Annotated in this window: 53 protein-coding genes, 1 tRNA gene and 1 pseudogene (1 of these 55 running past the window's edge); 24 read left to right on the top strand and 31 right to left on the bottom strand. The window is 41.3% G+C overall.

Features of this window, described 5'->3' with window-relative positions:
• Positions 1–166: 166 nt before the first annotated feature.
• Positions 167–595: a GNAT family N-acetyltransferase gene (locus BV375_RS17965; protein WP_086762800.1), complete on the bottom strand. Its 429-nt coding sequence runs from the start codon at positions 593–595 to the stop codon at positions 167–169.
• Positions 596–1,297, bottom strand: a complete 702-nt coding sequence (gene nuoB, locus BV375_RS17970) for an NADH-quinone oxidoreductase subunit NuoB (RefSeq protein ID WP_086762988.1) — start codon at positions 1,295–1,297, stop codon at positions 596–598.
• A 494-nt stretch (positions 1,298–1,791) separates the two neighbouring features.
• Here nuoB and BV375_RS17975 point away from each other — a divergent pair, with 494 nt between their 5' ends.
• The gene (locus BV375_RS17975) at positions 1,792–2,172 is read left to right on the top strand and encodes a hypothetical protein (RefSeq protein WP_086762802.1); all 381 of its coding nucleotides are present in this window, start codon (positions 1,792–1,794) and stop codon (positions 2,170–2,172) included.
• 10 nt (positions 2,173–2,182) lie between these two features.
• Positions 2,183–3,760, top strand: a complete 1,578-nt coding sequence (locus BV375_RS17980) for a caspase family protein (RefSeq protein WP_086762804.1) — start codon at positions 2,183–2,185, stop codon at positions 3,758–3,760.
• A gap of 288 nt (positions 3,761–4,048) precedes the next feature.
• Here the strand turns inward: BV375_RS17980 and BV375_RS17985 are convergent, their stop codons facing one another.
• Positions 4,049–4,246 carry an electron transporter gene (locus tag BV375_RS17985; RefSeq protein ID WP_086762806.1) on the bottom strand — a complete coding sequence of 66 codons (198 nt, stop codon included), beginning with the start codon at positions 4,244–4,246 and terminating at the stop codon, positions 4,049–4,051.
• Positions 4,247–4,407: 161 nt separating this feature from the next.
• Here BV375_RS17985 and BV375_RS17990 point away from each other — a divergent pair, with 161 nt between their 5' ends.
• The 6 genes from BV375_RS17990 to BV375_RS18010 all read left to right on the top strand — a co-directional run bounded on the left by BV375_RS17990 (position 4,408) and on the right by BV375_RS18010 (position 10,807).
• Positions 4,408–5,676 (top strand): efflux RND transporter periplasmic adaptor subunit, encoded by a 1,269-nt coding sequence (locus BV375_RS17990; protein WP_086762808.1) that lies wholly within the window; start codon positions 4,408–4,410, stop codon positions 5,674–5,676.
• Positions 5,676–5,843, top strand: coding sequence for a hypothetical protein (locus tag BV375_RS36950; protein WP_166507470.1), 168 nt, complete (start codon positions 5,676–5,678; stop codon positions 5,841–5,843). Before BV375_RS17990 ends, BV375_RS36950 begins: the two co-directional genes overlap by 1 nt.
• A 31-nt stretch (positions 5,844–5,874) precedes the next feature.
• Complete coding sequence (locus tag BV375_RS17995; protein ID WP_086762810.1) at positions 5,875–7,806, top strand: ATP-binding cassette domain-containing protein; 1,932 nt, start codon at positions 5,875–5,877, stop codon at positions 7,804–7,806.
• A gap of 24 nt (positions 7,807–7,830) precedes the next feature.
• Complete coding sequence (locus tag BV375_RS18000) at positions 7,831–8,970, top strand: ABC transporter permease (RefSeq protein WP_086762812.1); 1,140 nt, start codon at positions 7,831–7,833, stop codon at positions 8,968–8,970.
• A gap of 69 nt (positions 8,971–9,039) precedes the next feature.
• Complete coding sequence (locus BV375_RS18005; protein ID WP_086762814.1) at positions 9,040–9,654, top strand: hypothetical protein; 615 nt, start codon at positions 9,040–9,042, stop codon at positions 9,652–9,654.
• Between the two features lie 28 nt (positions 9,655–9,682).
• Positions 9,683–10,807 carry an ABC transporter permease gene (locus BV375_RS18010; protein WP_086762816.1) on the top strand — a complete coding sequence of 375 codons (1,125 nt, stop codon included), beginning with the start codon at positions 9,683–9,685 and terminating at the stop codon, positions 10,805–10,807.
• 11 nt (positions 10,808–10,818) lie between these two features.
• Here BV375_RS18010 and recG read toward each other — a convergent pair whose 3' ends face one another.
• The 5 genes from recG to BV375_RS18035 all read right to left on the bottom strand — a co-directional run bounded on the left by recG (position 10,819) and on the right by BV375_RS18035 (position 17,697).
• A complete protein-coding gene (gene recG, locus BV375_RS18015) occupies positions 10,819–13,311 on the bottom strand; it encodes an ATP-dependent DNA helicase RecG (protein ID WP_086762818.1) in 2,493 nt (830 codons plus the stop codon).
• A gap of 98 nt (positions 13,312–13,409) precedes the next feature.
• Positions 13,410–14,357 (bottom strand): hypothetical protein, encoded by a 948-nt coding sequence (locus BV375_RS18020; protein WP_086762820.1) that lies wholly within the window; start codon positions 14,355–14,357, stop codon positions 13,410–13,412.
• A gap of 339 nt (positions 14,358–14,696) precedes the next feature.
• A complete protein-coding gene (gene tsf, locus BV375_RS18025; protein ID WP_086762822.1) occupies positions 14,697–15,641 on the bottom strand; it encodes a translation elongation factor Ts in 945 nt (314 codons plus the stop codon).
• A gap of 131 nt (positions 15,642–15,772) precedes the next feature.
• On the bottom strand, positions 15,773–16,570 hold the full coding sequence (rpsB, locus tag BV375_RS18030; protein ID WP_086690699.1) for a 30S ribosomal protein S2: 798 nt from the start codon (positions 16,568–16,570) through the stop codon (positions 15,773–15,775).
• A 161-nt stretch (positions 16,571–16,731) separates the two neighbouring features.
• Positions 16,732–17,697 (bottom strand): glycosyltransferase, encoded by a 966-nt coding sequence (locus BV375_RS18035; RefSeq protein WP_086762823.1) that lies wholly within the window; start codon positions 17,695–17,697, stop codon positions 16,732–16,734.
• Between the two features lie 323 nt (positions 17,698–18,020).
• Here BV375_RS18035 and BV375_RS18040 point away from each other — a divergent pair, with 323 nt between their 5' ends.
• Positions 18,021–20,366: a PhoX family phosphatase gene (locus tag BV375_RS18040; RefSeq protein ID WP_086762825.1), complete on the top strand. Its 2,346-nt coding sequence runs from the start codon at positions 18,021–18,023 to the stop codon at positions 20,364–20,366.
• A 320-nt stretch (positions 20,367–20,686) separates the two neighbouring features.
• On the opposite strand, the gene BV375_RS18045 is transcribed toward BV375_RS18040, so the two are convergent.
• Together BV375_RS18045 and BV375_RS18050 are read right to left on the bottom strand one after the other, a co-directional pair.
• Positions 20,687–22,090, bottom strand: a complete 1,404-nt coding sequence (locus tag BV375_RS18045; RefSeq protein ID WP_243713980.1) for a hypothetical protein — start codon at positions 22,088–22,090, stop codon at positions 20,687–20,689.
• A gap of 189 nt (positions 22,091–22,279) precedes the next feature.
• On the bottom strand, positions 22,280–23,302 hold the full coding sequence (locus tag BV375_RS18050) for an anti-sigma factor antagonist (protein WP_208095334.1): 1,023 nt from the start codon (positions 23,300–23,302) through the stop codon (positions 22,280–22,282).
• Between the two features lie 221 nt (positions 23,303–23,523).
• Between BV375_RS18050 and BV375_RS18055 the strand changes: the two genes are divergently transcribed.
• A complete protein-coding gene (locus tag BV375_RS18055) occupies positions 23,524–24,321 on the top strand; it encodes a 7-carboxy-7-deazaguanine synthase QueE (RefSeq protein ID WP_086762829.1) in 798 nt (265 codons plus the stop codon).
• 78 nt (positions 24,322–24,399) lie between these two features.
• On the opposite strand, the gene BV375_RS18060 is transcribed toward BV375_RS18055, so the two are convergent.
• The 4 genes from BV375_RS18060 to BV375_RS18070 all read right to left on the bottom strand — a co-directional run bounded on the left by BV375_RS18060 (position 24,400) and on the right by BV375_RS18070 (position 26,685).
• Positions 24,400–25,044, bottom strand: coding sequence for a DUF3318 domain-containing protein (locus BV375_RS18060; RefSeq protein WP_086762831.1), 645 nt, complete (start codon positions 25,042–25,044; stop codon positions 24,400–24,402).
• 77 nt (positions 25,045–25,121) lie between these two features.
• The gene (locus BV375_RS18065; RefSeq protein ID WP_086762833.1) at positions 25,122–25,679 is read right to left on the bottom strand and encodes a hypothetical protein; all 558 of its coding nucleotides are present in this window, start codon (positions 25,677–25,679) and stop codon (positions 25,122–25,124) included.
• A 514-nt stretch (positions 25,680–26,193) separates the two neighbouring features.
• Complete coding sequence (locus tag BV375_RS38740) at positions 26,194–26,328, bottom strand: hypothetical protein (protein ID WP_279432935.1); 135 nt, start codon at positions 26,326–26,328, stop codon at positions 26,194–26,196.
• 3 nt (positions 26,329–26,331) lie between these two features.
• Positions 26,332–26,685 (bottom strand): class I SAM-dependent methyltransferase, encoded by a 354-nt coding sequence (locus BV375_RS18070; RefSeq protein ID WP_086762835.1) that lies wholly within the window; start codon positions 26,683–26,685, stop codon positions 26,332–26,334.
• Positions 26,686–26,711: 26 nt separating this feature from the next.
• Here BV375_RS18070 and BV375_RS18075 point away from each other — a divergent pair.
• A pseudogene (locus BV375_RS18075) lies at positions 26,712–27,121 on the top strand (LysR family substrate-binding domain-containing protein); the annotation flags it as partial.
• Positions 27,122–27,235: 114 nt separating this feature from the next.
• On the opposite strand, the gene BV375_RS18080 reads toward BV375_RS18075, so the two are convergent.
• The gene (locus tag BV375_RS18080) at positions 27,236–27,799 is read right to left on the bottom strand and encodes an ISAs1 family transposase (protein ID WP_086762837.1); all 564 of its coding nucleotides are present in this window, start codon (positions 27,797–27,799) and stop codon (positions 27,236–27,238) included.
• Between the two features lie 1,576 nt (positions 27,800–29,375).
• Here BV375_RS18080 and BV375_RS18090 point away from each other — a divergent pair.
• The 6 genes from BV375_RS18090 to BV375_RS18115 all read left to right on the top strand — a co-directional run bounded on the left by BV375_RS18090 (position 29,376) and on the right by BV375_RS18115 (position 35,290).
• A complete protein-coding gene (locus tag BV375_RS18090; RefSeq protein ID WP_086762841.1) occupies positions 29,376–30,647 on the top strand; it encodes a glycosyltransferase family 4 protein in 1,272 nt (423 codons plus the stop codon).
• A gap of 955 nt (positions 30,648–31,602) precedes the next feature.
• Complete coding sequence (gene rsfS, locus BV375_RS18095; RefSeq protein ID WP_086762843.1) at positions 31,603–32,064, top strand: ribosome silencing factor; 462 nt, start codon at positions 31,603–31,605, stop codon at positions 32,062–32,064.
• Entirely contained in the window at positions 32,061–32,561 is a 501-nt protein-coding gene (locus BV375_RS18100; protein WP_086762845.1) for a CGLD27 family protein, read from the top strand. The genes rsfS and BV375_RS18100 overlap by 4 nt, the downstream gene beginning before the upstream one ends.
• Positions 32,562–32,673: 112 nt before the next feature.
• Complete coding sequence (locus BV375_RS18105) at positions 32,674–33,627, top strand: asparaginase (RefSeq protein WP_086762846.1); 954 nt, start codon at positions 32,674–32,676, stop codon at positions 33,625–33,627.
• A 48-nt stretch (positions 33,628–33,675) separates the two neighbouring features.
• Positions 33,676–33,752 (top strand) — tRNA-Met (locus BV375_RS18110).
• Positions 33,753–33,844: 92 nt separating this feature from the next.
• Positions 33,845–35,290: a DUF697 domain-containing protein gene (locus BV375_RS18115; protein ID WP_086762848.1), complete on the top strand. Its 1,446-nt coding sequence runs from the start codon at positions 33,845–33,847 to the stop codon at positions 35,288–35,290.
• A gap of 126 nt (positions 35,291–35,416) precedes the next feature.
• Here the strand turns inward: BV375_RS18115 and BV375_RS18120 are convergent, their stop codons facing one another.
• Together BV375_RS18120 and BV375_RS37670 are read right to left on the bottom strand one after the other, a co-directional pair.
• A complete protein-coding gene (locus BV375_RS18120; protein ID WP_243713981.1) occupies positions 35,417–35,668 on the bottom strand; it encodes a hypothetical protein in 252 nt (83 codons plus the stop codon).
• Positions 35,669–35,991: 323 nt separating this feature from the next.
• Positions 35,992–36,279, bottom strand: a complete 288-nt coding sequence (locus BV375_RS37670) for a hypothetical protein (RefSeq protein WP_208099146.1) — start codon at positions 36,277–36,279, stop codon at positions 35,992–35,994.
• 444 nt (positions 36,280–36,723) lie between these two features.
• Here BV375_RS37670 and BV375_RS18130 point away from each other — a divergent pair, with 444 nt between their 5' ends.
• From BV375_RS18130 to BV375_RS18155, 6 genes are all read left to right on the top strand, one after another.
• Positions 36,724–37,866, top strand: coding sequence for a DNA cytosine methyltransferase (locus BV375_RS18130; protein ID WP_086762852.1), 1,143 nt, complete (start codon positions 36,724–36,726; stop codon positions 37,864–37,866).
• 206 nt (positions 37,867–38,072) lie between these two features.
• On the top strand, positions 38,073–38,753 hold the full coding sequence (deoC, locus tag BV375_RS18135; protein ID WP_086762854.1) for a deoxyribose-phosphate aldolase: 681 nt from the start codon (positions 38,073–38,075) through the stop codon (positions 38,751–38,753).
• Positions 38,754–38,870: 117 nt separating this feature from the next.
• Positions 38,871–39,788 (top strand): DNA repair protein RecO, encoded by a 918-nt coding sequence (gene recO / locus BV375_RS18140; RefSeq protein ID WP_086762855.1) that lies wholly within the window; start codon positions 38,871–38,873, stop codon positions 39,786–39,788.
• Entirely contained in the window at positions 39,775–41,403 is a 1,629-nt protein-coding gene (locus BV375_RS18145; protein WP_086762857.1) for an MFS transporter, read from the top strand. Before recO ends, BV375_RS18145 begins: the two co-directional genes overlap by 14 nt.
• A gap of 426 nt (positions 41,404–41,829) precedes the next feature.
• Entirely contained in the window at positions 41,830–42,978 is a 1,149-nt protein-coding gene (locus BV375_RS18150; RefSeq protein WP_086762859.1) for a glycosyltransferase family 4 protein, read from the top strand.
• An 897-nt stretch (positions 42,979–43,875) separates the two neighbouring features.
• On the top strand, positions 43,876–44,847 hold the full coding sequence (locus tag BV375_RS18155; protein WP_086762861.1) for an orange carotenoid protein N-terminal domain-containing protein: 972 nt from the start codon (positions 43,876–43,878) through the stop codon (positions 44,845–44,847).
• 171 nt (positions 44,848–45,018) lie between these two features.
• Here the strand turns inward: BV375_RS18155 and BV375_RS18165 are convergent, their stop codons facing one another.
• Entirely contained in the window at positions 45,019–45,291 is a 273-nt protein-coding gene (locus tag BV375_RS18165) for a DUF2281 domain-containing protein (protein WP_086762863.1), read from the bottom strand.
• Positions 45,292–45,446: 155 nt separating this feature from the next.
• On the opposite strand from BV375_RS18165, the gene BV375_RS38195 reads away from it, so the two are divergent.
• Positions 45,447–46,412, top strand: a complete 966-nt coding sequence (locus tag BV375_RS38195; RefSeq protein WP_243713982.1) for a hypothetical protein — start codon at positions 45,447–45,449, stop codon at positions 46,410–46,412.
• Positions 46,413–46,457: 45 nt separating this feature from the next.
• Here BV375_RS38195 and BV375_RS18175 read toward each other — a convergent pair whose 3' ends face one another.
• From BV375_RS18175 to BV375_RS18235, 13 genes are all read right to left on the bottom strand, one after another.
• Complete coding sequence (locus tag BV375_RS18175; RefSeq protein WP_339376775.1) at positions 46,458–46,847, bottom strand: PIN domain-containing protein; 390 nt, start codon at positions 46,845–46,847, stop codon at positions 46,458–46,460.
• An 8-nt stretch (positions 46,848–46,855) separates the two neighbouring features.
• Positions 46,856–47,647 carry a peptidase gene (locus tag BV375_RS18180; protein ID WP_086762867.1) on the bottom strand — a complete coding sequence of 264 codons (792 nt, stop codon included), beginning with the start codon at positions 47,645–47,647 and terminating at the stop codon, positions 46,856–46,858.
• Between the two features lie 17 nt (positions 47,648–47,664).
• Positions 47,665–47,898 carry a preprotein translocase subunit SecG gene (secG, locus tag BV375_RS18185; RefSeq protein ID WP_086762869.1) on the bottom strand — a complete coding sequence of 78 codons (234 nt, stop codon included), beginning with the start codon at positions 47,896–47,898 and terminating at the stop codon, positions 47,665–47,667.
• 75 nt (positions 47,899–47,973) lie between these two features.
• On the bottom strand, positions 47,974–49,572 hold the full coding sequence (gene gpmI, locus BV375_RS18190) for a 2,3-bisphosphoglycerate-independent phosphoglycerate mutase (protein ID WP_086762996.1): 1,599 nt from the start codon (positions 49,570–49,572) through the stop codon (positions 47,974–47,976).
• Between the two features lie 604 nt (positions 49,573–50,176).
• On the bottom strand, positions 50,177–51,871 hold the full coding sequence (locus BV375_RS18195) for an ABC-F family ATP-binding cassette domain-containing protein (RefSeq protein WP_086762870.1): 1,695 nt from the start codon (positions 51,869–51,871) through the stop codon (positions 50,177–50,179).
• A gap of 480 nt (positions 51,872–52,351) precedes the next feature.
• A complete protein-coding gene (locus tag BV375_RS18200; RefSeq protein ID WP_086762872.1) occupies positions 52,352–52,837 on the bottom strand; it encodes a hypothetical protein in 486 nt (161 codons plus the stop codon).
• Between the two features lie 241 nt (positions 52,838–53,078).
• The gene (prfA, locus tag BV375_RS18205) at positions 53,079–54,179 is read right to left on the bottom strand and encodes a peptide chain release factor 1 (protein WP_086762874.1); all 1,101 of its coding nucleotides are present in this window, start codon (positions 54,177–54,179) and stop codon (positions 53,079–53,081) included.
• Between the two features lie 101 nt (positions 54,180–54,280).
• Positions 54,281–54,520, bottom strand: a complete 240-nt coding sequence (gene rpmE, locus BV375_RS18210) for a 50S ribosomal protein L31 (RefSeq protein WP_045870350.1) — start codon at positions 54,518–54,520, stop codon at positions 54,281–54,283.
• A gap of 115 nt (positions 54,521–54,635) precedes the next feature.
• The gene (rpsI, locus tag BV375_RS18215; protein ID WP_086688753.1) at positions 54,636–55,055 is read right to left on the bottom strand and encodes a 30S ribosomal protein S9; all 420 of its coding nucleotides are present in this window, start codon (positions 55,053–55,055) and stop codon (positions 54,636–54,638) included.
• Positions 55,055–55,510: a 50S ribosomal protein L13 gene (rplM, locus tag BV375_RS18220; protein WP_086688752.1), complete on the bottom strand. Its 456-nt coding sequence runs from the start codon at positions 55,508–55,510 to the stop codon at positions 55,055–55,057. Before rplM ends, rpsI begins: the two co-directional genes overlap by 1 nt.
• A gap of 66 nt (positions 55,511–55,576) precedes the next feature.
• Entirely contained in the window at positions 55,577–56,425 is an 849-nt protein-coding gene (gene truA / locus BV375_RS18225) for a tRNA pseudouridine(38-40) synthase TruA (RefSeq protein WP_086762876.1), read from the bottom strand.
• A 112-nt stretch (positions 56,426–56,537) separates the two neighbouring features.
• Positions 56,538–56,888: a 50S ribosomal protein L17 gene (rplQ, locus tag BV375_RS18230; protein ID WP_086762878.1), complete on the bottom strand. Its 351-nt coding sequence runs from the start codon at positions 56,886–56,888 to the stop codon at positions 56,538–56,540.
• Positions 56,889–56,921: 33 nt separating this feature from the next.
• Positions 56,922–57,671: the 3' portion of a DNA-directed RNA polymerase subunit alpha gene (locus BV375_RS18235; protein WP_086688749.1), read on the bottom strand. It continues 198 nt past the right edge of the window; only the last 750 of its 948 coding nucleotides appear in the window; its start codon lies off the right edge, out of view; the stop codon is at positions 56,922–56,924.

Here is a 57,671-nt window from a genome sequence, read left to right on the forward strand (position 1 = left end):
CTCGAAGTTTCATGTTCTGAACTCGGAGTTTGGTGTTCTGAACTCGAAGTTTCATGTTCTGAACTCGGATTTTTATGTTCCGAACTCGGAGTTTTATGTTCCAAGCTCAAATACTTTAAATCGCAGTCTCGTTAATCTCACTTTAAACTGAAAACGAATCACCACCCTACTGAATTAGGTTAATTGCAAAGTGATAAGCTCTAATTTCTAAACGCTGTTTGAAGTAAAAACGATGAGCCGCGAAACGCTGAACGCCAGAGTCTAAGTGTAACTGTTCACAAGCATTAGCTTTGGCATAGTCTAACAGCCAATTTAATAAATTTGTACCGTAACCTTGAGAGCGATCGCTTTCTTGAGTGACTAAATCATCCACATAGAGAAACTTACCCCAAGATAAGGATTCAGCTATTCTAAATCCTGCTACAGCCTTGATGCTCGCTTCATCTTCAAGATAAGCCAGTTGGTAACCTTGCTGCTCTTGTCTTTTAATTCGGCTGACAAACTCGCTGGCGATGAGATGGGGACGAAGCGCTTGTATGATCGCAAAACAACGCTCAATTTCTGCATCCGACTTTGCAAGGGTAATATAAGTCATTTAGCCTGGGTAAAGTTCAGAATGGTGAGTTTCTGGCAATGCTAAGGGTAATTCTAACCCTGGAGCCATAGCAAGTTCTGCGGGTGGAACCTCCCGTGTTGAACTTCTGAGATATTGCCCATCATTCACAGGATTTACAGACTTCATGCGGTGAGTAATGCTGTAATAGCGGTGAGTTTGTTGGGTTTGCTGGCGCTCTTGAATGCTTTCATTAGCAATTTTCTTGCGCAATTTGATAATTGCATCGATAACAGCTTCCGGTCTGGGTGGGCATCCTGGTATATAAACATCAACAGGGATTAATTTATCTACACCTCGCACTGCGCTAGGAGAATCGACACTGAACATTCCCCCTGTAATTGTGCAAGCTCCCATTGCAATTACATATTTAGGCTCTGGCATTTGCTCGTAGAGTCGTACCAAGTTCGGGGCATACTTCATAGTAATTGTCCCAGCCGTAATTAATAGATCTGCTTGTCGAGGAGTAGCACGAGGAATCATGCCATATCGCTCTAAGTCGAAGCGAGACGCATAAGCAGCCATAAACTCCATAAAGCAACAAGCTGTACCAAACATCAACGGATACAGACTGGACATTTTCACCCAGTTGTAGATGTCGTCTACTGTAGTGAGAATAATATTTTCAGATAATTGTTGCGTTACTTCAGGACGCTCAATCGGATTAATAATTGCACTTGTCATGAGTTGAGTTCCCCAATAAATAATTTTTGGAATAATTGCAGCTTTTGTGGAGCAATCAATCACTACATCATTGCTAACTACAGTTTCTAATAACTTTCCAAACTGCACCACTAAAGATAAAGGTGTTAAGGTGCTAACTTAAGCTCTAAGTTAAGAGGCAATAGGCAAGGTTCAATAGTTATTTCTTTCCCTGCTTCCCTTCTCTCGCCTCTGCTATCTGCCTTCGCTCAAGAACTCCTAATCAAATTTGTTAAGAATTTCTTCAAAAGCAAAATTTCTGCATAAAAGGTAAATGTAACCCCTGATTCATCATCAGAAACTCAAAATCAACTCTTTTCAGAAGCTATTTACGACAAAGCTTTACACAATAAATCGAGAATATCAGTCTATTGTCGAATATCCAAAAGTAGTATTCCTTTGGTGTGGGAGACAAAAGACTCTTCCGGAATATTCAAAACCCAGCTGAAGTTTTATCCATAAATTGGCAATTTACTATGAATACTACATCTAATATTCAAATCACACTCGATCTAAGAGACCCTGATTTAGATGACGAAGCATTGGAAAAATTAACCCAAAGCCTTCGGCGCGATATGCTTGACTTAGACGAAGTAAAAGACGTTAAACGTATTCTTGACCCTAATCCACCACAAGGAAACAAAGCATTAGGTGCAGTTTTAGTAGGTTTGCTAACGGCTGAGGTGAATGCAAAAAATATCAAGACTATGTTTGGATTTTTGAGCGATCGCCTGGGTGGCAAACAGATCACAATGGAGGTTGAAGCTAACGGTAAGAAGCTCAAAGTTACAGCTAGCAGCCAGCAAGAGTTGTTAGCAGCAATTCAGGCAGCCCAACAATTTGTAGCATCCACATAAGAGGTCAAAAATGGCTAAGATGGCACTGGTGATCGGGGTGAGTGATTACGCACCAGGTTTGACCCCCTTGCCTGGATCTATCAAAGACGTAGAGGCAATGCGGCAAGTATTACAGCACCCCGATATGGGTGGATTTGATGAGGTTAAAACGTTGTCAAATCCTGAGCCACTGGTAATGCAGGAAGCGATTGAAACATTATTTTCGGGTCGCACAAAAGACGATCTAGTACTGTTGTTTTTCTCTGGTCATGGCATCAAAGATGACAACGGCAAGCTACACCTGGCTACTCGCATCACTCGTAAAACTCCACAGGGAGAACTGATCCGGGCAACAGCAGTTCCAGCCAGTTTTGTACAAGACATCATGAGCAATAGCCGCTCTAAGCGACAAGTTGTCATTCTAGATTGTTGCTTTAGTGGAGCATTTGCCGAAGGTTGGTTGGCTAAGGATGACGGTTCTGTAGATGTTAAAAAACAACTGGGAGGAGAGGGACGGGCTGTCCTCACGTCTTCAACTTCCACCCAGTATTCTTTTGAGCAGGAGGGATCAGACCTTTCGACTTACACTCGTTATCTGGTCGAGGGGATTGAAACTGGGGCCGCAGATCTCGATAGCGATGGTGTGGTTTCGATTGATGAGTTGCATGAGTATGCCAAAGGGAAAGTTCAAGAAGCTGCGCCAGCAATGAAACCAGAAATCTACGCAGTCAAAGAAGGCTACAAGATCCATATTGCTCAAGCACCCACCGAAGATCCCAAGTTAAGGTATCGCAAAGAAGTTGAGCATTTTGCTAGTCGTGGCGAGATTTCTGCTGTAGGTCGCTATACGTTGGATGCGCTAAGAGATGGGCTGGGACTGCTACTTGAAGATGCTGCGGCAATTGAAGATGAGGTGCTTACACCTTACCAGGCGTACCGGAAAAAATTGCAGCGATATGAGCAAGCTTTAGTTGAGGCAATTGGGCGTGAGCATTCTCTCAGTAGCGACACTCAAAACGAGTTGAAACGCTTGCAGCGAGTTTTAAAACTTAGAGATGAAGACATTGCCCAAATTGAAGCTCAAGTTACTTCCCAGAACAAAGCAATCCACTCTTCAGGTGAGCCTGCGAAGGTGATTCAAGGTAAAACCCTGTTCCGCAGGGAAGATGCGGCACCAGTCAAACCGATAAACAACGCCGTATCAGCAAGCCAAGCTGATACTCCTACGCCACCCTCAAAACCTAACAGAATTCGTTTATTAATTGGGTCAGTGGGTGCCATTGCTGCTGCTTTTATTATTGCTTCTGTTTTTGAACAAGTAAGCCAGCCTAACAATCCTACAGAGCAACCTCCAACTAAAATAAACGAGTCGAATGTATTGAAAGTTAGCGGCGAAACTTGCCCGCCTGGCTTCACTCTTATTACACCTAGCGAAGCTTCTGATAACAAAGAATTACTAAGTACGAAGTTGGGTACGTGGGACATTGTCCGACTTGCGGACGGTGGTTCTATGAATGGTCCAGGCTATCAGAAGCCCGATAGCCGTAATACAGATATTGTTGTACAAGACAAACGCTCACTAGGGAATGCCCTTTGCAAGAAATTGTAATGAATCCTCAACCTGGGAATACTGGCTAACCTCAAATACAACAATCGCGGGAGTGTCAAGTCTAACTTAAGAGACAAGCAAGGGGCGGATCAATTCAATCGTCTGACAAGCACTTGCACACGTAACAGAGAGCTACATTAACAGTTATGATGCAAAGGCGATCGCCATCTGGTGAAGCGCAGTCCGTTCAGGATTGTAATTAATTCTGTCCGACTAATTATCTAAAATAATGAAGCTGTAATGCTTCAAAACTATAATATTTTGCGATCGCACCTGCGGAATCTGGGATCAAGCAAGTAACCCCAACCGCTTACCGTTATCCTGAGCCAGACGGATTAAATCCTGACGGGTGCTATGGTCAATATTGAGACAATTACAAAAGTGAGTAATTATCTGAGCGTGCTGTGCAATCAATTTGCCGCGTAGTTGATTAAATTTTGGTTGACCGAGATGAGTGCGAACTAGAACAATAATTGGTGCAAACATAATATTTAGTCGTTTTAAGATTGCACTTGAGCGATGATCGTGTTAGTCAGAACTATACAAACTAATGAAAATTTCCTATAACTTGTTTACTCAGACTTAATCTCCTGAGCAAACACAACTTTAATTTCCGGTTTGATATTACTTTTAAACCCAGCAAATATATGGCTCAGCCACTCTCGCCACCCCAAGAACCTTTTGATACTACTGCATCAGATAAAGGCAAACGCAAACTTTCTCCACGTTTGTTAATACCTGTAGGCTTATTACTAACAGGCATTGGGATTTTAACCTCGTATTTGATTTCATCACACTCTGAAGCTAATACACTGCGAGTAAGTGGTCGCATTGAAGGTTATGAAACTGATATTGGAGCTAAAGTAGCAGGACGCATCGAGTCTGTAGCAGTGCGCGAAGGGGATGAAGTTCACAAAGGACAAGTGATTGTCAAGCTAGATGACGCAGAGATTCAAGCTCAACTTAAGGGAGCATCTGCTCGTGTAGATGCTATGCAAAAACAAGAAGAACAAGCAAGGTTGCAAATTAGTTTTTTAGAAAGCCAAATTCTTGAGAATCGGCTTACCTTGCAACAGGCTATGGGAGATGCTAAAGGTCGAATTTTCCAGGCTGAATCATCAGTAGCATCGAGTCAAGCTCAGTTAAACCAAGCAATTGCTCAGGTGGAACAAGCCAAATCTGAGTTGAGACTCACGCAAATGAATCGCGATCGCTACGCTAAATTAGTCAAACAGGGAGCTATAACTAGGCAACAATTTGACCAAGCTCAAACAAGCTGGGAAAGTGCATTAGCCAACCTCAGATCGCGTCAAGCAGCGGTAGATTCTTTTCGTAAGTTAGTTAATTCTGCCCAAGGTCAATTAACACAAGCTCAAAGTATAGGATTAAATCCCTCTATCCGCAGCACCCAACTCTCAGGGTTAAACACGCAATTGGCTCAAACTCGTTTGAAACTAGCTGCGGCTCAAGCTGATGTCACCAATGCCAAAGCCTCTCAGCAGGAAATGAAAGCTAAAATTTCCGACCTCAATGTCATCAGTCCCATTAACGGCGTAGTCGTCAGCCGGAGTGTAGAACCAGGAGCAGTTGTTACCACTGGCAAAACTCTGCTAACAGTAATTGATCCTAAGACAGTCTATCTACGTGCTTTTGTCCCGCAAGGTAATATTGGTAAGGTTCGCGTCGGCCAAGAAGCTAAGATATTTCTAGATTCAGCACCCAAACAACCCTTGAGTGCGAAAATTGCTGCCATTGATACCCAAGCATCCTTTACCCCTGAGAATATTTATTTCCAGCAAGACCGAGTTAAGCAAGTTTTTGGTGTCAAAATTGCCATCGATAACCCAGCAGGATTAGCCAAGCCAGGAATGCCAGCAGATACGGAGATTAACATTACACCAGAGGCAGGGAAGTGATGAGGGAGTGGGGGGAGTGTGGAAGAGGGTGGGGAGAAATGGGACAAGGGGGACAAGGAGAGAAGTTGCGTGCGGGGGTTCCCCTCGTTGAGCAAACTTCGGAGGGACAAGGAGGACAAGCGAGATGGGAAGAAATCATTCATGAATATTGCCTTTTTGCCCAATGACAGATGACAAATGACAAATAACCAATGACAAATGACCAATTTTGTAATTCAAGTGGAGGGCTTAAACAAACGCTACGGTAAATTAGTTGCCGTTAAGGGAATTGATTTTGCCGTCAAGCAGGGAGAAATTTTTGGCTTAATCGGCCCTGATGGTGCGGGAAAAACTACGACATTCCACATTTTGGGTGGGGTGATGGAAGCATCAGCTGGCAAAATCCAGATTTTAGGCAAACCTCCGCGTGATGCTCGTTTATATATTGGTTATCTGACACAGCAATTCTCTCTTTATCTCGACCTCAGCATTGATGAAAATCTGCGTTATAGTGCTGGCTTGCGTGAAGTCCCTGAGAATATTTTTGTGCAGCGTCGCAATAAATACTTACGATTAATGAGTTTAGAGAAATTTGGCGATCGCTTGGCTGGTCGTCTCTCCGGTGGGATGAAGCAGAAGTTAGCTTTGTGCTGTGCGTTGATTTCCCAACCGGAAATTTTGCTTTTAGATGAACCGACGACAGGTGTTGACCCGGTATCGCGGCGGGAATTTTGGGATGTGCTGGCTGCTATTGCTGCTGAGGGAGTTACGGTAGTTGTAGCCACGCCTTATTTAGATGAAGCCGAAAGGTGCGATCGCATTGCTTTAATGTACGAGGGACAGATTCAGCAAATTGGTACTCTTTTCCAGTTACGCGAAAGTTTAGGTTTACAGCGTTTAGAAGTTCGCACCAATCACATTGAAGCCGCTGAACAAGTATTACACGAGGCAATAAATAATACCCAAACATCAATTGTCGATGTCCAAACCTTTGGCGATAGATTAGATGTGTTGGTTAAAGATGCACTAGCAGCCACAGCCACAGTTGAGAAAATTTTTGCTCAAAAGCGACTACTACTCGACAACATTCAAACTGCGGATGCAACTTTAGAAAACGTTTTTGTTACCCGCCTACGTGCATCTGGTAACGACCCAGAATTTATTTCTTTTCCTCGTTCCCGGCTGAATAATGGCGGGGTTAGGGGAGAGATTGCTATTGGTGCAAATCAACTAAGAAAAGTATTTGGCGACTTCCAAGCAGTTAAAGGTGTAGATTTAGAAATTCGCTATGGCGAAATTTATGGGTTACTAGGAGCGAATGGTGCAGGTAAGACAACTACAATTAAGATTCTCTGCGGGTTGCTAGAACCAACCTCAGGAAAAATTTCCTTGGCTGGACAAACTCAAAATTTGCGTAGCAGTGCTCTGCGAAAACGCATTGGCTACATGAGTCAAAAATTTACACTCTACGATGATTTAACTATTATCCAGAATCTAGAATTTTATTGTGGGGTTTATGGTGTGCCGAGGCAATTACGCCGCAGCAAAATTGATTGGGTACTAGCAACTTGTGGCTTAGTTGGTAGAGAAAATATGCTCACCGGACAACTACCAGGAGGATGGAAGCAACGAGTAGCTTTTGGTGCTTCAGTAATGCATGAACCGGAGATTTTATTTCTAGACGAACCAACATCAGGAGTAGACCCTTTAGCGCGGCGTCAATTTTGGCGATTAATTAATGAGTTTGCCAGATCGGGAACAGCAGTGCTGGTAACGACCCACTATTTAGAAGAAGCAGAACAGTGTAACCGCATGGGGTTTATGGTAGCAGGTGAAATGGTAGTTCAAGGTTCACCGAGTGAGATTAAAGCTGCTCAACCCGGTCAGTTGATAGAGATAGTGACTGATAAAACCCAAGAAGCCTCTAATTTACTTAAAACACAGTTAGCACCCTGGCGAGTATCAATTTTTGGCGATCGCGTACACCTAGTTCTCGATCATCCAGACTCAGAAATTCCTCATATTCGCTCAATTCTTCAAACAAACAATATAAATGTTCATTCCCTGCGACCTATTCCCTTTTCTCTCGAAGATGCCTTCATTGGCATAGTGCAACGTACCGAGGAACAGGAAGACAAGGAGGACAAATGACAAATGACCAATGACAAATGACCAATGAAAAGAATTTTATCTCAATGCCGCAAAGAGTTAGCACAATTTAGGCGCGATCGCCTTTCCTTAGCGCTGGCATTTCTCTTGCCATTTATGACCTTAATTATTTTTGGTTTTGTGATTCGACTTGAATCTAAAAATATTCCTTTATTTATCCAAGATTTTGATAACAGTCCTCTTAGCCGTTCCTATATAGAGCGCTTATTTGCCACCAATCAGTTTGAGCCAATTCATAATTTTAAATTTTCCTTTTTTACTTCTAACCAAAATCTAGAATTTCAAAATCCACAAGCAGCTATCGATCGAGAACTTGCAAAAGCTGCTGTGGTAATTCCACCAGACTTTAGCCGTCGAATTAAATCAGAATTACCTACTGACGTACAAATTTTAGTAGATGGGACTGATGTTAATAATGCACGGATTATCAAAAATAGTATTCAGGCAACAACAATATTTTTTTTAAGAGATTCAGGTTTACAATCCTCATTTGATAAAATCATTACTCATATCCGCCTTTGGTTTAACCCTGGAAGAAAAGAATCTTTATATATCGTGCCTGGTGTTTACGCAGTTATTTTATGGATTTATCCATCATTGTTAACAGCAGTTGCAATGGTACGAGAAAAAGAAAAAGGGACAATATTACAAGTTTATGCCTCAAGTCTCAGTGCCGAAGAACTGTTATTAGGAAAAGCCTTGGCTTACCTGCTGATTGGAATTAGCGAAGCTTTATTGATTACGGTAATGAGTGCAATCATTTGGCAATTAACATTTGCAGTAGAGGTAACACCGTTATTAATAAGCACTTTACTATTCTTAGTAGATAGCGTTATGTTTGGTTTATTAATTGGTGTGCGGGTAAATAACCAAAACTCTGCTGTACAAGCTGTAGCATTGCTAGGCTTTTTGACGGCTTTACTACTATCTGGATTTATCTATCCAATCAGTAATATCCCTTTTCCACTATCTCTTTTTTCTGCTGTTATTCCAGCACGTTATTATATTGAAATTACTCGCGATGCTTACGTGCGCGGCACCGGATGGCCAGGTGTTTGGTTTTCTGTAATGATGCTAATTATTCTAGGATTCTTACTTTTTAATGCCGCACGTCGTATATTAAAGCGAATGCAGTTATCCGATTAGCTAGTACAGCAAGGCGGAACGGCTAACTCACTGTCTATTATTTAAAAAAATTCAAGACTGTAAATTATTATGAGTCGTCCTCGAATTATTCAACCCCGACAAAGCTATACGTTTAGCAAATATTTTGAACTTCCATTTTCCCCAGAAGATATTCTGGCTGAACTAGGCTGTAAGTATGAACGTGAACGTTTGCAATTACCAATAGCAGAATTTACCCCCAACCGCATCGAAGAATTACAGCGAGTGATTGAACGTAACCTCCGACGTGTCAAGTTACTGAGCGAAGATGCACGTAAACAAGCAATTATCGCACCTATACTACTAGAAGTCTGTGAAATCGCACAAACCCAATTAAATATTGAGTATTCTATTAATGTTAGCGATCAATTCAAAGGTAGCTTAGATTACTACATTGATAAAGGTAAGGGTTTGTTAGTAATTAAAGTTAAACAAGCAGATTTAAGTAGAGGGTTTACACAATTAGCAGTTGAATTAATTGCACTTGACCAGTGGATAAATTCAGATACACCAATCCTTTATGGTGCAGTAACTACGGGTGAAGATTGGCGATTTGTTACCTACCAACGTCAAGAGAAACAGATAACTGAAGACTTTAAATTATATCGAGTACCAGAAGAATTACCTGAGTTAATTAAAATTCTAGTTGGTATACTAAGCACCTGATATGTCATCTAGGTAATATCAAATAACCATGAAATTGATTCAAGCTTTATTTAATAGCCGATTTTGGAGTTTAGCAATAAAAGAATTTCGCCAAATCTTACGAAGTAAGGAAACATTAGTATTATTGATAATTCCTCCTACAATTCAAATGCTACTTTATGGCTTTGCTCTCAATCCAGATGTACATTATCTCAAATTAGGCGTTGTCGATTATGCCAATAGTTATGAAAGTAGAGAGTTAGTTTCTGTTTTAACAGTTAATAAAGTATTTACATTAGAAAAATATCTGTTTAATACTCAAGATTTAGGTGAGCAAGTACGGCAAGGAAAAATCACAGCAGGTTTAATTATCCCGCCTGATTTTAAACGTAATTTATCAGAAGACAAATCTGGCGAGGTGCAGATTTTGATAGACGCAGTAGATGCCAATACTGCTGGTATTGCTCAAGGTTATCTAAATCAGATGATTAATCAATTTAGTCGCCGCTTGTCATCTAATCAAGCCCCACCATTAATTACGCCACAAACAACTTTTCTTTATAATCCTGGTTTGCGGAGTAGTTGGTTTTTCATCCCAGGTGTTTTGGGATTAGTTTTAACGCTGATTAGTTCTTTAGTTTCTTCAGTAACAGTTGTCAGGGAAAAAGATACAGGAACTCTAGAACAACTATTAATGACTCCAGCAGAAGCTTGGGAGATATTACTAGCTAAAATTGTGCCGCTATTTGTGCTATTGATGGGCGATGTAATTTTGGCTCTAACTATAGGAAGATTGATTTTCAGTGTTCCTTTTCGCGGCAATGCTGCTCTTTTTCTAGCTTTATCAGGACTTTATTTATTTGTTGGAATTGGCATTGGGATTATGCTGGCTACAGTTTGCCGCACTCAGCAGCAAGTTGTGCTGACATCATTTTTTATTAATTTACCGTTGATTCAACTTTCTGGTGCTATTTCTCCCATTGAAAGTATGCCAATATTCTTTAAGTATTTGTCACTACTGAATCCGCTACGTCATTATATAGAGATTGTGCGAGGCATACTACTTAAAGGTGTAGGATTAGAAGTACTTTGGATTCATGCGATCGCACTTTTTCTCTTTGCTACACTACTGTTATCCATCAGTATCAACCAATTCCGCCGTCAGTTGAGTTAATGGTTGAAAAATCAAGTCAAAATCGCCCCACCCATTAACCTCTCATACCGATACTTCAACTCTTCCTTCATCAAATACCAACGCTCTAAAGTTGCATCTATCTCTATAACTTTCTCTGCTGCTTGTCGCGCTAACAGCAAAACTTCCTCATCTTCCAGCAAACTTGCAAGCGTAAAATCTGGCACACCAGATTGACGAGTTCCCAACACTTCCCCAGGGCCGCGAAAACGCATATCCATTTCCGATATAAAAAACCCATCCTGAGACTGTTCCATCACTCTCAGCCGTTGTTGCGCGTCAGGACTTCTAGAACTACTCATTAACAAACAGTAGGACTGCGCCGCACCACGCCCAACCCGTCCCCGCAGTTGGTGCAGTTGTGATAAACCGAAACGTTCTGCATTTTCAATTAGCATCACTGTAGCATTAGGCACGTCTACGCCCACTTCCACAACTGTAGTGGAAACTAAAATTTGGGTTTTGTTCTCGCGGAATTTAGTAATTGCTTCGTCCTTCTCGGCTGAACTCATACGACCATGAAGCAACCCGACTTCAAACTCAGGAAAAACGCTCTCCTTGAGCTTTTGATGTTCTTCCACAGCCGAGCGTAAATCTAGTTTTTCTGATTCTTCTACCAACGGCAAAACCACATATATTTGCCGTCCTTGGGCAATTTCTCGACGCATCAGGTCGTAAGCATGGGTGCGTTGCTGAGCTGTAAGCATTGTAGTCTTAATCTGTTGCCGTCCAGGTGGTAACTCATCAATTTGGCTGACATTCATATCCCCATGTATTGTTAGCGCCAATGTCCGGGGGATGGGAGTGGCTGTCATCGTTAATACATGAGGTTGCTCGCCTTTCTGTTGCAAACGCGCCCGTTGTTGCACCCCAAAGCGATGCTGTTCGTCAATCACCGCTAACCCTAGTTGCCGAAAGTTTACTGGGTCTTGAATCAAGGCGTGCGTGCCGACTAATAGGGGTAATTCTCCCGTTTCTAACTGGGCATGAATCTGTCGCCTTTTTACAGCTTTTGTGGAACCTGTAAGTAATTCCACTGGCAAATGCAGTAAGTTAAACCAACCAACTAACTTACGGTAATGTTGTTCTGCTAAAACTTCAGTCGGAGCCATCAGCGCCGCTTGATAGCCAGATTGAATTGCCGCTAAAATAGCAACCACAGCAACCACAGTTTTCCCAGAACCTACATCGCCTTGTACCAAACGATTCATGGGTGTGGGTTCTTGTAAGTCATTGAGGATATCGTTGATAACTCTTTGCTGTGCGCCAGTGAGTTGAAACGGCAGTATTTCGTAGAATTTTTCTATTAGCTGACCTTTGGGAGCGAGGATAGCGCTAGTTTGGATTTGCCTTGCTTGATACTGTCGTTGCAATAAACTCAGTTGCAAGTAGAAAAATTCGTCAAAGACTAAGCGACGACGGGCAACTTGTAGGGAGGCACTATCTGGCGGAAAGTGAATATTAGCGATCGCATCTTTCAATTCCATCAAACCATACTTCTCTCGCAAACCACTGGGTAAGGGGTCTTTGAGATTTGCCGCAGCAGGTAAAGCAGCTATTACCGCCTGTCGCACCATATTCGCTGCTATACCTTCAGTTAAAGCATAAATTGGCACAACCCGACCGATAGTCAAAGAATCAATTGTATCTCCGGGATTTGCCAACACTTCTAATTCGGGGTTATCCAGCGTCAAGCCATATTTACTTTCCTTGACTAACCCGCAAGCCGCAATCACACTACCTACCGGATAGCGCCGTTTTAAACTTTCTTGCCAAGCGCGACTAGTAAAGCGCGTACCAGCAGAAAAGCGACTAACTTTAATTTGCCCAGTGTTATCCTTCAGTATCAGTTCTAAAATTGATAGTTTCTGATTTTTCGGACTATTAAAACAGTTGCAGCGCTTTACCGTTGCGACTATCGTCACCGTCTCACCCGCCTGCAACTCGCGGATATTTACCTGACGTGCATAGTCAATGTGGTCGCGGGGATAGTAAAAAAGTAAGTCGCGCACGGTATACAAACCAAGACGCGCCAAATTGTCGGCTTTTCTAATCCCTATTTCTGGTAAATCGCTGAGTTTTTGGTCAATTTTTGGAGCCAGCCTCCGACTAACCTCAGCCACAATTGGAGATTTGGGATTTTGAATTTTAGATTGATAATTTTTACTTGGCTCCTCTACTCCTTTGTGCTTCTTCTCCTCCTGTTCCCCATCTTCTTGCTGTAGTTGGTACAGATATCTGCGCGTTTCTGCTACTAAATGTTGTCTATCTTCTAAAACCAGTTCGGGATATTTAGCAAATTGTATCGCTAGCTCTTGCCAGCGACGGCGTTCACTTGAGGGCAAAGCTGTAGGAAATTTCCCTAAAGTCAAGCTGAGAAATTCACTAAAGCGGTATTGTCTACCCATCAAGTCTGTAAAGCCTTGTTCTGCTTCTATTGCCAAGGCTTTTTGCAATCTTATCCAATCTGGTTTGTCATTGGTCATTAGTCATTGGTCATTAGTTATTAGTCATTAGTCATTGGTCATTAGTCATTAGCCATTGGTTATTCACAAATGACAAAGGACAAAGGACAAATGACTATTTAATCATCAATCCAAATAGCACGCCATGCTGCTTCAGCTTCAGCAATTGAGCGTTCGCGCTGCTTTTTTTGATACTCCTGTCCTAATTTATTTAACTGAACTAAGATACTGCGAATTTGTTTGCGCCCAGAGGAGAGTTTAGAATCAGCAAATTCAATTTCACTCAGCCGTAGGTTAATTGCTATCAGCCTTGTTAGTCCAGATTGCTGGGCATCCTGCTCATTTTCAATTTCAATTACCAAGTTTAATAAGTTAGGTGGTCCTGGCATGACTTCGGCAGATGCTTCTGATGCAGCCGCAGCTACTTCTAAAATTGGTTCTGGTAACTTTTTGGGTAAAATACTAATTTTTTGAAGCAAAACATTGGCATCATGAGAGACTTTTTTGAGAGTATATTGGATTAACTTCTCTAAGCTCTGTTGCCAAGCTGCCAGTTCCATCGGGTTAGCAGGGTCAGTAAATTTTATAATTAAGGGAAGTTTGCCAGCACGATTTCCCTCCATAGCAAACTTTTCAAAACGGATTTTAGATTGTGGATTTTTGTCATCATCCACATCTTCCGCATCACCTACATCTCCCTCATTACTCGCATCTTCTCCAGCTACCTCCGCTACCTCATCACTTGCATCTTTCCCAGTTACCTCTGCTACCTCATCCTGATGTTCTTCATTATTAATAAAAGTCAGCAACTGCTCAGCTGCTTGTTGTCCCAACTTACGGATGGCTTGTTGCAATTGTTGCCGCTGATTCAATGACAAACTCAGGAAATTTTCGGAATAACCTTGGGTACACAGGTGATACGTTGCCAGAATCAACTGCTGGCGAACGGCTTGCCCTAACATGCTTAAATAACTAGCATAAGCAGTTTGAAGTTCTGCCGCGATCGCTTTTATCGCTTCTTTCAGCAGTGCAATATCTCGATCAATTCGCTCGATTGCTCTAGCCATATCTTTTCTTTATAGTCCATCTAAGCCCAATAATGGTACAAATGTACGTATCTATTTTAAAATAAACATTCCTAGGATTTGCAATTTTGCGGTAAGTATAGCAAATCTCCTGCAAATAGCAGTCTAAAAGCCTGTTTCTCAGCTTTATCACCTGCAAAGGAACTTGACTTAGCACAAATTTTAAACATCTATCTTAACTAGAGGCTCTTAATTATCTCTAATCAAGACTAATAAAATACAGGCCAGCATAGTTTGCCTGGCCTGTATTTTAATAAGTCATCTGTCTTTAATCATTTGTTCTTAGTTCTAATCACAAATGACCAATGACAAATGACAAAATTACTTAGTACCCATTTGTGCAGCAACTTCCTCAGCAAAGTTACTTTCTTGCTTTTCAATGCCTTCACCTAAGACATAGCGCACAAAACGTTTGATTTTGATGTCTTGACCTAGCTTAGACTTAACTTGCTTCACTAAATCTTCCACAGAAATGCTCTGATCTCTAATGAAAGGTTGATCTAGCAAAGCAAATTCTTTCAGGCGTTTTTCAATCCGTCCCTGAACAATCTTTTCTTTGATGTTCTGGGGTTTGCTAGCTAAATCATCCCGCCCCATTTCAACTTCTGTTTCTCTAGCAGCAACTTCGGTGGGGATTTCGTCTACACTGACATACTCGACATTTGGGCAAGCAGCTACTTGCATAGCGGCGTTCCGTGCTAAACCTTGGAACTCTTCATTGCCAACTACAGCATCAGTTTCGGAGTCTACCTCAACCAAAACACCAACTCGACCGCCAGTGTGAATATAGCTGTCTACTATACCTGATTTGCCTTCTGCTAGTGAAAAATTGACAAAGCGGCGTACCTTGATATTTTCACCCAAGGTAGTAATGACTTGCTTGATGAAATCTTCTACGGTCAAGCTTTGGTCTTCAATATAGGGTTGAGTTAACAAAGACTCAACACTATCAGCAGTTACTGCTTGCTTTGCCAGATTCTTAACTAGAGCCTTAAAAGCATCGTTACGGGCAACAAAATCAGTTTGGCAGTTAACTTCTATGAGTACACCCACCTGAGAGCCAGGTTGAATGTAGGTATCTACTAGACCTTCTGCTGCAATGCGATCGCCTTTTGTACCTCCTTTAGCGATGCCCTTTTGCCGCAACCAATCTATGGCTTTTTCAAGGTCGCCATCATTTTCTTGTAGTGCTTTTTTGCAGTCCATCATGCCAGCATTGGTTTTTTGGCGTAGCTCTTGGACTTGTTTTGCAGATATTTCCGCCATGTTGCCTCAATTCCTACTTGACCTCGAGTTGTAATCGCTCACGGGTGTTGAGTATTTCTATCTTACTCAGGGCGATGAAAAGTATGAAGTGTAAACTATGAAGGATAAAATTTCATCCTTCATGCTTTAGCCTATTCTTCGTCGTCTTCGTCGCCAGAAGCATATGAGCCAGTTAGCTCAGTTTCTTCATAATCGTAATCGTCCTCACCACCCTCGTAATCTTCATAATCTTCTTCTGCATCCAGCTGACCATGACGACCTTCATAAATCGCGTCTGCCAATTTGCCGACGATCAGCTTAATTGACCTGATGGCATCGTCATTTGCTGGGATGGGAATATCTACTACATCGGGGTCACAGTTTGTATCCAACATCGATACAATCGGAATTGCCAGTTTTTGGCATTCTTGAACTGCGTTATACTCCCGCCGTTGGTCTACAATCACCACAACATCGGGCACTTTCCGCATGGTTTTAATGCCGCCCAAATATTTCTGAAGCTTCGCCATTTCCCGGCGTAACATTGAGGCTTCTTTTTTCGGCAACAAGTCCAAGGCTCCGGTTTCTTCCCGGCGTTCCAAATCTTTCAGGCGGTCTACCCTAGTTTTGATAGTTGCCCAGTTGGTCAACATTCCACCCAACCAACGCTGGTTAATATAGTGGGAACCACAGCGACTGGCTTCTTGGGCAATAATACCTGCTGCTTGGCGCTTGGTGCCGACAAACAGAAATTTTTTCCCTTGTTCAGCTTGTGTACGCATATAACTATACGCATCTTCCATCAACTGGGCAGTTTGCACCAAGTCGATGATGTGTACACCATTGCGGGAAGTATAGATGTAAGGAGACATTTTTGGGTTCCAACGCCGGGTCTGATGCCCAAAGTGAACCCCTGACTCCATCATTTGAGCCAATGAAACGACTGGCATATATTTTTTACTCCGATTCGGGTTAAACCTCCACCCAGGCGTATTTCCCAACGAGGAAACACCCGAATTCCTGGATGTGCGAGATTAATGAACTATACTAGGCTAGCACATTTAGACTCATGGGTATGGGGAGCGTTGACAAATGCCCAATTATCCAAGTTTCATGAATGCTGCATTTGGGCGTAGGCTTCGTAAACACCCTTGACGTTATACCAATTAAGAAAAATCCGGGCAACTTCCAAAGCTAATTGAGGTTTACCTAGATTAATTAGCCATTGCAAAAACGGTGCCATTGTCCGTTCATTAAGCGCGCCATTTAGGGATAGTATGCCCCAAAGCAAACGATGTAACCAAGTCATTTGAATCATCATCCGCACTTCCCAAGTGGGATGTTTTTGATAAAACAAAACTCCCATACGTCCGCGTTGAATTTCTTTGTCAATCAAGTTAGGAATTTGTTCTAATTTAAATGCTGGATGCCAATGATAGCCTACAGCTTCCGGACATTTAATCAGTTGTAAACCGATATTTTTGAGCCTTACACCAAGTTCTAAATCTTCCCAGCCATAAAGTTGAAAGCCAGTATCAAAAAGTCCAGCTTTCTCTAACCAATGTTTGGGAATTGCCACATTTCCTGTAGCAAAAAAAGCTGCTGAAAAATCTGTTACTTTATAAGGCTCCGCAGTAGGATTATCGAAATTACAAGTATTAATGACTGCACCGTAAGTAAAAAAGCGATCGCTCGCCAATCTTTTCTGTCCCTGCACTAGCGCATCAGCATGAGCTTGCAAAAAATTTGACAGCACTACTAAATCACTATCAATAAAAATAATTGTGTCTCCTAGTGCTTGTTCTACCCCTAAATTCCGAGCCGCCGCTGGGCCGTTATGGTCTTGTTCAAACCATCGCACATGGGGAAACTCGTCTTTATGTGCTGCCAACCACTCTAAAGTCCCATCAGTAGAACCATCATCTACCAAAACGACTTCATAACCTGTAATCGCAGTTGACTTTGCCAAATCTTGCAATTCTAAGGCTCGGAGGCACTTTTCTAAAATTGATTGGCGATTGTAAGTCGGTATAACAACGCTGAAAAACACAGTCTCACCCACAACACTATTACCCATCTCCAGAATAGGACAACTGTGACGCTAGCCCTGTTCCTGGTCACGTAAACCACAAATTTGTAAATGATACCAAATTACCTAGAAAGTAGGCGATGTTTTAGATATCTTCTATTAAACAATGTGTATTTTTAATTACCTAACTTGAAATTGCCAAAACTTTTTTTAATTAAAATATAACCTATTGTTAATTATTTATATATAAGTTTGTTTCTGATTAATGAATTACTGAGCAATACCATTAATCAGCGATTCAATAATCATGACTGATTCTGAAAATATTTACCTATCACTAAATTTTTTCTGTAATTGCAGAGGAAAGTTTGATGTCTAAATTGAGTCGTAGACAAATTTTAATATTTTTTGCTGGTAGTGTAAGTGCTGCTTTATGGGGAGCAAAAAATTTCAGTACTGCTTCTAGTATTGCAGAAAAGAAAATAAAACCACTCAACTTTACACCAGTCCGGTTACCCCACCCTCTACCAATTTATCAACAATACAAGAATTTTTTACCAACGGGAATAGGGCAGGGAAAAGAATTGAATGTATCTGAGGATATAAAGTTAACTTGCTATAAAGTCATTGATGACGTGGTAGTGCCCCCAGAATATGAACGTTATGTAATTGTGAGTTGGGGCGATCGCGTGTTTTCTAATCAAGAAGAATATGTAGGCTACAACTGCGATTACACTGCTTTTATTCCCCTAAGTAACAATAAAGATGAAGGTTATTTATGGGTAAATCACGAATATGTGAGCTACCCCATGTCTGCTGCCGTAATAGAGGCTGCTGATGATTTAGCTGGACTACCTACCGCCTTTGAACCTGTGATTGGCTGGGCTTTACCTACTAGTAAAAATATTCAAGTTGAAGGAGAATTTTTATATAATCTGGGCGGTTCTATTATTCGGATTTCTCGCAATAAAACTAGCAAGCGTTTTGCGGTTGTTAAAGACGCTAAAAATCGCCGCATTCATGGTCTTTCAGGATTGGGAATTAACAGCCAAAGAACTGACGGCTATCAAAATGTCACTTCTTGGGGAAATCTCAGTTATCAAAAAGGCAACCAAAACTATTTAATTGCTACTGGACCGGCTGCAACTCAAGTTTTTAACCTGAGTACCGATGGATTAGGTAACAAAATTATTGGTACTGCCTACAACTGTTCTGGTGGTACAACACCTTGGGGAACTATTTTATCTGCTGAAGAAAACTTTCAAAATCAAGTTGGTGTCACAGAAGCAGTTAAAAGTGATGGTACTCAAATAGGTTACACCGATGGCACTACTGGCAAAACTTTTGGTTTGGTTGGAGAAAAATATGGCTGGATTGTGGAAATTGACCCCACTAACCCGAAATTCCGTCCCCGTAAACACACTTGCTTAGGTCGTTACCACCATGAAAACGTCGCCATGAGGGTTGCAGCCGGAAAGAAGTTAGTCGCCTACATGGGTGATGACAGACGCGGGGGACATACCTGGAAATTTGTCAGCGCAGGTAAAGTTTCCTCGCCAAGCAGTAAAAGTAATAGCCGATTGTGGGAAGAAGGGACTTTATATGTTGCCCGTTACAACTCAGATGGTACAGGTCAATGGATACCTTTAGTTTTAACTACTGCTACTAATCCGATTGCGCCAACTGTACTGTCTTCCGTGGAATTTGCGGCTTTAGGAAAAGTGCAAAAAGAAGGTCATTTACCCTTACCAAAGCGTAAAGGTATAGCCGGACAAACTGAAGATGGTGGTATATTCAAATGCGATCGCACTAACGAAGTGAAAGTACTACCTGCTTATCAGAATAAGAAATTATCTAACTTTTACACTACCCAAGGTGCGGTTCTGTCTGATGCCTTTTTAGCCGCAAACTTAATCGGGGGAACTCCCACCGCCCGTCCAGAAGATATCGAAATCCATCCGCGTACTCAAGAGGTTTTCATTGCTTATACCGATGGTGCGCCAGGAAGCGATGGTTATCCTGATTCGCGAATTTTCCACGTTGCCAAGTTAAACAATACTGCTAATGCCACGCAGCAGTCAGGAGGATTATACAAGATTATTGAAGATAGTGCCGACGGTACAGGCCTTACCTTCCGCTGGCAGAGATTAGCCCAAGGTGGAGAAGCCGGTTCGGTGTCTGGGGCTGGTTTTGCCAATGTAGATAACTTAGTTTTCGACGATCGCGCTAACGTTTGGGGTGTAACAGATATGTCTACCAACACCCATAACGGTTTTAATACTGGTGCTATTGGTAAGCAAACTACTATCAGTCACACAGCTAGTGGTAACGTTTCCGATTTGACGGGAGTTTTTGGCAATAACTGGCTGTTCTTTATCCCCACCAGTGGTACTAATGCGGGACAGGTAATACCGTTTGCTCACGGGCCAGTGCGTTGTGAAATGACTGGGCCTACTTTTGTGGGGGATACACTGATTATTTCAGTGCAGCATCCTGGTGAAGATTGCCCAATTAACGATGGTACAATGCTGAGCCGCAGTATCGAATTATTAGATTTGAATGGCACTACATTCAATCAAAATCGCACTGTACCTCGTGGTAGTAGTTGGCCTAGTAATATTTCCCCAGCTGACGGTGGTAAAGGTCAATCTACAGGTGTTCCTCGTCCGTCTGTAATTGGCATTCGTCGGAAAAGTTCGCTGGGTAGGTTTATTTAAAAATGGCAATCAGGTGGTATGTATGAATATTCTCCTCTCCACCCTGTCATAAATTTCTAGTAACTATAATCCTCGACAGTTTAATTATTAGAGTTTGCCATTGAATGTAATACATCAAAAAGAATGCGATCGCTTTTTTACTACCTCAAACAATAGACTCTTCTTGTTGGGAATCAAAAACCACTACAAAGCAAGCATCAGGTATAAGTTGCTGGAAACGTTGCAAATATCTCTCTGCATCTGAACGACTGCTTTAAAAGTGATGCTTGATGAAAAACAAGATTTTCACAGTAACCGAAGAGGGATAGATAATTTAAGTTTCAATGTGAAAGTTGCAGCAATTCTAAAGGCTGAGATGGAATGATATATATCAATTCTGCTCCATCAGGTTTAGTTTCTGTTGAGGGAGATAATTTAAGCCACTCATGAAAGCTGATCCCTAGTTGAGATATTGCTTCCACTTCCGTTTGATATGCTTCAAAACGACGATTAGTTTCAATCATTGATTCCATTACTTCTAACGCTTGGGGAAGACGTTTGTAGGCTTCTTCCTTCAAATCATTCTGGCTTGCTCCGAACCATCCTCCTTGAACTTCAATACGAGTTAAAATTGCTGGTGGCAGTGAATCTAACCATCTTTTAGGGTCATGAAATATTTTGAACAGATTCTCACGTTGCATCTCAAAGACTGCATTTTCATCCAAAGCTGGGTTAATCCATTGGTAAATACGAGTTAGTCTTTGCAAATCAATCTGACCTTGGAGCTGAGGCTGTAAATATGCTGCTGGATTAGAAGTAAGTAAAAGGTCAACATATTTATGAATACGAGAACGTACAACTGTTGCCCCTTCTTGGAAGCGGCGAAGTGCTGTATCGTGTTCCTCTAATTCTAAATAGCAACGAGCTTCAGCCAGGTAAGCTAAAGATAAAGTCAGTAAATATTCATCAGCAATTTGGCTTTTTTGTTCAATTTCAGTATCCGTATAGTCGGTGTAGATATGTTCTGCCTCTAAAAATCGGTTTATAGCCTGTAGAGCACTACTCCTGCGATTTTCAGCTTTACTCATTGTGAAAGCATTAATAGCTAAATCAAGCGCAGCACGAAAATTAGCATAGAAACTCAGGTCAATTTTACGGTTCATTTTGTTTAATAGTTCTTGCGCTTCTTGTAACCGTTTCTCTAGTTCTTTGAGCCTTTGTGCTATCACAGCAAAGCCCATAACTGAAACACCCAAATTCAGTACACTACTAGCAGTAGTTAGCTGTAAAATTCCTTGAGTTAGTTGTATACTTTGCCCAATTTCTCCTAACTGATTTTCAATCCCACTCAATCGCCCGTTAACATTAGCAAATCCTTTTCCGGAAATAGCTACATTAGCAACCGTTCCAAGCAAATTAACCCCAGAGATAGCTATGTTTCCTATACTTGCTTGTTCGACTCCACCTAAACGCTCGTTGACATCAGCTAATCCTTTTCCTGTCACAGCCGTATTAACCCCCGAAGCAGCAAGATTTGCTCCAGAGAAAATAAGGTTGAGTAAATTATTAGGGGAACTACCTAGAGTTGTTATTTGGGAACTTTGTCCAGTCATATCCCTTAACCAAGTAACAACTTGCTTACTTCCTACATCCCGAATTACACCCCCAACTCGTTCAAATGTACCATCTGCTAGCCCTTTGACAATCCAATCAGCAAGCATAAAAGTTACATTGAGAGGTATCATAATCTTCTCCTCGTTGTTAAACGCTGATTTTCAGTAGCGCTTTACTCAGTTTTCCCATCACACCTTTAGCATCTAACAATTATTTACTAAAAAAATGTATGCGCCCCAGAGCAAATGCTGCTGAGGCGCACACATCAATTAATTTTGAAATTTACGACTTAGTGACCAATTAAAAATCAAGGTAATCGGCTAAACTGCACCACTATTTTTATGAAATAGAATCGCTATCGTTTTGACAATTAGCTTGAAATCGTACAGTAAACTCCAATTTTTTTGATACTGCAAATCTAAGCGAATTACATCTTCAAAACTGCGTACTTTCGACCTTCCATTTACTTGCCATTCGCCAGTCATACCAGGTTTAACATCCAAGCGTTGCCATTCAGGTACTTCATAGCGTTCTACTTCATCAGGCGTGGGTGGTCTTGTACCAACTAAGCTCATATCTCCTTGAAGAACATTCCAAAATTGCGGCAATTCATCTAGACTAGTTCGCCGTAAAAACCGCCCTACCCGCGTCACTCTGGGATCGCTCTCATTCTTGAAGAAAGCACCTTGTACTTGGTTTTGCACTTGGGATTTTTTGGCTTCTGCATCCACACACATGGAGCGAAATTTCCAAATCTCAAAGCGCTTTCCCATCCAACCACAGCGGGTTTGGCTAAAGAAAATCGGTCCCGGATCGTCAATTTGAATAGCAACCGCAATGGGAACTAGTAAAATGCCTGTTATTACCAAACCTATCACTGCCCCAACAATATCAAGCAACCGTTTCATCCAAGACGCCACAGAAGGATGAGTAGTAGGTAGCTGCTCAACCTTACGAGAAGAAAATACCTGAGCATCTTGGGGATCGTGTTGTTGTTTTTGCGGTAAAATACCCAATGATTCAATTGGAAGAACTTGATCCAATCCTGTGAGGTTTAGGACTGCCATTACTGGAGGATTTACATTACGTAGTATAAATAATACTTGTTTTTCCTTGGCAGTTTTGAAATTACTGACCAGAGCACCTAAACCACTACTATCCATAAAAGTAGTTTGGTGAAAGTCAATGATTATTTGCTTGAGATGTGGATTTGCCTGGATTAGCTCTTGGCAAGTTTGCTTAAAGCCTACGGCCTCAAGCACGCTTAACCGAGCCGGAACCGGCACTATTGCTGTTTCATTTAAAGAAGTAACTGGAACGACCTCTTTTGGTTGGCTAGTCATGAAGCTCTGCACTTTAGTTGCCGTGTAAATGTAAGCTGCCAAACATTAATTTGTCCTCATGTAATTACCTATCCTCATCTACAATTAGGAGGAATCAGGACTAATTGTTTAGTTAATTGGGAGAGATGGTAGATTGCCAGTGACGATTCACAATAGAACAAGAGGCTAAAAAACTTACTTGCTTTCGTGAAGACGCGGCGCGATCGCGTTGATATCATCCCATGACTGCTAAAACTACGGTTAAAACTACTGCACGCCTGATAGAGGTCTTTTCCGCTATTCAAGGGGAAGGACTGAACGTTGGGACACGTCAAATTTTTATTCGCTTTGCTTTTTGTGACTTACGTTGCCACTTTTGCGATAGTGCCCACACTTGGAATGCACCCTCTACCTGTAGGATAGAGCAAACCCCTGGAATCCGAGATTTTGAAGTGCACTCCAATCCTATCCCACTACCCACCTTATTAGAATGGGTTGAACGGCAAAATTTACCTTCTCTACACGATAGCATTAGCTTAACTGGAGGCGAACCACTCCTTCATGCCCCATTTTTGGCTCTATTTCTACCGCAAGTGCGCTCTCTTACCAATCTACCCATATATTTGGAGACTGGAGGCCATCGTCCAGAACAGTTGGCAATAATTCTGCCCTACTTAGACTCCGTAGGTATGGATTTTAAGCTACCTAGTGTTAGCGGTGAAAGCTATTGGTACGAACACGCACAATGCCTGAAATTATGCCACGGCTCACATTTAAATGTTTTTGTCAAGATAATTGTTTCGCAAACAACAGACCCAACTGAGTTGGAACGTTCAGCTTTGTTGGTGGCAGGTGTTAGTCCCGATATTCCAGTGTTTTTACAACCTGTCACGCCTTTAGTTGCGTCTGAACAATTAACGGACATACCTATACTTGCCCCTTCTCCAGAACAGGTTTTGAAGTGGCAAGCTTTAATGAAGAAGTTTGTAAAGCACGTGCGTGTTGTGCCTCAAACTCATAAAATGTTAAATCAGCTTTGAAAATTGCTGAGTGCTTTCCTAAGTAGCGAGTGTTGAGTGTGAACTACCTGTTACTCGTTACTTAGAACTCAGCACTGCTTAAAATCCACCTTCATCTACTGTTTTAGATTTAGCTTTTGCTTTATTAGCACTGCGTTTGAGAGCTGAAAGCCTTGCTTCATATCTAGACCGCTGACGCTTACTAGGAGTGTTATCAATCAAGGTTTTTAAGGCGCTACCCAGACTCTTGTAGGCATTAGGGAGGCTATAACCAAAGCGAGTTGCAAGAGCGATCGCTTTGTCATCAGCATCAACTAATTCTTTGAGTTGCTTTTCCCCATTATTTTTTTGGTATAGTCGCCAGCCGGAAACGCCACAAAGTGCTAATGCTAAAACCAGTAACAATCCATCCTGTACCCACAACTCACCTACAGCACCACCTAAACCGATAGCCAGTGCTGCCATTTCCCAACCATCTTTGGGAATTGTGTCATTTTGAATGCGGGCGACTTCGTGCCAAAACAGCAGATTACGCTGATCCATTGCGAGGGTATCCCATTTCACCAGGTCAATTTGAATTTCTACCTGGTCTTTACCGATTTCTTCGCTGCGGATCAGGGGTGGATTGACCTCAGTTGTGCCTTCAACCGTGACCCAGCTCTGCAATTCTGGCGGTAGTAAGCCTTTCAACCGCCGAAGTTCACTCATTTCCGCTTTGGCAGAGGAGGTTGCATAGGATGTCATAAAATCCAGCCCTAGAAAAATTCAGTATATAGTGAGGGTATCACTTTGGAGTATAGCTATTTCAGTGATGATCCGCCTCACTCGTTGGGAAAACTTCCCCGCTTTTTCCTAGCTTCCATTGCTTTTTCTAGGATTTCTAATAATCCAGGAGCCTCTTCTTGAATACTCAGTAACAGCCTTTCCCCAAGTTCTATATTCCCTGGATCTAGGCCTGTTTCCATTACTTCTTTCAAGCGTGGCATCGCTATGCTGTCAACAATCTGAATTAACCCGCTTAAACAACGGTTAAATTGCTTTTCTGTGAGAATCGAGTCTTCTAACGGAAACTCGATAATGGCACGGATTTCACCATCTGATGGATCATACTCCCATTGCAGCATCTTGGTTTCCCAAGAAATAGCCAGCATTGTCTGTAGAATAGCTCCCTTATGAGGATGCTCTTGAACTCCAGCCAGAACTTGAGGAGCAAATACCCGGAAAAATTTTCCCTCCTCATCCAATTGAACAACTATCAGGAAGTCTTCAAGGTGATCAGCTTCCACACCTGTGATAATCCGGTCTTCTTCGTCATCAAAACGATATTCCCAACCAAGGTTGTCTAAGTATTTAGCAATCTGTTTCAGATTAGCTCCCATAAAAGCCTCATAAGGAACGGTGGAGCAGCTGTTACCAAACCTAGTTTAACCTGCTAGTGGCAGATGCCTAGATTAATGCAATTACTTCTGCTTTCATTTAAGTATGCAATCAAGCTCTCGTTTATTAGCCAAACTAGTAACGTTGCGTGAAATTCAAATTTACCTATAGAGAGGAAACCGCTGTTGGAGTATATAGAAAAAACTATATTCTCAGCTTTTGATATCTTTTTCCATAGCACTGCAATAATTTGATTATAGATTTAACTAGATTCCTTGAAATAAGTTAAAATTCGCAATATTCTATATTATTTCACATTAAGCTTTAGCAAAAACATGAGACTTGAGTAAGATAAATAGAAGCTTCGATTCGCAGTGCCAAATATTCTGTAATCAAATCTAGTGGCTCATAGCATTGATAAGAAGCTGAAGCTTTGATATTAGTGAAGCCGGCTTGTCGTAGCAATGCTTTTAAGTTTCTACCCATATAAGGATTGCCATGATTCTGCTGGTGGAGTCAGTTGTAATAAGAAATTGCTCGATCTAGTTCTGATGCGATTGGTGCAATCATAAATCCACCCCAATCAGGACTACGTAAATCAACGATCCCTCCTGGTTTGAGAACTCGCATAATTTCTTGTAAACCTTTCATTAGTTAATGAAGATGCTCAAACAATACATGGAAAAAAACAGCATCAAAAGAATTATCTAAAAAGGGTAGGGCGTAGAAATTTGCTTCTTGGAAGTGAGTATTACCAACAGCTTGATTAATAGCGTTTTCAGCAGCAATAGAGATTTGAGCAGCTTCTCGATCAATACCTGTAACTGTACCAGGAGCTATTGCTCTTGCTAAACCCAAAGCGATCGTACCAGGGCCGCAACCACAATCTAGCAATTTCATCCCAGGACAAAGATCAGGTGTGAAAAAAGCCACATGACTATCTACAGTGCGATTTGCCATAAAATTGGTCGCATTGCTGGAATAGCCTGGAGTATATTTTTCTGGCATGGCTTTAACTACTTTCTAAGTATGTATTGGTTTTGTATGAGTTAACCACTACTCAGCAAGAGCAAGCTTTAAAAGATGGCCGTATTCATGTGGGTTTTGCCCATCCACCTTTGGAAGACAAAACTTTCTCTCAACAGTGCATTCAGCAAGAAGCTTTAATTGTGGCTTTGCTGGAGAGTCATCCCGTAGCTCAACAAAAATCTATAGCAGTGCGATCACTAGCTGATGAGTTTTTTATCGTGTTTCCTCACCATTTAGAGCCAGGGCTTTACAACCAAATTCTAAGTCTTTGCCAGCAAGCAAATTTCAGCAGCCCTAAAGTTACTCAATAAGCTAACCAGATGCAGACAATTATATTGAGCTGGTGTCAGAGGGAATGAGAATTGCGATCGTACCATCCTCTTTGCAAAATCTTCAAAGGGGCGGCGTAGTATACAGTGGTGTCAACTTAACGTGAAACCCGCTCTTGTGCAAGGTTTCGCCCTCACCCCCAGCCCCTCTCCCTGTGGGTGAGAGGAGCAAGAGATTTAGTTCCCCATCTCCCCTAGGGCTAATTCATTGTCAAAAGAGAAAAAAGCTGTTCGAGATCATGACACAGAAATCGAAGTGCTTTGGTCAGTGAGCGATAACCCTTTGCTCGGAGCAGATTAATCACGAAAGTACGCATAATTGACCAGTTAGTAGCAGCATTATAAGTACGAATGGGAGCAATATCTTCGCCAAAAACGACATCTTTGACCCAATGTAATCCGTTTTCGATGTCTCGATGTCCACGAATAGCATGAGCAAAGTTGATGGCAGATGCTTTGAGACTACTCAAGTAATAACTGAATGTGTGAAAATCTTGGCCATCTCTTGTACCCCGACGCTCAACGGCAATCAAACTTTGCGCCTTGTCCCAACTAGGGTCAATTCCACATAGTTGATCATAGACTCTGACAGTGCGTTGAACGACACGTCCACGTGTCTGTTCTAGTTGAGTGTTAATAGCAGTTGGGAGAAGTTTTTGTGTGAGGGTTCGTGCATAACTCAAGAGTTTAGGTTGATTGCCTTTAATGCCAACGAGGTCATCATTGCCACTATTGACAATTAACTGCACAGTTTTTTTTGACAATGCAAAGCGTCAAAGCTCAAAACCACATCTGTGAGGTTCAAAGTCTCTAGTAGTTGTTGTACGACTTTGATTTCGCTTTGTTCATTGTTCTCAAATTGCTTTAAGGCTATGACTACTCCTTGCTGATGACTATATACCGAAACAACATTGACAAAGTTTTGCTAGGACTGATTGTGTCCAGTGACTGTACTTTTGATTCCTTTGCCATCTACTGCTAACCACTCTCCCACTTGGATTTTAGTATCGACTTGCGCCCATCCCACAAAGCAGTCTGTGAGTTTTTCAGGCGTCTAATTGCTCAAACAGTCTGCGAAATGTCGAATCACGCCAGGTTACGCTTGTGTGTGACCCCTAAATGTTCACACAATCCTTGATAATGTCGCACACAAAAATCTTCTAGTGCCGCATATCCGTAGCATTGACTTAATGTTCCTAATATCACTAATAACAACATCACCCATAATGGATAACGTTTTCCACGTGCGGCACGATAATCTTCTATACCTTGTAATGCTGCTATCAAACTACTACTCATCTCACACTAAAATCTACTTAAGGTAGAGATGATTTCTAGTTTAATTTTTCTCTCACTACAATGAATTAGCCCTACCCTGGAGAAGGGGTTAGGGGATGAGGGCGCGAGGTATTTGTACAACGCCCGCCCTATATCGCTTTTAGCTTAAGTTGACACCAATGCGTAGTATATTGCCCCTTATACGAACAAACACCACTAGTAGAAACTTCTGTAGCATGGCAGCGAGAAAATATCATGCCAGATCCCAAGAAGTTTCTGCAAGTTGTAAGTAATATATGTGGTCAATCGATTAAAGAATTAATCTAATAAAATCTGCACCCTGATGGAGATTCGCTTAGTAAATCATTAACAATTCAGCACGAGAAATTTATATTTATTCACTTTTAAAACGCTATATTGATAGTCTATACAATTTGACAATATTCAAAGAAATAGCTATAGAGTTATACACAGTTAAGTCTAGATTATTGAGATCTAGAATTATTAGTAACTTCTCTGGCATTTAAACTCTCAACTCACTCTTTTATGATCTTCTTCAATTTAGCAGGCTCTTATAAAAAATTTGCCTTAATAAAATTTTAATAGTGGAGCTAAGTTTTCAACATATATTCACCTAATCTATACAGTGTATATCATGTAGTATTTTACATGATTGTTAGGCGTGTAATTGCTATATACTTACGCCTACTCTGTAAATTGAAATTTTGAGACTGCTAGGGCTAAAACTTCTTATCCCATATGCTTTTTATAACTTTATATAAAGTTAATTTGATAATTTTTTAAAGTATTTTTAACCAAGAATGAGAGAGATTATACTTAAGTAATACTACTCTGTATAAAAAACCAAAATTTATTTTTTATTAAAAAATGGATTAAGTATCATCTACGCATATGTCGTCAACTTTCACTCAATCTTTAAGGAGATTTTAATGACAGAAAAAGAGTATACAGAGAGAATTAATTAGGGTGCTTCAGAACGTCAAAAAATCTTGGGAAAAATATTGTTTTTGAATAAAAGCCAGATAATCTGACTAATTTGTTATGCGGATTTTGATTTACTCCTACAACTACTATCCAGAGCCAATTGGTATTGCCCCGCTGATGACGGAATTAGCAGAGGGACTGGTTAAGCGGGGACATCAGGTGCGTGTAGTCACAGCTATGCCTAACTACCCTGAACGTCAAATTTACCAAAGCTATCGGGGCAAGCTATATCTCACCGAATCCAAAAATGGAGTTCAAATTCAACGCAGTTATGTTTGGATTCGCCCACAACCAAACTTGATTGATCGGATATTGTTAGATGCTAGTTTCGTAGTCACCAGTTTTTTGCCTGCAATCATAGGCTGGCGACCAGATGTGATTATTTCAACGTCACCATCTCTACCTGTTTGTGTTCCGGCTGCTCTTTTAGGATGGTTGCGTAACTGTCCTGTGATTTTAAACCTTCAAGATATTTTGCCGGAAGCAGCTATTCATGTAGGGTTATTGAAAAATAAATTTCTCATCAAGCTGTTTACTAAATTAGAGAAATTTGCTTATCAAAGTGCTACTAAAATTAGTGTTATTGCTGATGGATTTGTAGAGAATTTGCTAAATAAAGGTGTACCATCTCATAAAATTGTGCAAATTCCTAACTGGGTTGACGTCAATTTTATTCGCCCTTTGTCTAAAGAAGATAACCAATTTCGTGAAATACACAATCTCAAAGATAAATTTGTAGTTCTATACTCAGGAAATATTGCTCTAACCCAAGGGTTAGAAACAGTGATTAAAGCTGCTGCTATGTTACGCCATATTCCAGACCTTGTATTTGCGATCGCTGGTGAGGCTAAAGGTTTGCAGAGATTGCAACAGGAGTGTCTCAATTATGGTGCAGATAATGTTTTGTTGCTACCATTTCAACCCCGAGAACATTTGCCACAGATGTTAGCAGCGGCGGATGTTGGTTTAGTTGTGCAAAAGAAAAATGTTGTATCCTTCAATATGCCCTCAAAAATACAAGTATTACTTGCCAGCGGACGGGCATTGATTGCATCTGTACCTGACAATGGTACGGCAGCAAGAGCTATTAAACAAAGTGGTGGCGGATTTGTTGTTCCTCCCGAAGATCCCAAAGCTTTAGCAAATGCGATTCTAGACTTGTACCAAAATCCGGAGAAAGTCAAAAATCTGGGTTATAAAAGTCGCCAGTATGCTGTTGAACAATATGCTTTTGAGCAAGCTTTAAATCAGTATGAAAACTTGTGTTACTCATTAACAGAGGATGCTCAAGTAATTAAATCCACAACTGTCTCGAAACAGGAAGTTTAATATTGCATAGCGAGTATCAGCTCCTGTCTAAGCATTAGCGGACAGGAGTATTTCGCTATGTTAAGTTTTAGCAAGCAATTTGAAGAAACTATTATCGCTTACTATTAACTGTATGTAACCAACCTCTACTAAGTATGAGTTGGCTATACTTTGTACTTATTTGGAGATAGTGCTTAAATCCTCAATCTAGGACAAGTATTTGATTTTTGAAATACACGTAGGAGAGCCACTGCGTTGATGTTAGCTTAGCAGTAGCAACTTAGGAGCGTCGGAGTTAGTTCCCCGTGGGACCCCGATTCCCGCACTTGTATACGTCCGGCGGGGGACTACTCTACCCTTCTCCTGCGGAGACGCTACGCGTAGCTTGCTTCCCCGTAGGGGTACGGAAATGGCTTTGGCGAACGAGAACGCTTAACGGCGAACCCGCAGAGTAATAACTGGCTTTGGGCAATGCTCACCCTATTAAGTGTACAAAATTTTTTCAAATATCAAACCTGATTCCTACGCAGGACTTTAATGCTAAATAATACCTTTGGGTGATAAAATATATAGCTTTAGGTTCACTGTAATATATTTCTCAAGATGTATTGTAAATTTGTAATTATTCATAGCCAATGTTGCTGCTTAAAAAGTGTTACTTGATTGATTTACGTACCATATCCATCGATAATTAGGTTTTGCTTGCAGAGTAAGCTTGATTAGCAACAAACCATCTTTGGTCTAAACAGAGATCAAGCAAGACATTTAGCACATGTACTTTTACTCTGCTTGGCTTCTATCCAAGTTTCTAACCCAATTAGCTAACTCATCTGGTTCTGCTTGATTGCTGAGTTCCAAATCCAAACAGACGATTTTTTTGTTAGTATGCAAAAAAACAGTTTAAACAGCTACAACTTAATTGGTTGTTAGGAATTGTAAAAAAATGTAACAAAAGGCATAAAGCACCTGAGGTTTAATGTCTGATTATTTCCAAGGAGATTTCCCAATACAATCCGTATCGTTGAAAAAGAGTGCGGCCACAAGCCCACAACCCCATATAGAAGAAGCAAGTAGAAAATTAGCGATAACTATTGCCGAAGCAGCATCAGACCGCAAAGCAGGAGAGATTTTATTGCTCAGAGTGGCGGATGTATCTTACCTAGCAGATTACTTTGTGATGATGACTGGCTATTCTAGGGTACAAGTAAGGGCGATCGCAGAAGCAATTGAAGAAAAAGTAGGAACTGACCTGCAACGACATCCCTTGCGAACAGCAGGTAAAGCAGAAGGTAGTTGGGTGTTGCAAGACTACGGTGAAGTGATTGTCCACATCATGATGCCCAAGGAGCGGGAGTTTTATAATTTAGAAGCGTTCTGGTCTCATGCAGAACGTCTAGAACTTCCAACATCCGATGACGGTGGGGGTAAGCCAAAATGATCAAATCCTCGGTTTTCAATTGCCCAGTTCCGACTGAACAACAACCACTTAATGAGTACGAAGAATTAAAAACATCTTGGCTGTTTCGTGATTGTGCCTTAAATTGGCGCGAGCAGATCGCGAAAATGCTGTGGATTTGGAGTTTATCGTGGGTGGTGGCTGGTCCAGTAGCAGCAGCCAGTTTTCCACCACATAAGCACATTGCCCAATTTATTCTTTGTGGCGCAGCAGGCGCGAGTATTGGAGTATTACTTTTACTAGTACGATTGTACTTAGGCTGGTTTTATGTGAGCGATCGCCTGTTCAGCCCAACAGTATTTTATGAAGAGTCTGGTTGGTATGATGGTCAAACTTGGACAAAACCAGAGGAAGTACTAAACCGCGATCGCTTAATTGCCACATATGAAATCAAACCTATTCTCCGGCGCTTGCAACTAACCTTTGCTGGCTTGGCAGGAATGTTTCTTGCTGGTAGTATAGTTTGGCATTTGTTGTAAATATTCATTGGTCATTAGTCATTAGTCATTAGTTTTAGACAAAGGACAAATGACAAATAACTCATGACAAACAAATAATAAAAAATAACCAAAAAGTGATAGATTTTAACCCATGACAATGGGAAAACGAACTCAAGCCGCAGCCTTGGAAGTCAGGTTGCTACGCGAAGGCATTATTGAATCGAAGCATATAGTCCAAGCTGTTGTATGCGACGAACGCGGGCGGGTTTTGTCCGTTGCCGGTAATGCTGAAACTGCTGCATTTGTCCGTTCAGCACTTAAACCATTTCAGGCTCTCGCAGTTACATCCACAGGTACGCTAGAACGTTACGACCTCAGCGATCGGGATTTAGCAATCATTACTAGTTCCCACAAAGCCAGCATTGAGCAGGTAAGACAAGTATTTAATATCCTGTGGCGGGCCGATCTCGATCCAAGCACGCTCCAATGCCCAATTCCTGAAGGTAAACGGAGTCCTCTAGAATACAATTGCTCTGGTAAACATGCGGGAATGTTAGCCGTTTGTCAACAACGCCACTGGCCTTTGACTAATTACTTGGAACGCAAACACCCAGTGCAACAGTTAATTCTCAGCAAGGTAGCAGAGTTGCTGCGAATGCCATCTGAGGAATTTATCGGCGTTCATGACGATTGTGGCGCACCAACTTATCTGATGCAAATTGGTCAGATGGCTTCTCTATATGCTTTGCTAGCTTCTGGTAAGACTTTGGATATGGAGCGTATTGTCCGTGCTATGACTCATCACCCCACAATGGTAGCTGGAGATGGAGAATTTGATACGGAACTGATGCGCTTAACCCCAGGGGAATTGGTTAGTAAAGCAGGTGCAGAAGGGGTGCAGTGCATTGGTAGGCTTGGGGAAGGCATGGGATTAGCAATTAAAGTCATAGACGGGGCAAAGCGAGCAAAATACGCAGTTGCTATTCACTTACTTCAGCAAATGGGCTGGATTACTCCCAGCGTGGCAGAAAGCCTAGCTGAAAAGTTTATGATTTTGGGAAAATACAAGCGTTTAGAAGTTATTGGAGAATTATCACTTTTGTAGTTGCCAAATCCTAGACTTTGCGGTTATACTAAAAAAGTGAAGAAACAACGCGGGATAGAGCAGCCTGGTAGCTCGTCGGGCTCATAACCCGAAGGTCAGTGGTTCAAATCCACTTCCCGCCACCAACTAGAAGTTAAAACAAATCCCTGCAATCTGTAAAGGTTGCAGGGATTTGTTTTATTCTGGAGTAGAAGCCGTCAAAAAAGCGCGGAGAGTCATGGTTGTGAAGTTGCAACGACCAATTTTAGTGGGAGGATTGGGACTGTCCTTTTCTCTGTGGATGTTAGACAGTTGGCACGAATCCATAGTGCAAGTCAGTGAGTTTGGTTTATTGAGTGCTTTGGCAGTCGGTGGTGGATTGTGGTTATTCCAGAAAAATCGCCCGAAAGCTAATTTAGAGCAGCCAGATAGTCTGCTTGTAGAGCGGGCAGATGTGGAAAGTGCGATCGCCAAAGCTGAAGCTGTAATTAACCAACTGGCACAAGAAGCAGAAAATCATACAGCCCTAGGGAATTTACGAGAACAAGTTACCCAATTACTTTTAGAAATAGATAGGCAAGAAATTAAACTAGCTGTTACTGGTGGCAAATCAGCGGGTAAAACCACTTTGATTGAAGTTTTAAAGTCTAGCTGGCAGGAAGAATTACAGCAAAAAATCAGCTTCCAAGAGACAGCGCCTTTATTTATAAAAGCTGGTGACAAGTTAGATATAGATGTTTTGGTAGAAGTACAAAAATCTGATTTCGTCTTGTTCCTCACCAACGGGGATTTGACAGATTCAGAATTTCAAACTTTACAGCAGCTAAAAGCCGCGAATCAGCCTAATATACTGGTCTTCAACAAACAAGACCAGTATTTACCTGATGAACGCGCTAGCATCTTGCTGTCATTGAAACAACGGATGCAGGAAAATTTAGTTGCAACATCCGCGTCTCCCATTCCTATCAAAGTACGGAAACATGAGACTGACGGTACGGTACAAGAATGGTTGGAACAACCAGCACCAGATATCCAGCCTTTGAAACAGCAACTGAGTGAAATTTTAGCCAAGCAATCACAGAAGTTAGTGTGGGCAACAACGATCAGAAAAGCTAAGTTGCTGAAAGCTGAGGCGAAAAACTGGTTAAATGACATCAGACGCGATCGCGCTACCCCAGCTATAGAACAATATCAGTGGATAGCTGCTGCTGCTGCCTTTGCTAACCCAGTCCCAGCGCTTGACGTTCTGGCAAATGCTGCCATTAATGCCCAGATGGTAATGGATTTAGGTAATATCTATCAGCAGAAATTTTCCTTGGAACAGGCGCAAACCGTAGTTGGAACAATGGGAAGTTTAATGCTGAAGCTGGGTTTAGTGGAACTTTCCACAAAAGCTGTTAGTACTGTTCTCAAAAGTAACGCCGTCACCTTTGTGGCTGGTGGCGTAGTACAGGGGGTAAGTGCAGCTTATCTCACCAGAGTAGCTGGGTTAAGTTTAGTAGAGTATTTCCAACAACAGGAAATAGCCCTAGATTCTGGTAATAATTTGAATTTGGAAAAGTTGCGGCAAACTTTACAAAATGTCTTCCAGCAAAATCAGCAGATGGCTTCTCTGCAAGGTTTTGTTAAACAAGGTGTAAAGCGTTTGTTACCAGAAGTTGCTGTTGAGAAAGCTGTAGGATAATTTCACGCAAAGGCGCGATGTTCTTTTTAGCGTCTTTGCGTGCAAATAATTTTAATAAATAGTCAAATTACAGGAATAGAAATTATAAAAGTATTGAGCAAATACTAATTCACAAATATTTTCAAATTAAAAGCTATCTAAATCATTGTCAGAGTATGCCGCGCCTACAAATGCTGGAATAGCCGCAGCTTGCTTCTCAATTAGCTCTAACAAGGCATTATTGCAGCGTTCTGCAATTTCTGGATATTTATTAGCATACCATTCTAGTGATGTGACAGCACAAGGGTCGCTAAGATCAAAGCCAAGTTTCATCAATTCTTCGGTTTCTTTTACAGCCAAATTAAAAATTGCATCAAGGTCAACGAAAGGTTCAGGCATATTTTAAATCCTTAGTTTCAATCCCTAATAGGGATTTTAATTATTTGGAACAAGAACCGTTGCAAGCTTTGCTTGGGTACAGGTTTCAATCCCTAATAGGGATTTTAATTAATTGGAACCGACCACAGTTGAAAGCATTGATATATTTGGTTTTCAAGGTACAGTTGCGTTAACTTGAATAAAATATAGCACTTTCAGGCTGAATGTATTTGGGCAAAGCAATATATTATGGCTTAAATCAATTTATATCAAAGCTTACAGAGTTTGCGTCAACCTTGACCTCTAGCATTTGCACTTATTTTTGATGCCGCATTGTATCTAAATTATTGCTGGGCTAACCTTTTAATATGGGCAATAATTTCCTCTTTGCCGATGATTGCCTCTAGCGGCACAAGCCAGCTTGGGTAAAGATAAACTTTATGATTGAACTGATTTGTTTTGCGCTTATCTAGAACCTTTCCCCAACGGTCAGGAAAAATAAACCATCTAGTACTCAACCTATTTGGAGGAATCGGAGGAATAGCACCCCATGCAAGCCTAGTTGCTGAACAATACCAAATAATGGCAGATGGGGGGTTAAACCATTGTTTGCTTTCAACTTCGCCACACATCCAGCCTTGGTAACCAACAGGGAGGACATGAGGGTCTTCAACCCGACTAGTTACACTTTTGACTGATATCCAAAATAACTTACGCTGATGATCAGTACTGTATACAGGAACATCTTCATCTGTACCAAATTCGGTAATGAGAGACTCTCCAGCATTAATACCGCGATTTCGTAACCCTATACGAACTATGTCAACTGCATGTTTTCCTAATCAAAGTAAAATCATCCTGATAACTAAAAATACCATTAATTAGTAACCTATAGTTATTGCCTCTTTTTTAATTGTTGATTATAGCTTTATTTAGCTATACAGTATTCAGATAATTGTTTGCTAAATAATTTATATAGATAGTTTAGGTTTATCAAATATCTGTATGTGTTTTTTGAAAAAAGTACTCTGCATTATAGTAGATAAAAATATATTTCAGAAATATGTATTTAGAAAATGACCCTCAGACCTTGTATATTCTCCTTCTTTTCTGGTTGCGGTTTCCTAGATTTAGGTTTTGAAACTAGCGGTTTTAATATTGTTTATGTCAATGAACTTTTTCCTCCATTCATTACTGCATACCGCTATTCAAGGGATATTCTCAACCGACCATTGCCTGAATACGGATATCATCAGGACGAAGCAGCAGACGTAACTAAACTTCTTGACGGGCAACAAGCACAACGCCTTTGGGAATTAGTTCAAGACTGCCGTAAATCTCATAATATTGTTGGCTTTATTGGCGGGCCTCCTTGTCCAGATTTTTCAATTGCAGGGAAAAATAAAGGACATTTGGGAGACAATGGTAAACTTTCCGCCTCTTATGTCGAATTAATTTGCCGTAATCTACCAGATTTCTTTCTATTTGAAAACGTTAAAGGTTTGTGGAGAACAAAAAAACACCGTTTATTTTTTGAATCTTTAAAGAAAAAGTTAAACCAGGCAGACTATATATTAACAGAGCGATTAATTAATTCTATTGAATACGGTGTACCACAGGATAGACAAAGAATTATTATTGTTGGCTTTCATAATAGCTTAATTAAGGAAATGGGCATCAAAATAGCTAGTGATAATTCACTAGCTGAAAACGTCTTTCCTTTGAAAAATTATATTTTATATCCTCAAGAAAAAGTCTTTGCTTACCCTTGGCGAAAATGCGAACCTTTTCAAGAAGATTCTGTAATTCCTTGTCCTGAAAATATTCCTCAAGAACTCACAGTTGAATACTGGTTTAGAAAAAATAATGTGTCTCAACATCCCAATGCTAGACATTATTTTCAACCAAGAGCAGGTATCAAAAAATTCGCTTCAGTTGATGAGGGAGATGATTCTAAAAAATCTTTCAAACGGCTGCACAGATGGCGCTACTCTCCAACTGCTTGCTATGGCAATAATGAGGTACATTTACATCCCTACAAAGTAAGAAGAATTTCTGTAGCGGAAGCTTTAGCGATCCAATCTTTACCTGCAAATTTCATACTTCCAGAAAATATGTCACTCACCAATATGTTTAAAACTATTGGTAATGGTGTGCCGTATTTAGCATCAAAGGCACTAGCTCAAAGTATTCTTAACTTTTTAGCAGCTGCTGTCTAAATTTCTGTTGGTCTGAATAAGGTGAAAGTGTCTAAGGTTAACTTAAGTACGTACGTGATTTGGGGCTATCTGCAAAGCCGACATCTAAGGACTATTCAGCAGCCTGGTTTTCAGGATAAACTCGTAATAAATATGGTTTAATATATATATAAGAAATGTTTTAATTTTTTATAAAGATTAATAATCAATAACTGGCAAAAGGCACGATGGCAGCAGACTATCCAGACATTGATATTGCGCCATTTATCGATCACGCCCTGTTAATGCCAACGGCTACCCCAGAGCAGGTTGAGCAATGGTGTGAAGAAGCAGACAGATTTCATTTTGCGGCGGTTTGCCTATCTCCCGCCTATGTGAAGCAAGCAGCGGAACTCCTTCACGGTAAAAACCCAAAAGTCTGTGCAGTGATTGGCTTTCCCACAGGAGCGACTACTTCAGCAGTTAAGCTGTACGAGGCTCAAGAAGCAGTGGAGAATGGAGCCACTGAACTAGATGTGGTGATCAACTTGGGCTGGTTAAAGGCTGGCAAAACTGAAGAAGTCCACCGGGAAATTGCTGAAATTTGTGAAGAATCCGGACAACCTGTCAAGGTAATTTTAGAAACCAACCTATTGACGGATGCGGAAAAGAAACTGGCAGCAGAAATCTCAATGGAAGCAGGGGCCGCATTCTTAAAAACTAGTACAGGTTGGAATGGGGGTGTGACGGTGGCAGATGTGCGACTTTTGAAGGAGATGGCACGAGAAAGGGTAGGAATTAAGGCCTCAGGCGGTATTCGTACTATTCAGCAAGCCCTAGAATTAATCTTGGCGGGTGCTACTAGATTAGGCACGTCTCGCGGTATCGATTTAATTCGTCAGCGTAATAACCCGGAAAAGGTGGAATAGTCATTTGTGTTTTGTACTCAGATCATAACTTGTGACTAATGTACGGGCGGTTTAAACGAAATATTGCGTCTGCCCTTAGATATGCGGGTTTAATCTGCCCCTACGGACTCTTGGCTAATGAGTAAAACTTATCAAGTAACTGGAATTAATCTTAAAGCCCAGGCGCTGGGAGAATCGGATAAAATAGTAACAATTTTGACAAGAGAGTTCGGTTTAATCCGAGCAGTTGCCCCTGGGGCACGCAAGCATAATTCTAGCCTGGGTGGTAGGAGTGGGATGTTTGTAGTGAATGAACTACTGATTGCTAAAGGGCGATCGCTCGATAAAATTACACAAGCGCAAACAATCAAAACTTATCCAGGTCTAACTAAAGATCTAGGTAAATTAGCTGCCAGCCAATATCTAGCCGAAATAGTTCTATGTCAAGCTTTGAGCGAACAACCCCAAGAAGAACTTTATGAGTTGCTTAATGAACATCTCAATCGGTTGGAGGCATTATCTCATACCGAAGCAAGTATTTTAGCTCATCTGTCTCATGGAGTGTTTCACCTTTTAGCTTTGGCAGGACTCACACCTCAAGTACAAGTCTGTTGTTTAACGCAACGTCCCCTGATACCAAATTTTACAGACCCCAACTGGCAGGTAGGATTTAGCATCTCTGCTGGTGGAACAGTTTGCCTGGAGACTTGGGAAGGCTTACGAAAACAAAGAGATAAGGAGAGAAAAATCAATTCTTCTGTTCCGCGATCGCCTCATTCTCCTACAACCTCTGCCTCCCCCATCTCTGGTTACCAAACAGTTGTGCATCGGCAAGAAATACCTGTGATTTCTAATCGCTTGAATGCTACAGAACTTGAGATACTCCAGCAGCTGTCGCAACCAGAGATAATGCTTATTAATGCAGCCAAAGATGATGGCTGGTTATCTGTTGAGCAAATTCTGCGCCAGTATGCTCAGTATCATTTGGGTCGTCCAATTCGCTCCGCCACTTTAATTGATTCTTATTTTGCTGCTAACCATGATGCAACCGTCTGATTTGGATAAAAAAATCTTGCCTTTGTCACCGAGTTACGCCAAAAAACAGAGTAGAGCATCAGATTCTACAGCACCTAGTCACTTGAATGCTGTTCCTAAGTCTCGATCCAGTCAAATCAATAACCACGAAATGTCCTCAAAAGATATTTCTCAAAATAATAAAAATTGGACATCGGAAAAATCAAACTCTCATGCCACTGAGGAACCTGGCAAACAATTAGCAGATACATCGTCAACCAAGACTGAGGCTAATAGCCAAGCAGCTATTACCTCAGAACAAGAACCACCGATTGTCAAGAAGCCTAACTCAGGGAAAGAGCAAGAATTAAGTGATGTTGCCAAGAAAGGGTTTTTACCTGTATTAAAAAACCCTAATTTCCTAGCTCTTTGGGGTGGTCAAGTTTTTTGCCAACTAGCAGATAAAGTTTATCTGGTGCTGATGATTGGCTTGATTAATACTCAGTTTCAAGCTAGTCATCAAAGCATTAGCGGTTGGGTATCAGCTTTAATGATGGCTTTTACAATTCCCGCAGTCCTATTTGGTTCCGTGGCTGGTGTATTTGTAGATCGCTGGTCAAAAAAGACGGTGCTAGTAGCAACAAATGTTTGGCGGGGGATTTTGGTATTGGCAATTCCCCTACTGTTATGGTTGACTCATGATTGGAAACCAGTGGGAATGTTGCCAGTAGGTTTTTTGATCATCCTCGGTGTGACTTTTTTAGTGTCCACGTTGACGCAGTTTTTTGCACCAGCAGAACAAACAGCAATTCCTCTAGTAGTGGAAGAGCAGCATTTACTCTCGGCGAACTCCTTGTACACAACAACAATGATGGCCTCAGTGATTGTTGGCTTTGCTGTTGGGGAACCACTATTAGCGATCGCCGATCAACTTTGGCTGCAATTGGGTGCAAGTGGGGGATTGGGAAAGGAAATTGTCGTAGGTGGTAGTTATGCGATCGCTGGGCTGATTTTAGGCTTTCTAGTAACTAACGAAAAACCCCACGACTCAGCAACAGAATTTCCTCATGTTTTCTCTGACCTGCGCGATGGACTACGCTATCTCAAAGACAATCATCGTGTTCGCAGTGCTTTAGTGCAACTGATCATATTGTTTTCCATCTTTGCAGCATTAACTGTTCTAGCAGTGCGGATGGCAGAAATAATTCCTAACTTGAAAGCCTCTCAATTCGGCTTTTTACTAGCAGCTGGTGGTGTTGGTATAGCTGCTGGGGCGACAATTCTTGGTCAATTTGGTCAACGCTTCTCTTACACTGGGCTAAGTCTGTGTGGTTGTATAGGTATGGCAGCTTCGCTGATTGGTTTATCCATATTTACAACACAGTTATGGATTGTCCTTTTGTTAATAGCACTTTTGGGCGTGTTTGGTTCACTAGTTGGTATACCTATGCAAACTGCAATCCAAACAGAAACCCCAGCAGAAATGCGGGGTAAAGTCTTTGGTCTACAAAACAATGTGATTAATATCGCCCTTTCGTTACCCTTAGCATTAGCTGGTGTGGCAGAAACATTTATTGGATTACAAGCGGTCTTTTTGGCATTAGCTGTAATTGTCTTTTTTGGGGGTATCTTCACCTGGTATAACTCTCATCGGTAGTTATTAATCATTACTTGGTCATAATTAATCATTTACTGAATGCTGAAGTTTTCGTGGTAGACTTAACTCAGCCTTAAGTCACCATAGTCTTAACTACGGGAGCATTGGGAATCTAGGTTAAATGAGATTTTATTAACTCATATCTATTAACCAATTCTCACTAGAATAACTAAAGCCATAAATAAAGTAGTGTTGTTTCGCGTATTTGAAAAAGTTGATTACGTAGTCTTTTGATCTGTTTGGAATTTTATCTTTATTCCCATTTCCTGTACTAGCTCAATAAAGCTTAGAATTTGGCTATTTTAGGAAGATAAAAAGATTGAATGATAATAAGTAAAAAGCTAGCGATCGCAATAAGATAAAAGCAAAACCATAAAGGAAAGATAACTAAATATTAAACCCGCTGTTCTTATAACTAAATAAAGAATGCGTATAGCCTGGATTGGAAAAAAATCACCCTTTTGCGGCAACGTCACCTACAGCCGAGAAATTACAAATGCCTTGCTAGACCGAGGGCATGAAGTTAGCTTTCTCCACTTTGCCCAAGAAGAATCTGAACCTGACAACTGGCCAAAATTCCAAGAAGTTCCCTTACCCTTCATTTACAAGTCTCAGGTTTACACAATTCCCACATTCAAAGCAACCAAAGTATTAACTGATTCATTGCGGGAAATCCAACCAGATATCGTCCATGCTTCTTTGACTTTATCTCCCCTGGACTTTATTCTTCCAGAAATTTGTGAGCAACTGAATTTGCCCTTAATTGCTACTTTCCACACGCCATTTGCAGGCAAGGGGGCAAAACTCATCTCTGGAACACAACTTTTGGCCTATCAGCTGTACGCACCTTTTTTGGTTAACTACGATCGCGTCATTGTATTTTCCCAAATTCAGCGAGAATTATTGGCACGGATGGGTGTACGGGAAGAAAATGTCGCTGTCATCCCTAACGGAGTTGATACTACTAAATATTCTCCTGGACCTTCTCAAATCAAAGCAGAATTTCAAGCCGAACGCTTATTTGTCTATCAAGGTCGGATAGCTCCAGAAAAAAATGTCGAACCTCTTCTGCGTGCTTGGAAGCAGTCGGCAATGGAACCCGATAGCAAGCTGCTAATTGTTGGCGATGGGCCTTTGAAGCCTTCTTTACAACCATTTTATGGTGCAGATGAAGGCATTGTTTGGTTAGGATTTATTGCCGATGAAAATCGGCGTATCGAAATTTTACGGGGAGCAGATGTATTCATTTTGCCTTCATTAGTAGAAGGGTTATCCTTATCTCTGTTAGAAGCAATGGCATCTGGGTTAGCTTGTTTAGCTACAGATGTGGGTGCAGATGGAGAAGTATTGGAAAAAGGAGCAGGGGTAGTTTTAAATACTAAGACAGTGCGATCGCAATTACGAACCCTTTTGCCACTATTCCAAGATCATCCTGAGTTAACAACTGTATTGGGGCAGAAAGCCAGAAAGCGTGTACTAGAGCGCTATACCCTCAGTAAAAATATTACTCATCTCGAACAGTTATATCGCGAAGTCTTACTACAGCGACCTTTACCGCTAAGTCATAGATTATAAGCAAAACTTATGCTCCAAATTTTGGTTAGCTGCGCTGAATCTTAGACCATACAAAGGTGCAGCTATACTGCCGAACTTGGCTAATTTAAGTACATATTCATCATTTACAGATACAGATATTTTCAGGTAAATGTAATTCATGTTTTTTATCTCTCACGCATTCGGCGCCGCCGTTCCCGCAGAGTAGGCGCAAAACTGAAGGGGTGATAAAGAGGCTTGCGTTCGCGTAGCGTGTCGCTTTGCGACTCAGCGAGTTTGAAGCGTTGATCTCTAATTTTTAGCTAACCTCAGTTGTACCTATAATTCCAGAGATAACATGGGTACACTTATACTTGCGCTAAGAGCTATATTGTTTGCATAGCAAGGATTTAAGGTGTGTGTAGTAGATTTGCATCGTGGTAAGTTGAGCTAAAATTTTCGTGAAATTGTAATATTAGCTACCTCTCATCTGGTACTCCGATTTGCCCTAAAGACAAATAAAGCACTTCTCTTAGCAGAAAAACGATTAGCTTGGGAGGCAATTTTTGTCATGTTTTTACAAAAAAACTTTACAAAAATAAACATTTATTGTTACACTCCTTTACATAACAGCTAAACCTCTGATGAGAGGACTGCATAATTAAGTGCGGTATCCTTGTAGTTCACCGAGTTTGAACTAACACTTTTGCCATTAAACCAAATACGTACTTGCAAGACAGTCCTGAGACTGGCTTCAGTTCGTATGCAAAAAACTTAATCTTTGCAAGTATTTTCAGCTTGATGGTGTCTCACCTTTAGCACTGGAAATCTTGAATGAAGAGAGTTGATTGGGTTTCTTGTTGGCTTTTCTCAGCTTTAAGATTCTTCATTGGAATTTTGAAAGCAACTAATTCATAAACAGTACTGGAGATTCCGATCATGGCTTTGACTATCGAGTCCGCTCAAAGTATTTTCTCTAATACTCAAGTTCCTAGCCCGATTCCAGCAACTATAGCTCTGTTCGATCAACTCAACGTTGACGATCAGCTGGCATATCTTTGGTATGCCTATACCGAAATGGGTCGTACAATTACTCCCGCAGCGCCTGGAGCAGCACGCCTGCAACTAGCAGAAAGTCTGCTCACCCAAATTAAGTTAATGTCTCCGGAAGAGCAAACGCAAGTTATGCGGGATCTTGCTAGCCGTGCTGATACTCCTATTAGCCGTTCCTATGGCTTTTTCAGTGTAAATACCAAGCTAGCTTTTTGGTACGAGTTGGGAGAGTTGATGAAGCAGGGTATTGTCGCACCTATCCCGACTGGTTATCAAATGTCTCCTGGTGTAAAAGTAGTGCTAGAAGCTACCCAGAAACTTGATCCGGGTCAGCAAATTACAGTACTGCGTAATACAGTAGTAGATATGGGATTCGATACTTCAGAGCTTGGTCCCAGTAGTTATCCAAAAGCTGTTGCAGAACCTGCATTCCCACGTACAACTCCAACTGCTACTACCTCAGTCAAGATTGATGGCATTACAGAACCTGCTGTATTAAAGTACATTGAAGCCATGAATGCAGACAACTTTGATGCTGCTATTGATCTATTTACTCCTGAAGGTGCGCTACAACCACCATTCCAAAAACCGATTGTTGGTCGTGAGGCGATCGCCAAATATATGCGTGAAGAAGCCCAAGGACTGAACATGATGCCAAAGCAGGGCATTATTGAAGTTAAACCTGATGGCTCTAAACAGCTGAAAATTACAGGTGTAGTACAAACTCCTTGGTTTGGTGTAAATGTTGGAATGAATATTGCTTGGCGGTTCTTAATCAATCCCCAAGGGAAAATTTTCTTTGTAGCAATTGATATGCTGGCATCTCCTCAAGAACTACTGAGCTTACGTCCTGTGTAGAAGTCGCTGAGTAGGAAAATAGGTTGGGCCTTGGCTCAACCTATTCTTTAGTCGCTGTGCATAATTTTTTGCATGTTTACAAACATTAGCCAAGGGAACGCAAGTGATTTGCAACGCTAGGCACACCTTCCATCAAGAAGGAACAGTGATTAGTGTCAAGTAGATACACAATTAAAATTCCAGTGGCATACGACTTTCATAAACTAGTTGCAAACATTTTCTGATGTCTGAACCTTCCCAACTTCCCACTAATTCTAATAAATCTTGGGCCGTAGAACCTGTTAAATTATGCTCTGCTATAGGTGTTTGAGCAGGTTGGTTATCTGAAGATATACCAACTTCTTGGCGTTTTGCTTGCAAAAATTGAATAAAGTCTAAAATTTTCTGCAATAAAGGTTCAGGCAATTTCTCTAATTCTTGGGTAATCTGTTCTTTAATTCTCATTGTCTATATCGGCGTTAAATTATTCATTATTTTGCGCTGATACAATAAGTCTAAGCTATCTTCTCTGAAGAAAGAAACCAGCCCTCAGCAACAACAGCAGTGAGTAGAGTAATGGTGGTTGAGCGACATTAACGCTAAAGCTTAACACATAAGAGATGGAAGTATTTAGCGGCTCACCACAGGGGTGTGATTGTGATCGCACAGAAGATAAATATTTATCTCATCTTCAATATTTTGGTAAAAAATTCCTTGATATTTCTGATGCTGTGATTGTCTTCAAAGAAAGAAGATGGAAGAGGGCAAGCATAGGATTAAACAAAATGACTAAACATGACGATAAAGAAAAAATTAGAAATGGCGATATTTGTGGCTTGTATCTATCTAAATTCAATAAAGATGCTATAAGAGCGTTAGGGTGTAAAACATGGAAAACTACTTATATCAAAATTGGCAATATTTTAGGTTATAAAGATACAACTATAAAAAATAAACGCGATCAGTTTGATTTATTTTATGATAAAAGAGTAGGTCATAAGTATGACGATATACCAGAACGTCTACAGGAAATTTTTGATGAATTTAATAATTATGACTTTGAGACTCTATCGCACATAGTTAAAGATATCCTAGGAAAGGAATCATGTACTGAGTATAGTAAACCTTTAATAACAGAGTTATCACCTGAACAAAATAAATATTTAAAACAGCAAGTTAAAAAAGAACAAGAAAAGTTATATAAAGAAAGAAATTTAGAAGAAAAGCAATGTGTAGCGGCTTTATATGAAATAGAAGGAGGCAAAAGGGAAGTACCTATTTTTAATTACAAATCAATCACATTAGTAGGATTAGCAGATTTAATTACAGACACAGAAATAATAGAAGTTAAAAATATCAACAATTGGAAACATGCTGTAGGTCAGATATTTGCTTATTGGTATTTTGCCTCAAAATATGAAAATTTAGTGAAAAAGCAGCTACAACCTAGAATTCACTTATTTGGAGGTATTGGAATTAGTGATCCCAGAATAGAACTTTGTAAGTCTTTAATGACAGAAGTTTTTAATCATCATACAACTTCTACAAAAGTCACTTATGTAGAAAAGTTTATTGAATATTTTTAATAGCCTCAGATATAAAATGGAATGTCATTAATCACATATAAATTCCTACAATTTATCGTATTCATCTGGTTCTACATTAGGGACTTTATTCAAAACTCGGTGGAATTTTTGCCAACTACCGCTTTTGGCTTTTTCTTCTAAATAGCCTTTTGTCAACCATATACCTTCAATAATATCGTTGATGTCTTTATCGCTCAATCCAATCTGATCTTTTTCTCGTTTGAGAATTTCTTCATACTCAAATACTAAGGTAGTAGATATATTTAACTGCCAACGGCTATCGTTAAGTATTGTTAATAATTTGTAAGATGCACCAAGACTGGATCTTAGACCAGCAAGCAATACATTGGTATCCAGTACAATTTGGTAAGGTCTTGTGATTTTTGAGGCATTAGTAGCAATCTTGTAGCAGCAATGACCATATACTTTACTTATTTAATCTTTTAATTCTCTACTAAAGACCATCCCAGGCTAGTTGGCTGTTCATAAATCCGCTTCAAGGTATTCACATCTCTAGGAGAAATCGGTGGCGGTTGGCGAACTTGAGAAAAGTATAAGGCATCAGTTTGTAGCGGACTATGACCCCAAATTCCCAAGGCGTGACCAAATTCGTGGCGAGCCGCGGCTATAACATAATTACCAGTCTGGCTAGGACTCAAAAATATAGTGAAGCGGTGCAATAAAACTTTGTTGTTAGTATATAACTCGTAAGTTGTTAGGGCGGAACGCGCACGGGGAATTTTATTGGTGGGGGAAATTTTGAGAGGTGGCGCTTTTCGCAAAATATTAATATCTGCAACCTCTGGTTTTTCTACTACCAATAAAGGTAAATAAACATTCCACTCTTGTACAGCCTGTAAGACGCTGTTAACCCAGACTTGAGCTTGCTGGCTATTAATTGCTGTTGGTGTTTCTACGTAAACTCGAATGGGAAACTGTGACCAAACAAGATAACCTACTTGGGTTGGTGTAATTTGAGAAAAGTAATCACCACTGTTTGTATTATCTTGCCACTGCGCTAGTGTTGGCGGTAGAGGATGGGGTTTTGGAGAAGGTAGAGAGAGGGAGATTGAGTACTCGCTGTGCTGGGTTTTTGTGGAAATACCATTAGACGGGGTGTTGCTAAAAATAACTAGCAGCCCTATACCTATAGCTAAGGCAAGAACTGCTAGTAACTGTTGTGTAAATACATTTTTCAGGATATTGGGTTTTGGGTCTTGGATTTTGTTCCCCATGTCCCTATTCCCTATGCCTACTTAGGTAACCAGCCGGCACTCAAAACCACTGTTAAACCTAGAAAAATTACTGTCAGCGCCCAAGTAATTCGGTTTAAGGTATTTTCTGCACTCTTGGTGCTGCTAAACAGTTGAGCTTGTCCACCAATGGCTCCAATACCATCACCTTTGGGACTATGCAGCAACACTAAGACAATTAAACCAACGGCGGAAAGTGCCCAAATGCCTTGAACAATATTAGAAACTGTCATGGTAGCAATCTAAATAGATAGTCAATTTCAAAACAGAAGTGTCTGCGTTAAGGTAACAGTTAACTGTTATCTGTTTTACAAACCTACTTGCGCGGGAGTACGACTGCGTTGCACGTCATATCCGGCTGGTACAACGAGCGATCGCCCTGTCATTTCGGATGGCTGAGGCAGTTGTAAAATCTCTAGAATTGTGGGAGCAATGTCGGCTAGCTTGCCATCGCTTCGTAGTTCGACATTTGTACCATGTCCAGGGATTTTTACTTTTTCGCCTTCCAGCAAAATTAAGGGGACTGGGTTAGTGGTGTGGGCTGTCCAAGGATTACCCGCATCATCAAGCATATACTCAGCATTACCGTGGTCAGCAGTAATAATTGTTGTCCCCCCGACTTTAGTAATGCTAGCAAGTAGGCGACCCAAACAGCGATCAACCTTTTCAATTGCTTCTATCGTAGCTTCTATCTGACCCGTATGCCCTACCATGTCTGGGTTAGCATAGTTAATCACAACTAACGAGTAGATACATTTTTCAATCGCCGCGATCGCTACATTTGTGACTGCTTCTGCTGACATCGCCGGGGCTTTGTCATAGGTTGCTACCATTGGACTGCTTACCAGTTCTCGGTCTTCCCCTTCAAAAGGTTCTTCTAGACCGCCATTAAAGAAGTAGGTGACGTGAGCGTATTTTTCGGTTTCAGCCGTGCGAAACTGCTTGAGATCGTGATTGGCGATTACCTCTCCCAAAATATTAGTAAGATTTTGAGGCGCAAACGCTACAGCCACTCCTAAGTCTGGATCGTACTGAGTAAAAGTGGCAAAAGACAGTGGCTTAATTAACTGCCTTTCAAACCCGGTAAATTTGGGACTGACAAAAGCTTGAGTGAGTTGTCTAGAGCGGTCTGGACGGAAGTTGAAAAATATCACCCCATCCCCTGGTTCTATTGCACCGGGAGCAATGCGTATTGGGAGGATAAACTCGTCTGTCACCCCGGCGGCGTAAGATGCTTGTAAAACTTCTACAGCCTGGTGACTGTCAGCTACTCCATCTTGTGTCATCACGTCATAGGCACGTTTAACGCGATCCCAGCGATGATCGCGATCCATCGCATAGTAGCGACCGCTGAGGGTAACTATGCGCCCAATGCCTATGCGATTTAGGTAGTCTTGCAGCAACCCAATCGCTTTTACACCTTCTGTTGGTGCAGTGTCACGTCCATCGGTGATGGCGTGGATACAAACTTGGGAAACTCGCTCTTGCTTGGCTAAGTCAAGTAGTCCAAATAGATGGGTGAGATGGGAGTGTACCCCACCCTCTGAACAAAGGCCTACTATGTGAAGCTTGCCATTGCGATCGCGAACTTCCTGGCAAATTTTGACAAGTGCTGGGTTGCTGAGGATAGAACCGTCTTCGACAGCATCTGAGATGCGTACCAATTCTTGGGGTACTACCCGCCCAGCGCCAATGTTCAAATGACCAACTTCCGAGTTGCCCATTTGACCCTCTGGCAACCCTACGGCTTTTCCTGATGTGCGGATGAGGGTATGCGGATAAGCTGCCCATAAACTGTCCATGACAGGAGTCTGAGCATTAACAATAGCGTTTCCTCGCTTCTCCTCGCAGTAGCCCCATCCGTCTAAAATGACTAGCACCACAGGAGCAACAGGTGCTTTGGTCATAGTAAAATTGCCCTTTACTTTTTGTAATACCCGAATGATACCACTGCTAATCACCGCTGCAAGTGAATTTCTGCTTATTAACTTCTTTTATGAATGATTTCAGTATTTTTTAGATTTTTTTTAATTTTAGTAACTTTGGCGTATTTTTTGTGATAATTGTGTGGGACTAATCATCACTAAAAAAGCTTTTAATCAACGCCAGCGTTCAGTAATTCCTCGTCAGAGGTACTGACATTTTTTCAATAATCACTGACGAATTTAATACTAATATTTGATTTAACTCTAGGAATTTATAAATTCCTAGAGTTAGAAGTAGCATATAAGGACTATACATTTCTTAATCTACAATTTTGAGTGTAGGATGCGAAGCACGACAGCGTCACATGCTTTTATTAGGGAAAGGTGGGTTACAGCTTTCCCTAACACATCCTACAAAAACAAAATTTTTGGACTTTATTTAATCCACAATCGTACAGGCTACTAATACAGCAGATTGCATGTGAATGAAGTACATTACCTCACCCGCGCTACGCGCACCCTCCTCTTAGCAAGTGGAGGGTTGGGGAGGGGTGTACCTTGCGTACTTGCAAAACGCTGTAACTTCTTATTTGCGTTTTGCTGACGCTTTAGAAGCTTTAGCGGCTTTCTTAGCAGCTTTTTCGGCAGCTATGGCAGCTAACTTTGCTTGTTCTTTTTCTTCAGCAATTTTATCTAGATAGTAATGATAATTGCCTAAATAAACGCGGAATTCTCCATCGCGAATTTCTACAATTTTATTGGCTACCTGAGAGATAAAATAACGGTCGTGAGAAACGACAATTGCTGTGCCATCGTAGTTCTGGAGTGCTTCTTCCAACATTTCTTTGGCTGGAATATCTAGATGGTTTGTCGGCTCATCTAAAATTAATAAATTCGCTGGACGTAAAAGCATTTTTGCCAAAGCCAGACGCGCTTTTTCTCCCCCACTTAATGCGCCAACTTGCTTAAATACAGTATCACCAGTGAATAAAAACCTTCCCAAAAGTGTGCGAACTTCTTCATTTTTCCAGTCAGGAACTTCATCATGAATAGTTTCCATGACTGTTTTTTTCAAATCTAAAGCTTCTGCCTGATTTTGCTCAAAGTAACCAGGCAGAACATTATGGTCGCCTAACTGAACACTACCTTCTGTCGGTGGTTCCATACCCATAATCACCCGCAATAGGGTAGATTTCCCCGCACCGTTGGGGCCGAGAAAAGCAATGCGATCGCCTCTTTCAATTAAGAGATTAGCTCCCAAAAATAAGATTTTATCATCATAGATATGGGTTAATTCTTTAATGTTGACAACCTCTCTGCCACTACGAGGTGCATCAGGAAAGCGGAAATGCAGAGTTCTTACTCCACCTGTTGGTGCTTCAATTCGTTCAATTTTTTCTAGTTGTTTTTCGCGGCTTTTTGCTTGGGTACTGCGGGTAGCACTGGCGCGAAATCTATCAACAAATGCTTGTTGTTTCTCTAGTTCTTTCTGCTGACGTTCATATGCACTTAGTTGCGCTGATTGATTTTCGGCTTTTTGTTGTAGGTATGCGGAGTAATTACCAAGGTAAGTAGTAGAAACACCGCGTTCAGTTTCTACAATTTGAGTGCAGAGGCGGTCAAGGAACTCCCGGTCATGGGAGACGATCACCATTGGAGTAACCAGACTTTTCAAGTAATTTTCCAACCACTCAATAGTTTCCAAATCTAAGTGGTTAGTTGGTTCGTCCAGTAACAATAAATCGGGTTTTTGCAACAGGATTTTACCTAAACTCATCCGCATCTGCCAACCACCAGAAAAGGCACTAACGAGGCGATCGCCATCTTCTGGTTCAAACCCCATCTCTGGTAAAATTTTCCCGATGCGTGCTTCTAAGCCGTAGCCATCCAAAGCTTCAAATTGGCGTTGCAAGCGATCCAATTTGTTGATCAATTGATCTAGTTCTTCTGGAGTCGCAGTTTCCATGTCTCTTGTCACCTGTGCTAGAGACAACTGCACTTGATTAGCTTCTTTGAAGACAGTCCAAAATTCTTCTCTCACAGTGCGACTGGGGTCTACTTCAAACTCTTGGTTGAGGTAGGCTATGTGTAAACTCGCAGGACGAATAATTTCTCCAGCCGTGGGTTCAATTTCTCCAGATATGATCTTCAACTGGGTAGATTTTCCAGCACCGTTGACACCGACTAAGCCGATGCGATCGCCTGGTTTGACTTCCCAGTTGATGTCTTTGAGAACTTCGCCTGTGGGGTAAATTTTACTAATATGTTCTAGTCGCAGCATCAAGTTTCTCTCAGGTAGGAAATGGGTAGTTGGGGGATGAAGTGCTAACGCCGTGTCAATCTTAACAAAATTTAATTAATATTTCGTCAGGGAAAATTGCTGAATGATAAAAAAATAGTTTGAGACTGTGAAGCTGGAAGCTGATTAAGCTATATCTACTTAATCAAAGCCACCCATTTCGACATTGGCTTACCCTAACATTCAATTGTGCTGCTATTGTTCGCTCGATCTGCCTGAATCACAAGACTGCTGTTGTATTGCTTTTAACCTACCACTACGCTCACCTTCTTCCTTCCTGAAAAGCTTCCTGATAAAATCGCGTTTGCTTTAACTGGCTTCAGCCAAACAAAGCTATCAGTTTTCACAAAATTTTACTATTTATACATATCTGGCCTGTCCTATTGTACTAAGTTACAAATATATCTGTGTTTATCTATGGTTAATTACTGCTTTTCGTACTTCACTCAAGTAAAAATTGAGTTATTCTTCAACACCATCTCTAACTTCTAGTAGCTGTTCTTTTGATAGTCCTAATATTCGTGAAAGTGGAGCTAACAAACTATCATCTATTGCTTCTCCTGCATAAATATTATCTAGTTCTGGGGGAGAAACTTTAAATGTATCGCAGAATTTAGTAAACTCTTGAATATTCAAATCAAGTTCCTTTTGTCTTTCATTTAATAAAAGCGCGATCGCTCTAGTTCCGTATTTTGGACGTTCACTAATTTTTATATATTTTTTCATTAAATTCTTGACTTGGTTGGCATCGCCACCGGTTTTTTTAATTAAATCAGTGCAAGCTAATCTAAGCGCTTTATTTAAAACTTCTTGCTCATTTAAGAACCTAATAATTTCATCTACATAGTCTTGTTTAAAGAAACCAGTTAAACTACCTTGATAATAAACTGGCACAAAAGAATCGCTTGATTCTGCTTGCCAATCCGAATGTTCGTTGTATATCGACATAATATGCACCTCTAAAAAATTTAATTTTATAAAAATTTACATTTTCAGATTTTTAGGTGTCACTTTTACCATCTAGGATGGAAGTTATTACTAAGTATTTTCCCTATATTATATTGTCATAAATTAATCAATTCAAGTCTCATTAGCTTTTTGCTCAGTGGTAATCTTAGATAAAAACCGCTTATGTGTGTTTCAAGCAACAGCACAATAAGCGGTTGTTCAGATTTTATAAAAAAGCTGATTAGCTTGTAGCACCAGAGGCGGCTAACTCAGCTAAACGTTCCTGCTGGTCTTGAGAGATACAAGATTGAATAACTGATTCTAAATCACCTTCTAACACGGGGTTAAGGGAATAGTTTTGACCTAAACGGTGGTCAGTAACGCGGTTATCTTTATAGTTGTAGGTGCGAATTTTTTCGGATCGCGAACCTGTACCGACTTGCGATCGCCGCATCGAAGTTACAGCTTCTTGTTGTTCGCGCAACTTCATTTCGTACAGTTTTGCCCGCAAAATTTGCATTGCTCGTTCTTTGTTTTGCAACTGGCTGCGTTCTTCTGTACAGAAAATCCGAATTCCTGTTGGTTTGTGCATCAAGTCAACAGCAGTTTCTACCTTGTTGACGTTTTGTCCACCAGCACCACCAGAACGAGCTGTGGTCATTTCAATATCCTTGGGGTCAATGTGAATTTCCACATCATCCACTTCTGGCATGATTGCGACTGTAGCTGTGGAAGTATGAACCCTTCCCCCAGCTTCGGTTGCAGGTACACGCTGTACGCGATGTACTCCGGCTTCAAACTTCAGCTTGCTGTAAACACTCTCACCCTGAATTTCCAGGATTACCTCTTTAAAACCGCCCATTTCACCTAGTGACTCGCTCACTAGTTTCACTCTCCAACCTTGTCCGTCAGCGTAGCGAGAGTACATCCGCAGTAAATCACCTGCCCAAATACTCGCTTCATCGCCGCCAGTACCAGCGCGAATTTCCAACATAATGTTCTTATCATCGTTGGGATCGCGAGGTAGCAACAATATTTTTAAGCGGTTCTCTAAATATTCCAGCTTTTGCTCTAGCTCGTCTACTTCCAAAGCTGCCATTTCTTGCAACTCTGGGTCACTCGCAGATTCTTTGTAAACCTGACGCGCTCCGATCAAGTCTTCTTGGGCTGCTTTCCAAGTTTCATAGGTATTAACTACCTCTTCCAAAGAAGAACGAGATTTAGCAATTTGTTGATACTCATCAGGATTGCTAGCGGTATCAGGGTCTCCAAGACGACGCGTTAATTCATTAAAGGTTTGTTCAACGGATTTTAGTTTGTCCAGCAGGTATGATTCAGCCATGATGAGTGCGATCGCTCCTTAAAATAACAAATTGGCTCGAGCATTAAATGACAATCGACCCAGCTGATTGCAGGGTCGTCGTTAACAGCAGAGCCAACCCGCTACTTTTTGTCTGTATCGCCTGAGGTTTGAGTGCTGCTCATACCGTACTTGCGAAGGAAGCGCTCTACTCGACCCTCAGTATCGATAATCTTCTGGGTGCCGGTGTAAAATGGATGGTTTCCAGACCAAACATCTACATGCAGTTCTGGCTTGGTAGAGCCAACAGTCATGACAACTTGACCGTTGCAGTAAACTTTAGCATCTGGATACCACTTGGGATGAATTTCAGGTTTAGCCATTGTTCCTTTTGTGGTGAATCTATATTAATTATAACTTTCAGATGATTTCAGGGACAGTGAATAGTGGGTAGGGATTAGGGACTAGATGTTTATAACAATGCCCAATGCCCAATGCCTACCGTTTTGAGTACTGAGGTGCTTTCCGAGCTTTGTGCAAACCGTATTTTTTCCGCTCTTTGGCTCGTGGGTCACGAGTTAGGTAGCCTTCTGTTTTTAAAGGTGAACGGTTATCTGGGTCTAGTTGACACAAGGCACGAGCAACTCCCAGGCGAATAGAATCAGCCTGTCCAGTCAAGCCACCGCCTTCAGCTTTCACCAAAATGTCATATTCGTTCTCCAATCCCAGAGTTTCTAAAGGTCCTCTGATCACGCCCAAGTAGTTGGCGTTGAATTGAAAGTACAAGTTTCCATCTTTACCATTTACGGTCAGTTGACCGCTACCAGGAATCAAGCGGACTCTAGCTACTGCGGACTTACGACGACCAGTACCCCAGTAGACCGCACGACCACTAGTAGTTTCTGCTACTGCTACCATTAACTTTCTGCTCCAGGAATTGTATTAACTTTTAATTCTTTGGGTTTTTGCGCTGCATGGGGATGGGTTGGTCCAGCATAAACTTTCAGCTTGGTGAACAACTGCCTACCCAGGCTATTTTTAGGTAACATGCCTTTGATAGCTTGTTCTACAATTCTTTCTGGTAGACGCTGTTGCAACTTGGCGAAGGTTTCTGTCTTCATCCCGCCAGGACGACCTGAATGACGACGATAGAGCTTTTGGGTACGTTTTTTACCTGTGACTGCTATCTTCTCGGCATTGATGACAATTACAAAATCACCTGTGTCAAGGTGGGGAGTATACTCGGCTTTCTTTTTACCTCTAAGGATCATAGCGATTTCAGTGGCGAGGCGACCGAGGCGTTGGTCTGTGGCATCTACTATGTACCACTCACGCTCAAGAGACTCTTGAGGAGGAAGGTATGTTTTAGTCATTGGTCATTTTTCCTTTGTCATTTTTGTCTCTTACATGTCATTTGTCATTTGTCATTAGACTTGTGCCTATTGGCTCTTGACCATTGACTCTTGACTAAAGACGAATTTTGGCAGATTGTCATACCAAACATCTGGGGAAAAGGGAAAATCTGGATAGCCGACTCGCAACAAGCACAAGCCTTGGGGAGGTGCGGCATATTTCACTTCTTCCCGGCGTTCTGCTTTCCACATTTCAGTAAAGTTAGCCAGGGTGATCTGTCCAGACCCTACTTGTACCAGCATCCCTACTAACAGCCGGACCATACCATACAAAAATCCATCTGCCTGGATTTCAATATGGAGTAATGACCCACTGCGATGGCACTCTGCTGCTTGTACTTCTACCCAAGAATGCGATCGCTTTGAGCCTGCACGATGAAAAGCAGCGAGATGATGCTTTCCCAGCAAGGGTTTTAGGGCAGCCTTAATTAAGGATTCATCTAGGGGTGCATAATAATAATGCCAACTGAAGGGTCTGACGAACAAGTTCGGTTGATCTTCAGTGTATATTGTGTAGCGATACCGTCGATAGCCTGCACTAAAGCGAGCGTGCCAACGGTTACCTACGCCTGCTGAAGCCCTGATCAATATATCATTGGGCAAATAGCTATTTAGGATGGCTGCCCACTTGTGAGATGGAATTAAACCTGTGGCTTCAAAATGAGCTACTTGCGCTGCGGCGTGAACTCCTGCATCTGTTCTGCCTGCACCATGTAATGTCACATGATACCCAAGAATTTTAGCGATCGCTCTTTCTATCTCTTCTTGGACTGTACGCTGCTGTTTTTGCCGTTGCCAGCCATGAAAATGAGTGCCCAAGTATTGGATTACTAGGGCCACTCTGTGAGTTACTTTAGGCTGGTGGCTTTCTAACATACAGATTTTGTCCTTTGTCATTTGTGAGCCACTGTGTTGGACGGGGTGCCCGGCCTAAAGCCAGTGGTGTCATTTGTTCAAGAGTCTTGACCAATGACTAATGACTCATGACTTAAACTAGTTCAATAATGGCCATCTCAGCATTATCGCCCCGACGAGGCACTGTATGCAGGATGCGGGTATAACCCCCTTGACGATTCGCATACCGAGTGGGAGCTTGCTCAAACAAGGCATGGACTAGTTGTTTATCGTAGATATAGCCTAAAGCTTCTCGACGTGCTGCTAAGGAACCCTCTTTGGCTAAGGTGATCATTTTGTCTACTTCAGTTCGCAGTACTTTAGCTCGGATTAAAGTAGTAGTAATCCGACCATGACGAACTAACTCAGTGGTGAGCGCGCGCAACAAAGCACGACGCTGGTCTGCTGGTTTACCAAGTTTTTTGACTCGACAACGGTGACGCATAATAATGCACTATCAATTACTAACGGTTTTGATTTAGCTGTGTTTAGAGCTTCTTTCTTGGGGCAGGGTAATGCCTAAGCGTCGCTGTAAAGCTTCAACTACCTCTTCCGCTGACTTCTGACCGAAGTTTTTAATTTCTAACAGGTCTTCTTGGGTATAATCCAACAAGTCGGCTACAGAGTTAACTTGTGCTCGCTTGAGACAGTTATATGCCCGTACAGAAAGCTGCAACTCTTCGATCGGAATTTGGGCGGTTGGATCGTCTGGAATATCTGAGCCTGTATCGGTAGGTTCTAACGAAATATCTTTCAATGGATTGAATAGATCTACCAAAATCCCCGCAGCAGATGACAGAGCTTCTTGGGGAGAGAGACTACCATTTGTCCAAACTTCCAACAATAGTCGGTCTTTGGTGATCGAACCATCCCCACGGGCTTCCTCGACACTATAGTTGACTTTCCGCACTGGCATAAACACTGAGTCGATTTGCAAAAAGTCCAAAGATGTGGCTTCTTCGCGTCCTCGTTCTACAGTGCGATAACCTTTACCTTTCTCGATCCGAAATTCCATTTCCAGTTTGCCGCCTTCAGCTAAGGTGGCTACATACTGAGTCGGATCAATTATTTCCACTTCACTAGGCAAATCAAAATGTGCCGCAGTGACTGTTGTAGGACCGTTAACGAGTAACCGCCCAATTTGGGGTTGAGAAGAGTAGCTTTTGAGAATAACTTCTTTCATTCTCATTAAGATTTCCAGCACGTCTTCTCGCACACCTGGAACTGT

It is taken from the genome of Nostoc sp. 106C, assembly GCF_002154725.1.
Taxonomy (GTDB): domain Bacteria; phylum Cyanobacteriota; class Cyanobacteriia; order Cyanobacteriales; family Nostocaceae; genus Aulosira.

What these genes read in the sequence shown, in the direction of transcription:
- BV375_RS18105 (WP_086762846.1), top strand. Translation starts at nt 32,674, where the DNA reads ATGACAATGGGAAAACGAACTCAAGCCGCAGCCTTGGAAGTCAGGTTG.
- rpsB (WP_086690699.1), bottom strand. Translation starts at nt 16,570, where the DNA reads ATGCCAGTCGTTTCATTGGCTCAAATGATGGAGTCAGGGGTTCACTTT.
- BV375_RS36950 (WP_166507470.1), top strand. Translation starts at nt 5,676, where the DNA reads ATGAGGGAGTGGGGGGAGTGTGGAAGAGGGTGGGGAGAAATGGGACAA.
- gpmI (WP_086762996.1), bottom strand. Translation starts at nt 49,572, where the DNA reads ATGACCAAAGCACCTGTTGCTCCTGTGGTGCTAGTCATTTTAGACGGA.
- BV375_RS17965 (WP_086762800.1), bottom strand. Translation starts at nt 595, where the DNA reads ATGACTTATATTACCCTTGCAAAGTCGGATGCAGAAATTGAGCGTTGT.
- BV375_RS18045 (WP_243713980.1), bottom strand. Translation starts at nt 22,090, where the DNA reads ATGATACCTCTCAATGTAACTTTTATGCTTGCTGATTGGATTGTCAAA.
- BV375_RS17975 (WP_086762802.1), top strand. Translation starts at nt 1,792, where the DNA reads ATGAATACTACATCTAATATTCAAATCACACTCGATCTAAGAGACCCT.
- BV375_RS38740 (WP_279432935.1), bottom strand. Translation starts at nt 26,328, where the DNA reads ATGAAAGGTTTACAAGAAATTATGCGAGTTCTCAAACCAGGAGGGATC.
- BV375_RS18150 (WP_086762859.1), top strand. Translation starts at nt 41,830, where the DNA reads ATGCGTATAGCCTGGATTGGAAAAAAATCACCCTTTTGCGGCAACGTC.
- BV375_RS18010 (WP_086762816.1), top strand. Translation starts at nt 9,683, where the DNA reads ATGAAATTGATTCAAGCTTTATTTAATAGCCGATTTTGGAGTTTAGCA.
- BV375_RS38195 (WP_243713982.1), top strand. Translation starts at nt 45,447, where the DNA reads ATGGAAGTATTTAGCGGCTCACCACAGGGGTGTGATTGTGATCGCACA.
- rpmE (WP_045870350.1), bottom strand. Translation starts at nt 54,520, where the DNA reads ATGGCTAAACCTGAAATTCATCCCAAGTGGTATCCAGATGCTAAAGTT.
- prfA (WP_086762874.1), bottom strand. Translation starts at nt 54,179, where the DNA reads ATGGCTGAATCATACCTGCTGGACAAACTAAAATCCGTTGAACAAACC.
- BV375_RS18155 (WP_086762861.1), top strand. Translation starts at nt 43,876, where the DNA reads ATGGCTTTGACTATCGAGTCCGCTCAAAGTATTTTCTCTAATACTCAA.
- BV375_RS18000 (WP_086762812.1), top strand. Translation starts at nt 7,831, where the DNA reads ATGAAAAGAATTTTATCTCAATGCCGCAAAGAGTTAGCACAATTTAGG.
- BV375_RS18005 (WP_086762814.1), top strand. Translation starts at nt 9,040, where the DNA reads ATGAGTCGTCCTCGAATTATTCAACCCCGACAAAGCTATACGTTTAGC.
- BV375_RS18055 (WP_086762829.1), top strand. Translation starts at nt 23,524, where the DNA reads ATGACTGCTAAAACTACGGTTAAAACTACTGCACGCCTGATAGAGGTC.
- rsfS (WP_086762843.1), top strand. Translation starts at nt 31,603, where the DNA reads ATGTCTGATTATTTCCAAGGAGATTTCCCAATACAATCCGTATCGTTG.
- BV375_RS17985 (WP_086762806.1), bottom strand. Translation starts at nt 4,246, where the DNA reads ATGTTTGCACCAATTATTGTTCTAGTTCGCACTCATCTCGGTCAACCA.
- BV375_RS37670 (WP_208099146.1), bottom strand. Translation starts at nt 36,279, where the DNA reads ATGTGTGGCGAAGTTGAAAGCAAACAATGGTTTAACCCCCCATCTGCC.
- BV375_RS18050 (WP_208095334.1), bottom strand. Translation starts at nt 23,302, where the DNA reads ATGACTAGCCAACCAAAAGAGGTCGTTCCAGTTACTTCTTTAAATGAA.
- BV375_RS18145 (WP_086762857.1), top strand. Translation starts at nt 39,775, where the DNA reads ATGCAACCGTCTGATTTGGATAAAAAAATCTTGCCTTTGTCACCGAGT.
- rplQ (WP_086762878.1), bottom strand. Translation starts at nt 56,888, where the DNA reads ATGCGTCACCGTTGTCGAGTCAAAAAACTTGGTAAACCAGCAGACCAG.
- nuoB (WP_086762988.1), bottom strand. Translation starts at nt 1,297, where the DNA reads ATGACAAGTGCAATTATTAATCCGATTGAGCGTCCTGAAGTAACGCAA.
- BV375_RS18195 (WP_086762870.1), bottom strand. Translation starts at nt 51,871, where the DNA reads ATGCTGCGACTAGAACATATTAGTAAAATTTACCCCACAGGCGAAGTT.
- recO (WP_086762855.1), top strand. Translation starts at nt 38,871, where the DNA reads ATGAGTAAAACTTATCAAGTAACTGGAATTAATCTTAAAGCCCAGGCG.
- BV375_RS18130 (WP_086762852.1), top strand. Translation starts at nt 36,724, where the DNA reads ATGACCCTCAGACCTTGTATATTCTCCTTCTTTTCTGGTTGCGGTTTC.
- rpsI (WP_086688753.1), bottom strand. Translation starts at nt 55,055, where the DNA reads ATGGTAGCAGTAGCAGAAACTACTAGTGGTCGTGCGGTCTACTGGGGT.
- BV375_RS18100 (WP_086762845.1), top strand. Translation starts at nt 32,061, where the DNA reads ATGATCAAATCCTCGGTTTTCAATTGCCCAGTTCCGACTGAACAACAA.
- truA (WP_086762876.1), bottom strand. Translation starts at nt 56,425, where the DNA reads ATGTTAGAAAGCCACCAGCCTAAAGTAACTCACAGAGTGGCCCTAGTA.
- BV375_RS18090 (WP_086762841.1), top strand. Translation starts at nt 29,376, where the DNA reads ATGCGGATTTTGATTTACTCCTACAACTACTATCCAGAGCCAATTGGT.
- BV375_RS18070 (WP_086762835.1), bottom strand. Translation starts at nt 26,685, where the DNA reads ATGCCAGAAAAATATACTCCAGGCTATTCCAGCAATGCGACCAATTTT.
- BV375_RS18115 (WP_086762848.1), top strand. Translation starts at nt 33,845, where the DNA reads ATGGTTGTGAAGTTGCAACGACCAATTTTAGTGGGAGGATTGGGACTG.
- BV375_RS17980 (WP_086762804.1), top strand. Translation starts at nt 2,183, where the DNA reads ATGGCTAAGATGGCACTGGTGATCGGGGTGAGTGATTACGCACCAGGT.
- recG (WP_086762818.1), bottom strand. Translation starts at nt 13,311, where the DNA reads ATGACCAATGACAAACCAGATTGGATAAGATTGCAAAAAGCCTTGGCA.
- BV375_RS17990 (WP_086762808.1), top strand. Translation starts at nt 4,408, where the DNA reads ATGGCTCAGCCACTCTCGCCACCCCAAGAACCTTTTGATACTACTGCA.
- BV375_RS18180 (WP_086762867.1), bottom strand. Translation starts at nt 47,647, where the DNA reads ATGGGGAACAAAATCCAAGACCCAAAACCCAATATCCTGAAAAATGTA.
- BV375_RS18035 (WP_086762823.1), bottom strand. Translation starts at nt 17,697, where the DNA reads ATGGGTAATAGTGTTGTGGGTGAGACTGTGTTTTTCAGCGTTGTTATA.
- BV375_RS18200 (WP_086762872.1), bottom strand. Translation starts at nt 52,837, where the DNA reads ATGTCGATATACAACGAACATTCGGATTGGCAAGCAGAATCAAGCGAT.
- tsf (WP_086762822.1), bottom strand. Translation starts at nt 15,641, where the DNA reads ATGGCGGAAATATCTGCAAAACAAGTCCAAGAGCTACGCCAAAAAACC.
- BV375_RS18165 (WP_086762863.1), bottom strand. Translation starts at nt 45,291, where the DNA reads ATGAGAATTAAAGAACAGATTACCCAAGAATTAGAGAAATTGCCTGAA.
- rplM (WP_086688752.1), bottom strand. Translation starts at nt 55,510, where the DNA reads ATGACTAAAACATACCTTCCTCCTCAAGAGTCTCTTGAGCGTGAGTGG.
- BV375_RS18020 (WP_086762820.1), bottom strand. Translation starts at nt 14,357, where the DNA reads ATGGCTAGAGCAATCGAGCGAATTGATCGAGATATTGCACTGCTGAAA.
- deoC (WP_086762854.1), top strand. Translation starts at nt 38,073, where the DNA reads ATGGCAGCAGACTATCCAGACATTGATATTGCGCCATTTATCGATCAC.
- BV375_RS17995 (WP_086762810.1), top strand. Translation starts at nt 5,875, where the DNA reads ATGACCAATTTTGTAATTCAAGTGGAGGGCTTAAACAAACGCTACGGT.
- BV375_RS18060 (WP_086762831.1), bottom strand. Translation starts at nt 25,044, where the DNA reads ATGACATCCTATGCAACCTCCTCTGCCAAAGCGGAAATGAGTGAACTT.
- BV375_RS18040 (WP_086762825.1), top strand. Translation starts at nt 18,021, where the DNA reads ATGTCTAAATTGAGTCGTAGACAAATTTTAATATTTTTTGCTGGTAGT.
- BV375_RS18120 (WP_243713981.1), bottom strand. Translation starts at nt 35,668, where the DNA reads ATGCCTGAACCTTTCGTTGACCTTGATGCAATTTTTAATTTGGCTGTA.
- secG (WP_086762869.1), bottom strand. Translation starts at nt 47,898, where the DNA reads ATGACAGTTTCTAATATTGTTCAAGGCATTTGGGCACTTTCCGCCGTT.
- BV375_RS18065 (WP_086762833.1), bottom strand. Translation starts at nt 25,679, where the DNA reads ATGGGAGCTAATCTGAAACAGATTGCTAAATACTTAGACAACCTTGGT.